The organism is Halobacillus andaensis (assembly GCF_014636475.1).
Taxonomy (GTDB): domain Bacteria; phylum Bacillota; class Bacilli; order Bacillales; family Halobacillaceae; genus Halobacillus_A; species Halobacillus_A andaensis.
This window is the reverse complement of record NZ_BMEL01000003.1, coordinates 56,662-114,332: the sequence shown is the minus strand read 5'-3', so window position 1 is coordinate 114,332 and position 57,671 is coordinate 56,662. Positions and strand designations below refer to the sequence as shown.

The following is a 57,671-nucleotide window of genomic DNA, read 5'->3' as shown; positions in this document are numbered from 1 at the left end:
AACGATGGTTCTCATGGCAGGATTCGAGTTACCTATCCGGGCTATACGAGAACAGATTGCAGGAGCGCTTGACTTGATTGTTCATCAGGAGCGTTTAAAAAATGGAAAACGAAAGGTCACACATATTACAGAGGTGCTCGGATTAGAAGGCGATACCATCGTTCTTCAAGATATATTTAAATACAATGAGCGAAGAGTGCTGGATGAAAACAGCAGAGGAAAAGGGAGATTTGAAACTACCGGAATTCGTCCTTACTGTGCGGACCGCCTTGAGATGGAAGGGTTTACAATTCCGGCTTCATGGTATTTGAAGGAGTGGGAGTAAATGGATCGTCTGATGATTCCTTTGTTGGTGATTGTATTTGTTCTCCTGACGTTACTGTTTTACAGGCTTATTTTATTAATTTCAAAGCGTAGCCACATGAAGAAGAGAGTCTACAGGTACACGACCAAAGAAGAAGAAAAGAAGAAAAAAGAGAAAAGCCAGGGAGTTTGGAATCCAATCAAACGCTGGGGGAATAGACTTGATGGATTAAACTTCTTAAAGAAATGGGAAAACGAAATTGTTAAAGCTAACAAAGCTGTTTCGCCCGGAGAGTTTTTCTTACTAAGAATTTTAGCGGCGGCTGTTATTTCTTTTCTAGGATTCTTGTATGAACTGCACTGGGCCATCGTCATCACATTAGGCATTCTTGGTTTTTTTATTCCAGTTTATTTTTTGAGAAGGGCTATTCACAAGCGTTTGGATCGCTGCTCTCATCAGTTAAATGAAGCGCTTGGGACGATGGCGAATGCTATGAGAGCCGGGTTCAGTTTCATGCAGGCTATGAAGCTTGTTTCCGAGGAGTATCCTGATCCATTAGGCACGGAGTTCAAAAAGGTGAATCAAGATATTCAATATGGAGTTCCTATGGAAACTGCGTTTGAACGGATGATTGAGCGGCTGCCCGACAAAGAGCTGGAAATGACGGTAAAAGCTGTGTTGATCCAAAGAACAAGTGGCGGGAACTTATCTGCGCTGCTTGAAACGGTTCAGGAGACGATCAATGGACGTGTCAGAATTAAAGACGAGGTGAAGGCGTTGACGGCTCAAGGTAAATTGTCTTCATTAGTCGTAACGCTTCTGCCTGTAGCCCTCGGTTTTTATTTGCAGGCAGTGAACCCTGAATATTTTAATCAGCTGTATGAACATCCCATTGGCGTGTTACTGCTTGTCTTTGGGGGCGCTGGAATTTTGATAGGCTGGTTAATGCTGCGAAAAATAGTAAGAATTGAGGTGTGAGGAATGACACTCTGGATCGTGATGATGTTTTCGCTAGTTACGGCAGTTCTTATTTTTCAAGTGCTTTTTAGAATCATCTTTCGTCACTCCATGGTCGTAGATCAGCGAGCTGAATTTTATATTGGTACGGTTGAAGAAGAAAAGAAATCAACTAAGAAGGAAATTTCGTCCTCTGTTGTAAATGTGACTGAGCGAGCTAAGCAAATTATTGAAAAACAACTATCCAAGGAAGCTAAATCAGAACTGGATAAAAAGTTAAGAGACGCAGGAGTTTCCTATAAGTGGACAGCTGTAGACTTCAGGTTGATTCAAATACTCGTGACATTAATTTTGATCTTCGCTGGATGGATTTTAGCCGGCGGGGCCGAGGCATCGTTCAGTTCAGGTCTCTTAATGGGCGGGGCATTGGGAGCTTTAGGTTTTTATTATCCAAACTTTTATTTAAGTGTTAAGAAAAGAAAAAGGATGGAAGAGGTTCAACGCACGCTAGCTGATTTCTTCGATATGATTAACTTGTCGATCGAAGCAGGTATGGGATTAGATGCGGCTATTTTTCGAGCGTGTCAGCAGACGAAAGGACCTTTATCCGTAGAATTTAAAAAGGCTATTGATGAAATGAGGCTGGGTAAATCCCGAAGAGAAGCGTTTACTAACTTACGAAACCGAGTACCTGTCGAAGAATTTCAAAGTATTATGACCTCCATTATTCAAGCGGATCAATTAGGAATAGGAATGGCAAAGGCTCTTCGCAGTCTTACGGTAAGAATCCGTGAACATCAGAGGCAGCTTGCGCGTGAAAAAGCCATGAAAGCACCAGTTAAGATGCTGTTTCCTATGGTATTTTTCATATTTCCTTCCATGTTTATCGTTATTTTAGGACCTGTTGTTGTCTACTTTTTAGTCAATGGATTAAGTTAAAAAGCCGAATCTTGTGTTGTACAAGATTCGGCTTTTTTAGCTTTAATTCGTGATGAGATTTGGCTGTCCTTTGATCGGTGTTTTATCTTCAATATCATCATTGTACAAGTGACAGGCGACAAAGTGGTCTTTTTCAACTTCCTGCCACACAGGCTTAACCTCCGCACAGGCTTCCATGGCAAGCGGGCAGCGTGTCCGAAATACACAGCCGCTCGGCGGATCGATTGGACTTGGAATTTCTCCTTCAATGATGACTTGTTCTCGACTGTCTTCCACGTCTGGATCAGGAATTGGAATGGCAGACAAAAGAGCCTGGGTATAAGGGTGCAAAGGTTTGTCATATAACTGTTCACTGCTTGTCAGTTCTACCATATGCCCTAAATACATCACACCGATTCGATCGGAAATGTGCTGAACCATGGACAGGTCATGAGCGATGAAAAGGTAAGTGAGACCTTTATCTTCTTGAAGACGTTCGAGCAGATTTACTACCTGGGCTTGTACGGATACATCAAGTGCAGAAATCGGTTCGTCTGCAATAATTAAATCAGGGTCTAATGCGAGCGCGCGGGCAATGCCAATACGCTGTCGCTGGCCCCCGCTGAATTCATGCGGGTAGCGGTTGGCATGATCTCGATTCAGCCCGACTTCCTCAAGTAATTCGTATACTCTAGCCATACGTTCTTTCTCCGTTTTGTAAAGCTTATGAATAATCATAGGCTCTGAAATAATATCGGCTACTGTAGAGCGCGGATTAAGGGAAGCATAAGGATCCTGGAAGATCATTTGCATTTGTCTTTTTAGTTTGAAATTTTCTTCGTCTGAAAGATGGTGAACATCTTTATCATTAAATAACACTTGTCCATCTGTCCGCTTATAAAGGTTCATAATAGTCCGTCCCGCGGTCGATTTTCCACAGCCTGATTCTCCTACGAGACCAAATGTTTCACCTTTATAAATATCAAAGTTTAACCCGTCTACTGCTTTTAGGATACGGTCTTTCCCCAGGTTAAAATGCTTCTTTAAATTGCGGACTTGCAAAGTCTTTTCTTCATTCATCATTGATCCTCCGCTTCTTTCCAATACCGTCGGGCTGAACACAGTTCTTTTTCATAGATCGTACCTTTTAAATCAATAATTTCCACTGTTTTTCCAGTTTTAGGAGAGTGAAGCATTTTTCCATCGCCGTAATAGATTCCCACGTGGTGAATATTTCCGCTTCCATTATCGTGAGCAAAGAACAATAAATCTCCGGGCTCAATGTTATCTAATTCTACCTTTTCTCCAGATAAGGCTTGATCTGTTGCATCCCGGGGGATCTGATAGCCGTTGGCTTTGTGCATGTTATAGGCAAATCCTGAACAGTCATAGCCGTAGGAGCTCATGCCTCCCCAAAAATAAGGCAAGTCGACAAACGTTTCTCCTGATTTTAGAATCGCAGCTCCGTTGCCTTTAGGAATATCTTCCTTCGATGGATAAACCGACACATCTTGTTCAGGTACATAACCGGTTCCATGAGGTGTACGGACTTTAATAAATTCTTCTTCATGAGCGAGTGCCGGTAAAGAAGTGAGGTAGCTAATATCAAACATCGGTTCACCTTTCTCATCAATAAGAAGGGTTGTATTCTTATTAACTACTGCCACTCCTTGCCCGATCCATTCATGTTCAGGAACTTCTTTTAACTGATCGATGGGTACATACCCAGGATAACCTCGATCATCTTTTATGGAAGGCTGCGTAGGGATGACTACGCTTGCCCATTTCCCTTGTACATCGTCAACGATCACTTCTTCTCCATATAAAAGCTGGGATTGGACTAAGTTTTTATCACTTAAAGCTAAACTTGTTTCATACGTCAGACTGTCTAACCACTCTTTTATTTTTGCAGGGTTGGATACACCCGGTAAATCAATGGAACGAGGAGAGTTCTCAGATGTCCATACAGTAGCGACAGGGACTTGAACTACCCACGTTGTTCGTGTGGCTTCAGCTTGCGTCATTTATGTTCCTCCTCATGTTTGTTGTGAAAGTATACGTTCTAATCGAATAGTTGTTATGCCTAACCCGTTCTTTGCTGAAAAAGAAATGTGGCGTCCTTGAAAATCGATGCCCCCATCTAAAGGATCTTCGGCAAGCATTAGAGGAGCATCGAAATCAAAACGGGTAATGTTTTTCTGACTGGCTGCGAAATGGGCAGCTGCAGATATTCCTACCTTCGTTTCAATCATGCTTCCGACCATGCAAGGGATGCCATGAGCCTCAGCCAGCTGATTGATCTTTAATGCTTGATCGATGCCTCCAGCTTTCATTAACTTAATATTTATTAAATCTGCACTTTCTGTTTGTAAAATGCGCTTGGCATCTTGAACAGAAAAGACACTTTCATCCGCCATAATCGGAGTGAAGGTGTGGTCTTTCACTTGCTTAAGTCCTTGAATGTCGTGAGCTATTACAGGCTGTTCAACGAGTTCAATATCAAAGTTCAAATCTTCCATTTTTCGGATGGCGTAAATCGATTCCTTTACGCTCCATCCTTGATTGGCATCGAGGCGGATAAGAGGGTCCTGACCTACACGCTCGCGAATAGCTCCAATTCGTTTAATATCTTTTTCAATGTCGTCTTTTCCAACTTTAATCTTTAGTACATTGAATCCATTCGCAACATACTGACTTGCATCGGCTGCCATTTGGTCAGGCTCATTGACACTGACTGTATAGTCTGTCTCGATCGACTCGTGATACCCTCCCAGGAATTGATAAAGAGGGAGGGAGCACATTTGAGAGAGACAGTCATACAAAGCCATGTCAACAGCGGCTTTTGCACTCGTATTCCCGACGACAGCATAATGAAGACTTTCAAACAATCTTTCTCTTTCTACCAACCTCTTCCCCAAAATAGCAGGTTTTAAAATACTTTCTATCGTATATTTGATGCTTGCTAAGCTTTCTCCTGTGATGACATGAGTGGGAGGAGCTTCTCCCCAGCCGATCGTACCGTCCGTGCATGTCACTTTAACAAAAATTGATTCTGCTACCGTAACGGTGCGAAGGGCCGTTTTAAAAGGAGTATGTAATGGGACAGCTATAGAGTAAGTATCGACGGATTGAATGTCCATGTAATTCTTCCTTTCTTCGTTTAAGATACGCCAGGCTGCACACTTAAAGATTTACTACTACTTGATAGAGTAGCTTTACTTCCAAGGGGCACCGCGTAATGGGGGAAGCAATGGCCAATCTTAAAACCTGAAATGACCGGCTTATTTAAGCTTGCAAAATAGTAATCAAGTACTTCCTGTAAAGACAGGGATTCTTCTCTTTTCTTTGGATCTGCATCTTTAAAGTCTCCCACAACAATTCCAGCCGCTTCATCCAATTTACCAGCTAGTTTTAGTTGACTTAAAAATGAATCAATGCGATAAGGTTCTTCCCCAACATCTTCGATTAATAAGAGACGATTCTTCGTATTGATTTCATATTTAGAACCAATCGTGTTAACGAGTAATGACAAATTACCACCAACAAGTTTTCCGGTAGCTTCTCCTTCTGAAATAACGTGTAGTGGTGATGTAGACTCTGTGTATTCAAGGAGAGTGGGGTGAAACAATTGTGAAAACATAGATTTGGAAAGAGGATCGAATTCCTTTTTGCCAACATCTGAGCTAAGCATGGGCCCGTGAAAAGTGACGAGCCCTGTTTTTTGCCGTATGGCTGTATGTAAATAGGTAATATCACTGTATCCCCAAAAGATTTTAGGGTTTTGTTTTAATAGTTTATAGTTTATAGAATCGACGATGCGGCTCGTACCAAAGCCACCGCCTGCACAAATAATGGCATCAACATCAGAATCGTCAAACATCATATGTAAGTCGTGTAAACGTTGTTCATCTGTTCCAGCTAAATAACCGTAAGTACTGGAAACGTGAGGGGCAATTTTTACATTCAAACCAAGATTGTTTAGAAAGGGCATGGCTTTTTGCAGCGATTGTACATTTGGCGGGCTGGCGGGTGCAATGACTCCAACCGTGCTGCCGTGACGTAACCGTTTGGGATTGATCATGTGGTTTTCCTCCCATTTAGTAAAAAGAAGGGGAACCCATACTAAACGTATGGGTCCTCCTCATTTCTTATTTTATTCTTTTGTAGCCCATTTCAACTCAAGGTATCCTACAGGGTGACGGACAATACCATCTACATTGTCTTTTTGAAGGAAGACTTGGTTATAGAAGTGAACTGGGAAAATCGGCATTTCATCAAATAGAATTTGTTCGGCTTCATACATATATTCGAAGCGCTGCTCTTCATCTGTTTCCTCTTTCGCTTGAGCGATTAGATCATCATATTCTTCATTAGACCAAGCTGTACGGTTCATTGAAGAATCGGTTGTAAAGCTCTCTAAGAAGTTAATTGGATCAGCATAGTCAGCCAGGAAAGAGCTGCGGGAAAGCTGATGCTCCAACGCTTTCTGGTCTTCAAGGAAGACATTCCACTCTGTGTTTTCAAGGCTTACATCTACGTCTAAGTTTTCACTATACATTTCTTGAATGGTTTCAGCGATCGCTTTGTTTGTGTCATCCGTGTTGTAAGTAAGAGTAACTTCAGGAAGCTCGTCATACCCTTCCTCTTCCATACCTTCTTCTAAAAGCTGCTTCGCTTCTTCAGGATCAAATTCAACTAACTTACCATTTTCTTCGCGGAAATCGTTTCCGTTTGCATCATTAAATCCAGGGGACACAAACCCGTGAGCAGGCTCTTCTCCCATTTTGGTTACGTAGTTTACGATGTCTTCCTGGTTTACAGCCATCGCAAAGGCCTTACGGATTTTCTCATTCTGGAAAGGCTCTTCTTCTACATTAAAACGATAGAAGCTGTTACCTGCTTGATCGTCAATCGTTACTTCTTCACTGTCTAATAGTTCATCAGCCATGTCAGCAGGGATTTCAGAGTTATCAAGATCTCCACTGTCATACATTTGGTATTCAGTATTGGAATCATCGACCATCGCAAAGTGTACTTCTTCTAATTCTACGGTATCAGCATCCCAATATTCCTCATTTTTTTCTAGAAGCATTTCATTATCATGTTCCCATTCAGCTAGAGTAAAAGGACCATTTCCTACAAAGCTGTCAGCTTCTGAAAACCACTCGTCATTTTCCTCGGCAACACTTTGATTAATTGGGAAAAAGGCTGGGTTTGAGATGATATTTAAGAAGTAGTTGGTTGGTGCTGTAAGCGTAACGTGCAGCTCTTTGTCATCAACAGCTTCAACCATCACATCGTCTTCAGAACCTTCACCGTTGTTAAAATCTTCTCCACCTTCAATAAAGTAACCTAAGAAAGCGGCAGATGAAGCTGTTTCAGGATCTAATAGACGTTTCCACGCAAATTCAAAATCTCCAGCTGTTACATCATCGCCGTTTGACCATTTCGCGTCGTCACGAATCGTGAAGGTATATTCTGTTCCATCTTCTGATACTTCAATGTTCTCAGCTGTGGCTTCCTCGGGCTCATGCTCCTCACTTAAGCGAGTCATACCTTCCATTAAGTTATTCAATACATTCCAAGAAGCGGCATCAAAACCGATTGGCGGATCCAGGGACGTTGGCTCAACCCCATTATTTAAACGAAGTGTACTTGTGTCTTCACCACTTGATTCTTCCCCATTGTCGCTTCCATCTTCTTCGCCTGCGTTTTCATCGGCCGTACAAGCAGCCAGCGCGACTACGAGTAGAACACCAAGCAAAACGGTTAACCATTTTTTCATCTTTTCTCTTCCCCTTTCAAAATTTAATGATGATTCCATTTGTTACGTTGAAGCTATATATTTTTTAGCCCTTTCGTCTTGAAGCCAGCAGTCGACAGCGTGCGTGTCGCTAAGCTCCGTTTGAAAAGGATAAACACGGGAACAAACTTCCATCGCCTTTGGACACCTTGCTGTAAAAGGACACCCTTCAGGCGGGGAGAATAAATCGGGAGGAGTTCCTACAATTGGAACTAATTTTTCTCCTTTTTGATCGAGACGGGGCACTGAATTTAATAATCCTTGGGTATAAGGATGATTTGGCCGGTAGAAAATCTCTTGTCTCGTTCCTGTTTCAATCACTTTACCGGCATACATCACAGCTATGCGATTCGCGATTTTAGCTACAACACCTAAGTCATGGGTAATTAAAATAATAGAAACGCCGGTTTCGCGTTGAATTTTTTGAAACAGCTGTAGAATTTGAGCTTGAATCGTAACGTCTAACGCAGTCGTGGGCTCGTCCGCTATTAAAAGTTCAGGTTCACAGATTAGAGCCATTGCGATGACGATTCGCTGTCTCATCCCGCCACTGAACTGGTGTGGATATTGCTTCATTCGTTCATCGGGATTTGGAATACCGACGAGATTAAGCATTTCAATCGCCTGGTCATTTGCTTGCTTCGATGAAATGTTACGATGCTGCTTTAATCCTTCCGTCAGCTGGTTGCCGATCGTTAACGTAGGATTAAGAGCCGTCATTGGATCCTGGAAAATCATTGAGATGTCGACCCCGCGTATTTTACGGACTTTTTTATTGGATAATTTCGTAATGTCCTGGCCTTTAAAGTGAATGGAACCTTTTTTAATTTTGCCAGGAGGGGAGGGGATCAGCTTCATAATGCTATTGGCCGTTACACTTTTTCCACAGCCGGATTCCCCGACAATAGCCAGGGTTTCTCCTTTGTATAACTCTAAATTAACTCCACGAACAGCTTGAACCTCACCACCGTAGGTAACAAATGAGACGTGGAGGTCTTTTATGTCGAGAATTTTTTCCATGAGGTTACCTCCTTAATTTCGGATCAAGTGCATCCTGCAGTCCATCACCTAGCACGTTAAAAGCGAACATCGTTGCTGAAATGAAGAAGGCAGGGAAGAACAGTCTCCACCAGTGCCCGGACAAAATGGTTCCTAATGCATCATTGGCCATAACACCCCAGCTGGCAAAAGGGGATTGGATGCCTAGCCCTAAGAAACTTAAGAATGCTTCAGCAAAAATAGCAGTCGGTACAGTAAGCGTCATTTGAACGATAATCGGCCCCATCGTATTAGGGAGCAGGTTTTTACGAATGATTCGTTTCGTTTTAGCACCAAACGACTGGGAAGCTAGGACGAATTCGTTATGTTTGATTTGCAACACCTGGCCACGAACAATTCGAGCCATGCCAACCCAGCCTGTCACAGTTAATGCCACAATGATCGTTAATAAGCTCGGTCCCATGACAACTAGAAGCAAAATGACAACGAGTAAGTAGGGTAAGCCGTATAAGATTTCAATAATACGCATCATAAAGCTGTCTGTGCGGCCGCCTTTATAACCTGAAATGCCGCCATATGTAACACCGATAAAAAAGTCAATTAAGGCCGCCATCAGCCCAACGAACAATGAAATTCTCGCGCCATACCACGTACGTGTAAAAACATCACGTCCAAGGTCGTCCGTTCCGAACCAGTGGGTGGAGGAAGGAGCCTGGTTTTGGTTGGACAATATTTGATCAGATACGGAATGGGGAGACAGGATCGGTCCGAAAATGGACATGAATCCTAAAAATATAAGAAAGATTAGCCCGGACATTGCTAATTTGTTCTGCCTTAGCCTGCGCCACGCATCCTGCCAGTAAGAGAGGGATGGGCGAACGACGGTTTCTGCTTGTTCTTCGTCTCTTTGTTTCGGTTGGAACCACTCATCAGGAATGTCTGAATGGTTGTTTTTCTTTTGTTTAGTAGCTGGAAGCATATCACCCACCTCCTTCGTCATGAAGTTTAATTCGTGGATCCAATAGTCCATAGGCAATATCGACTAAGAACAGCATAAAGACTAGAAAGGCACTGTAGAAAACGGTAGTACCCATGATCACTGGATAATCGCGCTGGTTGATGCTTTGAACGAAATACTTTCCCATACCTGGAATCGCAAAGATTTTTTCAATAACAAAAGTACCTGTTAGAATACCTGCCATTAATGTTCCTAAGATGGTCACGACCGGCATTAATGCATTTTTTAATGCGTGCTTTACCACGACTTTAACAGGGGATAGGCCTTTAGCCCGTGCCGTTTTAATATAATCCTGTGTTAATGTTTCAAGCATACTCGAACGGGTTAGACGGGCGATAATGGCCATTGGTCCAGTAGCTAGAGCGAGTATGGGGAGCACCATATGACTTGGTGTGCTCCAAGTCGCAGCCGGGAATAATCCCCGGTTAACCGCGAGTTCCTGTATCAGCATGGTGGCCAGCACAAAGTTAGGAATGGAGATCCCAAGTACGGCAATGGTCATGGCAATGTAATCAATAATTCCGTTATGCTTTAATGCGGCAAAAACGCCTAACGTAATTCCAGATACTACAGCAACTAAGATTGTCCAGATGCCAAGTTCTGCAGAGATAGGAAAGCCACGGCCTAATAGCGAATTAACGGTTTCAGTCGGTTGTTTAATCGATGGACCAAAATCGAAGGTGGCGATTGATTTTAAGTAAAGAACGTATTGCACAACGAGCGGTTCGTCTAAATTGAAATGAGCTTCAAGGTTACGCTGTACAGTTTCATTGGTTGATCGTTCTTCATTTAAAGGAGACCCTGGTAGCAAATTCATGAGAAAAAAAGTGAGCGTCGCTATGATTAGAACCGTAACGACCATTAAGATGAAACGTTTTAATATGTATCTGGCCATTCTTGCTCCCCCTAATTAAATGTAGTCCGCATGGCGAGCTCCGTCATGACGAGCATCGCTTGATAGGCTTCTAATATGTCTTTTGCCTGAAAGGAAACGGTTGTAGAATTAGGCTCTAATTCTGTACCTGGCATTAAATTTGCCCATTCGGCCTGTCCATAGTTTGCGAATTCGATTCGCAGCGTTGGTGAATCAGGAGGGGTTAACGGTTTAATGTTTTTTCTATTATGTATAGCTTCGGCGGTTTTCGCCTCTAACAACTCCCCGGCCTTTTTAGGTGATAAAGTTTTCACGGCTGACCTTGAAATGCTTTCTTTAACAGGAGCTGTCGTTAGGTTCGGGATTAACTGTTTAGCTTCTTGTGCTACTCGATCATCTCCGCCAACCATAATGAGCGGAACTCCATAATAGCCAGCAACGTAAGCGTTCAACCCTAATTCTCCTACGGCAACATCATTTATGTAAAAGTTACGAACGCCAAATGTCATCGAGTGAGACATGACGCCAGGCTGATCGGCGCGAGCGTGATAGCCGAGAAAAATGGCGCCATCGTACGAGTCGTCTAAACCTTGAACCATGGAATAAGGTTTTACATCCCCCGTAATAAGGAGGGCTTCAGGATGTAAATGCTCCACGAGAAGGTTATTCATTTTGGAATGGCTGTCATTTACGAGTACTTCTTCAGCCTGAAGGTCAAAAGCCGATTGAATGACAGCATTTGCTTCATTCGTCATTATTTTTCTTGCTCGTTCATAATTATGTTTGTTTGCATCTACAAAAGTCGCATCAGGTAAACCCGTGATGCCTTCCATGTCGACCGATAGGTATAGCTTCATGCAGGATCCTCCAAGCTGTATGTAAAATTAGTAATTTTCTAATAATTTTATCAACATTTTACAAAAAAGGCAATGTGAATTGAAAAAATATGACAGGAAAACCATTTCAATGATGAAAAAGTTTTTTACTTCAAGTGAGAAGTTAATATTCGCAGGTGATTTTCAAACTGACGGGTAAAACACATCGGTTCGCTTGTCATACACCCGATTTCGCCTGTAACGATCCCGCCCGTTTTAGAGTTCATCAAATGGGGAATAGATTTTTAGTCAACAGCTTAAGCTATGGATAGGCTTGCTCATAGCTTATTTTAAGAATGAGGAGGGCCGGATGTGCTATTTTCAGGGACGAAGGTTTCGGACCTCTCTAAAACATCGATTGTTATGATCGTAGTGGGGCTGCTCATAGTGGGGAGCGGGTCTTACCTATTTGCCGAGATTGCGGATGAGGTTTTAGAACAGGAAAAGTTTGCAGTAGATGCAGCAGCATCTGACATCGTGAGCTCTGTAGAGGCTTCCTGGCTGTCAAATACGATGGGATGGGTGACCGAAGCGGGATCAGTTACAGTGATCACTATTTTATCGATTATTTTATTTATCTGTCTGCTTTTCGTTATTCCATTTAGTAAATGGGTAGCCATTTACTTTGCGATCAGCATGATAGGAATAAGTTTACTGACAAAAGGGTTAAAAGTGGCGTTTGGGCGCGAGCGGCCTGACTTATTAGAGCAGTATGACGGTACTGGCTTCAGCTTTCCCAGTGGTCATACAACAGGATCGACCGTGTTTTACGGTTTTTTGATCTATCTTATTTTGATCAGTCCATTAACAAAATCAGCTAAGTGGCTGATTAATGGTCTATTCTTTGTCATTATTTTATCCATCTCATTAAGCCGTGTATATTTAAGCGTCCATTACTTTACAGATATTCTAGGAGGATTAGCTTTAGGGTTCTCCTGGCTGCTCATATGTATTGCCGCTTTAGAAATTATGCTGTGGCGAGGGAGAAGAAAGAATCTAACGTAATAAAAGAAAGGAAGTTGTGTTTATGCTCTATATTTTAGCGATATTTTTACCACCATTAGCCGTATTATTAACGGGACAATTTGGAAAAGCATTATTGAATTTACTGCTTACAATGATCTTCTTTGTACCAGGAGCCATTCATGCAGCTGTTGTTGTTAAAGAACATTATGATAAAGCAAAAGCACATTAGGCCCAGTGCCCAATGTGCTTTTTTATAGTCTAGAAAATTATAAAATTCCCAACTGTGGGTATTTAGAGTGACATCCAGATCCAGTGCCCAGACACTCGCGTCATTAGCAATCCGCCCTGCGGAAGGGAAGACCACCTTCCTCCGGCCATTTTGCTTATGCTTTTCGTGTCTACCAGGGCGCTTGCGCCTTTGTTCCTAAACGCCTCGTTTATTTCCCCATAATAAAGCATGGACTTGTGGAAGGACGCGAACATGGTTCAGTGATGCTGAGTCCATTACTTTATCAATCAGCCATTCATACTTGTTGAGCAATTCAGAAGCGAGGCGGTCCGGCTGTTCCTCTTCTAAATTATCATTTCCTACTTGCAAAAAGAAGGGAATATGAGGATAGCGCTTGTGGACCTCTTCTGCATATCGTAAGTCATCGTCATTAAAGATGACTACTTTTAAACTTGTATTTGGAAGACGCTCATGGTCAGCTTGACGCTGAACAATATCGTCAAGAATTTCCCAATTCGTTTTCATTTTTGAGCTGGGAGGTTTGGGTGAAATTGTTAAGTCATCGATTGAAACAAACCAGTCCTGCCAGCGGCTTCCTTGTGTTTCAAGTGCTACTTCAATGTGCTGCTGATGAAGCGGATCAATGAGCTCATGAAGGTTTTTTAGTAAGGCGGGGTTTCCACCTGAAATCGTAACGTGATCAAACTTCTCGCCCCCCACTTCCCGAAGCTCTGCTATAATTTCATCTGCGGTCATACGACGTACTTCTTCTTTTGCGCTTCCATCCCACGTAAAAGCTGAATCACACCATGAACAGCTATAGTCACATCCAGCCGTCCGTACAAACATCGTTTTTCGACCAACCACCATACCTTCTCCCTGGATCGTCGGGCCAAATATTTCAAGAACGGGGAACTTATTCATCTTCCATCCACTCCCGTCGTACCTCAGCATAGCTCGTAGGCGTCTCATACAGTTTCACAAATTCTACACGATAATCTTCACGTTCTTCGACTAAAGCTTCTTGCATCTTTTCGAAGATCCATACGACCATATTTTCTGCCGTAGTATTCATTTTTGGCAGCGTATCATTTAAATATCGATGGTCGAGATGAATATCAATTTGCTCTTTCCAAATGGTTTTAATGTCGCCAAAGTCAATGACGAGACCAATCTCATCTGTGTAGCCGCTGATGCCAAAAACTACCTTGTACGTATGGCCGTGAAGGTTTTTACATTTTCCTTCGTAGCAATGAAGGTGGTGAGCCGCGTCGAAAGTAAACTCTTTGCTTACAAGCACCCGTTTATTGTGATACTTGAGCTCATGTTTTTGAATGTCTTCATTGATTTTTTGAAGGTTTTCAACAATGGTAAAACCAAACATTATTCAGTCACCTCAGCTCTCTGCTTAAGGTACGTTTCTAAACCATTACGTCGCAGTTTACATGCAGGGCATTCTCCGCAGCCATCTCCACGCACGCCATTATAGCAAGTGAGCGTATATTCTCTAACATAATCAAATGCATTTAAATCGTCAGCTAATTCCCATGTCTGCGCTTTATCCAGCCACATTAATGGTGTGTGAACAACGAACTGATCATCCATTGAAAGATTTAAGGTAACGTTGAGTGATTTAATAAAAACATCTCGGCAATCAGGATAGCCGCTGAAATCTGTCTCACATACGCCCGTAATCACATGTTTTGCATCAACTTGTTTTGCCAGAATCGTTGCAAAAGATAGGAACAGCAGGTTTCTTCCAGGAACAAAGGTGGATGGAAGGTCGCCATCCTCTCCGTCTTTCACTGCAATATCGTCCCTAGTCAACGCATTTGGTGCCAATTGGCTCAGTAATGACATATCGAGCACATGATGTTTAATATTTAAATCATTTGCAATCTCTTTAGCTACTTCAATCTCTTCATTGTGACGCTGGTTATAGTCAAATGTCACCGCTTCGACTTCCTCATATTTATCTAGAGCCCAGAACAAGCAAGTCGTACTATCCTGCCCGCCGCTGAACACAACCACTGCTTTGTTTTTTTTCATAAAAAAATTCCCCTTTCAATCGTGAAAAAGAGAATTCCAGTAACCCAAAAACCATAAAAAAACCGCACCTAAGGCAAGGTACAGTTCCATCCTTAGTTTTTTATAGAGGGTGTAGCTAGAACCTCTCCTGCTTAATGGCAGACTTTATTTAATTGCTTTCATTATTATAACATACTGTCTGACTTTCGAAACAGTCTTCTATTTACAAAAAATGATTCATATATAAGTCTGTGGTCTTAGAAAAGTTAGGTCCTTGGCTCAGTGCCTAAATACAGGAAGAAGGGTATGATTTAAGTGTGAATTGATTTATACAAAATTTACAACACATTGGATATTAATTAGGCTATAATGATGTTTGTATTGTAAAAAAATAACACAAAAATCAATCATTAGAATCAGGGGGGTAAGGATGAATTTATTGCGATTTATTGTGAAAAGGAAGATATTAGTTGGTTTAATGGTCGTGCTCATCTTTTTATTAGGAAGCTATGCCTTACTGAAATTAGATCAAGAGTTATTTCCTGAAGTAACTATGGATGGGGCCTACATAGAAATTTATGCAGGTGATACGGCAGCCATCGAAGTAGAACGATCGATCACAACACCTTTAGAGCAACAAATGGAAGGAATTGAAGGTGTGGAAGATATTAATTCCACGACAAATATGGGGAGAAGCTCTTTCCAGCTGACTTTTGAACAAGGGGAAGGAGATGAAGTTTATAAAGAGGTGGAGTCTATTGTAAATACAATGGCTTCAGATAATAACACCATTGATGAAGTAGAAGCGGGTCAATACGCGACAACTCAAGGGTATGAATTTTATATGGACGTATCGGGAGGCGATACGGATGATATGAGTGTGTTTGCGGAGGATGTATTAGAACCGCGTTTAGAGAGCTTGCCAGAGGTAAGAGACGTATCCATTTCCGGTCAAGCAGAAAAAGAAGTAGCGATCGAATTTGATCGCGAGGAACTGACTGATCGGGGACTAGATATTAATCAAGTGATTGGTTCAATCGAAGGAGCCAATAATGAGTCCACACTAGGTGAATTAAGTGAAGACGATGGTTCGCCCTCTTTAAGGTGGACGACGAATCTTGAAACAGTTGACGATGTTAAGAAAATTGATATACAAACAGAAGATGGATTTGTGCAGTTGGATGAACTAGCAACAGTCTCATTACAACCTTTAGAAAATTCGTCGTTTGTATGGAAAAACGGTTCAAGTGATTTCATGTTTGTCCAGGTAGGACGTGTATCTGAAGCGACTCAAATCGAAATGGCGGAAGCTGTCCGAGCAGAAGTGAATGAGATTCGCAATGAAGGACTAGTCGATGGATTTGAGTTGAATGAAATGGTAGCCCAAGCTGATTATGTAGAAGAATCGCTTGACGGAGTGACGACAAACATCCTTATAGGCGGGATATTGGCCATTGTTATCTTATTGCTCTTCCTGCGAAATATTAGAGCTACATTCATTATCGGGCTTTCCATTCCTACTTCTATACTTTTAACATTTGCTTCGATGTGGCTATTTGATTACAGTTTCAATATTTTAACGTTGATTGGCTTAGGATTAGGTATTGGAATGATGGTAGACTCTTCGATCGTTATTTTAGAATCCATTTATCGTAAAAAAGAGATCGGCCTGGCGAATATGGATGCGGTCATTGAAGGAACAAAAGAAGTAGCGACGGCTGTTATTGCTTCGATGCTTACGACAATCGTCGTATTTTTACCGATTGGTCTTCTCGGAGGAGAGACGGGGCAATTTATGATTATGCTTTCAGTCGTAGTGGCCATTACATTGATTAGCTCTGTCATTGTTTCGTTTACGCTCATTCCTTCGCTATCTGAGAACTTCTTAAAACTCAGCCAATCGAAAAAGACGAAAAAAGAGAGCCGCATCATTGAAAAATATAGCAGGATAGTCGCATGGACGGTGAGAAAGAAACGACACAGTTTAGCTGTTATTTCTATATTCGTTCTTATGTTTGTTGGTTCACTATTCCTTGTAACGAAAGTTCCCATGACGATCATGCCGGATGTATTTAATCGTTATTCAGAGTTAATGGTGGATTTAGATACAGGTTTGACAAATGACGATAGAGAAAATATTGCCCAGGAAATGAATGAGACGTTATCCGACATTCAAGATGTAGAGTCTAACTATGTCATCGATATGGGCGGCATGTTCTATACGATGATCAATATGACTAAAGAAGACGAAGTTACGAGAGAGCAGGATGAAGTAAACGAAGAAATACTAAAGTCCTTGCGAGAGCTTGAAGACAGTCAGCCGATTCGTTCGGTGGAAAGTATGATGTCCGCAGGAGCTGGAGGTTCGCCAGTACAGGTAAATATTAAGGGGGAAAATTTTGAAGAACTGCAAGCGATCTCTGATGACTTCACAAAGGAGCTTGAAGGTATTGAAGGCATCGTTGGGGTCGCAAGTTCGAATGAACGAACGTCCATCGAACAAGAGATCGTTCTTAAAGAAGATGAAATTGAGGATGCAGGATTATCAGAAAGTCAGATTAGACAAAGCATTGAGCAAGCCTTTTTAGAAAGGCCGCTTGGAGAAATGACGATAGAAGAGGAAGATGTCCCTCTCACTGTTAAATGGGAAGAGCAAGAGCGTACAGGGTCGGAAACAGCTCTACTCAATTTAGAGGTGATAACGGCTGAAGGAGAAGAAAAATTAGCGAACTTTATTGAGCTGTCTGAAGTAGAAACACCTAATGAAATTACTCATTCGAATGGGGAACGGTTTGTTTCACTAACAGCTGATATTGAAGGCACCGATTTAGGTACTGTGAATAGGGAAGTCCAAAGCGTTATTGATGATTACGAGACTAAAGCCGGCTACAGTGTGTCAGTAGCAGGAGATCTGGAGCAGCAGCAAGAATTGATTCAAGAGATGCTTCTCATCCTGGGTATCGCAATATTCCTTGTGTATCTGGTGATGGCGGTTCAATTTAACCATTTAGCACACCCGTTAATCGTTATGTCGGTAATCCCGATGACGATTGTAGGTGTCATTCTGGGGCTATTTGTTACTCAGCGGGAGCTAAGCATCATGTCAGGCATGGGCGTCATCATGCTAATAGGTATCGTGTTGAATAATGCCATTCTGTATATTGACCGTACGAATCAACTAAGAAACCAAGGGTTTAAAATAGAGGACTCCTTGATCGAAGCAGGTAAAAACCGAATACGTCCGATCTTTATGACAAGTTTAACGACTGCTGCAGGCATGCTGCCTCTCGCTCTAGCTACGGGATCATCTGGAAACTATCAATCTCCGATGGCGACAGTAATTATTTCTGGATTGCTCTTTGCCACGGTAATCACATTACTGTTGATTCCAGCCGTCTATCGTTTATTCTCTAACGCACGTCTTCGTTTTTGGAAATCGAGAAGAAAACGAAAAAAGGAAGACATGATAGAAGAAACAGAGTCAGCTAGTTAATTAAAAGCGAAACCTTCTTTCATAAGGGAGGGTTTCGCCTTTTTTTATAGATAACCTGAAACGAATTTTGAGTTCGATCGTCGTTATTACATAATAGAAAGCTCAACCTGGGGCAAGGAGGACGAAATAATAATTTAGACTGGAAGGTGAGGGGTGCGGAACCTGCTGAAGAATATCAAGTTTAATGAAAAGGAGTGGGGCTGATCGATTATATAAGTGATTTAAGAAAGGTAGTTGGTACAAAAACGCTGATAGTTACAGGAGCTGTCGTTATCATCGTTAAGGAGAAAGATCAAATTCTTCTTCAGAATAGAAATGATGGAACATGGGGGCTTCCAGGTGGTCTTCAGGAATTAGGAGAGAGTTTAGAAGAGACAGGACGTAGAGAAGTAGGGGAAGAAACAGGTTTGATTGTTAGGGATTTAAAACTATTGCAGATTTTTTCAGGAGAAAAGTATTATTTTGAACTCGATCACGGAGATCAATTTTATTCCGTAACAGCTGTCTATGTAACAGATGATTTTGAAGGGGAGCTGCAAAATAATGAGAGGGAAGGCAGAGAAATAAGGTTCTTTAATAAACATAAACTTCCAGACAATCTGGCAGATGAATATAGGGATTACCTAAACAGTTGGGAAGAAATTAATTAGATTGGAGAGCATTTATGGGCGATCAATGGCTGAGTTGGGCTAAGCAAATACAATCCACTGCTCAAGCGGGTCTTTCATTTTCAAAGGATCCATATGACCTTGAAAGATATAGACAGTTGCTTGAACTAAGTGCTGAAATCATGGCTGCATATTCACATACCTCTATGGAATCTATAGTTCATTTATTTCATAATGAAAAAGGATATCAAACGCCTAAAATAGACGTTAGAGGTGTAGTTTTTAAGGATAACAAAATGTTACTTGTGAAAGAAAAGGCAGACGATCAATGGTCGCTGCCAGGTGGTTTTGCGGATGTGGGGTCATCGTTATGTGAAAATGCTGTTCGTGAAATCGAAGAGGAAACAGGATACAAAGCTAAATATAAGAGGATTTTAGCGATTTTAGATTATCATAAACATCCTCATCCGCCACAGCCGTTTCATTATTATAAATTTTTCTTAGAATGTGATATATCCGGCGTGGCAGCCAATGAAACATTAGAAACAAGTGATGTCCAATTTTTTGAGCGTGAACACCTTCCCGAATTATCAGCAAGTCGTAATACCCAATCACAATTATTACTTCTCTTTCAATATTTAAATAATCCTTATAAAAAGCCTTTAGTCGATTAATATGGAAATTTTTATAAAAAAAGGGTGAAAAATGTTTTATTTTGCTGGAAGTAGGCTAATAGAATAGAGCGAGGTCGAAAGGATGATTTTTACTTCTGGGTACTTCTTCGTTTTATACATAATGTAACGTAATCATTCATCTCATCGTCTTGCAAATCTTACAGTAGGAGTGTTCTCATGATCAAAAAAGTGGTTCCTTTGTCTTTGGCGGCGTTAGTCGTCGCGTGGGCTCCAGCTCAAGTTCTAGCAGAAGATAGTGCTTCAGACGTGCTTCAAAAATCGAATGAAGCTATGGCAGAACTCGAAAGTTATTCTAGTGAAACGGAGATGGAGCAAACGATGACGATTGCGGGAGAACCAATAACTATTAATTCTCATTCCCAGCAAGACATTACGCTAGACCCGTTTGCTATGCACCAAGTGATTACGACATCGAGTCCAGAAGAAGGGGAAGTGTCCCTTGAGTCTTATTGGACAGAAGATGGATTCTATCAAGAAGATCCTGAGCAAGGATGGATTGAACTGCCATCTGAATTTACAGAAGGTATTGATGATCTAATGAATGCTGCGATGGCAGAAGATCAAGTAGCCCAAGCGGAAGAGCTTGCCGAAGATATGAGCGTAGAAGATCAGGGCGATAGTTATCTCTTAACCTACCAGGGAGATGGAGAAGCTCTTAAGGATGAGTTCCAGAAGATGTTTGAGTCTGGGATGGGTGAAGAGGAGTCATCAATGATGGAAGATATGATGGGTGAAATGACGATCAATGACCTCAGCTATGAAATGACTATTGATAAAGAAACTCACTACATGACAAACCTTATGATGGATATGGACATGGATATGGAAATGGAAGGTGAGAGCACAAATACTGTTCAAACGATCGACATGACCTTAGATAACTTTAACGGAGTGGATGAAATTACTGTTCCTCAAGAGGTGATCGATGAAGCGGCTTTATTAGAAGACGAAATGATGGAAGAAGGTATGTCTGAAGAAGGTGGAGAATTGCCGGATACTTCAACAAACAGTCCGATGCTTATTTTATCTGGAGTGCTTATGGTCGGAATTGGCGGTCTTCTTTTATTTAGACGGAGCCCTAAGACTAATTAGGCGTATATTTAGGTTTTGCAGTTGAGCAGCTCTATTGCAACGAGGGAGCATAAGAGTACCAGGTAACGAAAAGCTGTAAAAGAGCGAAGTGCCAAGTGTGAATTTCGGTACCTGGCGCGTTAATATAAATAATCCGAACTGATATCTACAGAATCGTTCGGATTATTTTATGCTTTATTCAGTTTTGTTCCACCCTGTTACTTTTTATTTTTAGGCAAAATAAATTCGACGGCCTCTTGAAAAAGCGTAGGGAAATTGTCAGGTAAAACATGACCTTGTCCTTGTTGCACGACTAATCGGCAAGAGAAATTGTACTTCTCAAATAGCGAATGAACCTTCATCACATTATCGTAAAAGGGGTCCTGATCACCTGTGATGATCACGCCGTGTAGAGATTTACCTGCATCGTTTTTGAGGAAATTTTCGATTTTATCTATATTTTTGAACGATGGAATAAGAAGGATGAAACCTTGAAAATCAAAAGTCGTTAAGCATGTTTCTAAAGCTATGTCTGCTCCTTGTGAAGCCCCTGCTATAATCTTTTTCTTATGATCTAGAGAATGTTGAATCGTGAGCTTTTCAAAAGCTTCGTTGACGTCAGAATAAGCCACTTCAGCATCATCCCACGTATAGCAATTGTAGCTGAATAATTGAGAAGATTGAGGGAAAGCCATGAGATAGTTATTCGTTAGTGATGGATCCTGCCATTCTTCCACAAAATCTTCCGTGTTAGAACCACGCATATGAAGAGAGAAGATTGTCTTATCAGCATTCGGATTCCCTTCAATACGCAATTTTGGCACAGTTAATTGTTTTTCTTGGTGATAAAGCTGGGCGCATGTAGTAATGATTTTTTGAAAATCGTGTGTATTCTTTAGTCTATCTAATTCAGGGTCGTTCTCTAAGATCACAGGATTCCACCAAAAACCTTTATGTATGACTTCCTCCAGTTCGTTCAGAGCCTTCTTATCTTCTTCTAGGAGTGAATAAACATTTGCCTTCCATTGTCCAATCCGATCAATCTTCTTTGGAAATTGAGTTTTAGCCTCTTCTAATTGCATAAGTGCATCTTGATAACTTTGGCTTTCAGCTAAATAAATTACACGTTGTTGGAGTTCATAAAAACTATTTCTTTTCATCAGCAGGTCACCTCACAACATTTAATTTTATCGTAACTGAAATGGAATAATAAGTATATTGTTTTCTTGGGCTTACTTGGTGAGGTTTCTTCTTATTTACGATATTGTACCCATGTTTATTAGAAGAACAGGATGACTGCTTTTAATTGTATTTCGCAGGATTTTACATTGAATTTGTAGAATATGGTAGTAGAATAAGGGGGGACATGTAATGAATAAATATGGACCAGATTTGTTTAAAGGGACAGCTACATACTACTCAAAATACCGCCCTAAGTATCCTTCTTCCCTTATAAGATTTTTAGTTCAGCATTTTTCGTTGAATGGGGAGCAGCGAGTCCTGGATTTAGGCTGTGGGCCTGGGTCCGTGTCCTTTCGATTAGCTGATTGGTGTCATCAAATCGTGGGAATTGATACAGACCGTGAAATGATTGCGGAAGCTAAGTACCTTCACCATCTACTTAGAATAGGAGATATCGAATGGTTTCATGGAGATCTAGATCGTTATGTGAAAACTCATTCGAAGTCTTTTCATTTAGTGACCATTGCCAAAGCCTTTCATTGGATGGATCGAGAAAGGACAATAGAAACCTTATACGAAATGGTTGAACCCGGAGGGGGAGTAGCCATCATAGATAACTATGAGTCTCATAAACCGTTACGTCCGTGGCAAAAGAAACTCAATGAAGTTATTAAGCGATGGTATGGACAAGAGAGAAAAGCAGGCAATACTACGTACGATCATCCGAAGAAAACACATGCGCAGGTATTAGAAGACTCGAAATTTGAAACCGAAGTCTATTATTTGCCGTCCTATGAAATCGAATGGTCGATTGGTACTATTCTTGGAAACTTATATTCCACGTCATATGGGGCAAGACGGTTTTTAGGTGATCGAGTAAGTGATTTTGAACAAGATGTAAGAGATGCTTTGTCACAACTAAATGCACAAGGAATTTTTAAAGAGAGTATGGTTTTGTCGGTTAAGTCAGGCAGGAAAATGTAATGATTTACTTCAAAACCTTAAAGGCTTTCGCTGCTTTCTGGACAAAAATTAGTTGAGGTTCTACAGGTTAAAAGTGACTAAAGAATAGTAGTGATGGTTCCATGTTGATTCATAAAGAGACAGTATTCCTTCATATTCCTTTGTATTCATTGACGTTATTGGTAGTGAAAGGAAGTGATCGGTATAAAAAGTAAAAAACTGAAGTTTTTAATAATGATCATAATGAGCGCAGCTATCCTTTGTATAGCTTCAGCATATAGCTATATGAGTGTTGAAGATGCTAAAAGCGAATGTAGTGAAAATAACGGAACGGTAACAGAAGAAAATGTAGATTTCTTAGCTGTTAACTGGTCAATTTCTTGTGAGAACTAAATTCCTAATACGTGTATGGATACCAAATGGACCGAATGCCAGGGTATAAAATAATACAACCAACCCGTTTTAAAAATGACTCTTTTCAAGGTGAGAAACCTGTTAAGGATGGGGCGTCTTTCTTGAGAAGACGCCCTATTTTATTGGCGTAAATTGAGCCGCTTCAAAGATGATTAAATGTTTAGTATGAGGTATTCTAAAAACAAAGGAATTGTTGACACTAGTGCCGAAAAAAGAGGAGGAACAGCTTCTATGAATGGAACGATTAAGGTAAAACATCTAGCTAAAACATTTAAGAAGGGCAACGTAAAAGCAGTGAAGGATGTAAGCTTTGAAGTCAATGAAGGTGAGTTTTTTGCTTTTTTAGGTCCAAATGGTGCAGGGAAGTCAACGGTGGTGCAGATATTAACTACCTTAATAAATCCTACCGGCGGTGAAGCTTTTGTGGCTGGATGTAATGTTAGTAAAGAGCCTGGAAAAGTACGCCGTCACATTGGCGTAGCTTTGCAGGAAACGGGGGTTGATCCTGATTTAACAGGTCGTGAAATGATCGAGCTGCAGGCTCAAATTTTTGGTTATCCAAAACAAAAAGCTAAAGAGCGGGCGGATGAGCTGCTTAAAATTGTTCAATTGGAAGAATCCTCTGTCCGAAGAATAGGGAATTATTCGGGAGGGATGAGAAGAAGATTGGACTTGGCTCTCACTCTTGTCCATGAACCAAAGATTCTCTTTCTTGATGAACCTACCACTGGACTTGATCCTTCTAATCGGAAGGCGATATGGAAGGAGCTTGAAAGGCTGAATAAGGAAAATGGAACGACGGTCTTTTTAACAACCCAATATTTAGAAGAGGCGGATTCTTTGGCGGATCGTATCAGCATTATTAACGATGGGCTAATCGTGGCTACAGGGACGCCAAAAGAATTAAAGGCTCAAATCGGGAATGATTTAATCTCATTAACATTCACAAAGCAAGAGGATGTAACGAGAGCAAAGGGTGCTTTGGAATCAGAATTAGACATGGCCGATTTAATTGTACAAGAAGGCCACTTAAATATATATGTGAATGACGGAAATAAACAATTGCTGCAAATTGTACGGGTTCTTGATCAGCATGATCTTAAGATTGAAACAACGAATTTATCTTCTCCTACGTTGGATGATATTTTTCTTAAAATAACGAATGAGCCGATCAAGGAAGGCAGTGATTCAAATGGGTAATAACGTTTTTAAGGATACGTGGTTAATTACAAAGAGAAATATTATAACTACACTCCGCAATCCCTTTTCTTTTATTCCGAACTTGATGATTTCTGCTTTCTTCCTACTTGTTTACGAAGGAGGATTAAGCGGGATTTCTCAGCTGCCGACCTTTGAAGGCGCGAACTATTTGGCGTTTATCTTGCCTGTTTCCATTGTATCCGCTGCAATTGGTGGAGCAGGAGGAGCTGGACAAGGCATAGTAAAAGATATTGAAAATGGATTTTTCTCAAGGTTATTATTAACGCCGGCTTCACGATTAGCTATCGTACTTGGGCCTATTATTGCCGGTATGCTTCAGTTATTTGTTCAAACCCTTTTTATTTTGGTAATTGCATACTTGCTTGGACTTGAATCGGCTACTGGCTTTGGCGGTATTTTATTCGTTATTCTGATTGCAGTTGGATGGGGATTGGCATTCGCAGGGTACTCGGCAGGAGTGGCATTGCGTACAAAAAATGCACAGGCTGCTCAAGCGGGAACGTTTATCTTTTTCCCTCTTATTTTTCTTAGTACGACTTTTGTTCCGTACGAACTCATTGAAGCTCAGTGGTTAAAGGTAGCGGCTACCATTAATCCAACAACTTACATTTTTGAGAGTATGCGAACGGTTTTAATTGATGGATGGCAGTTTTGGGATTTAATGCAAGGTGTGTTCGCTATTTTAATTGCTTGTACGATTACGATTACATTTGCTGCTGTTTCAGCAAAAAAAGCTGTTTCTCGTGGGTAATCATGGCTTAGAAATGCGGATGTTTGAACTTCTTCTAAATAAGAAATAGACAACTATACGTGTGTTTCATTATGCGTGCTAATAAGAGGAGGAAGCAGTTATGCGTTACCTTGTCGTTTCAGATATTCATGGAGAAATGGAAAAGTTTGAACGTGTGCTGGATAAAGCGTCTTATCGTCCCGAGAAAGACCAGCTTATCTTGTTAGGAGATTATGTAGATCGCGGTCCTCAGTCGAGAGAAGTAGTTAAGAAGGTAAAGGAGCTTGTTGAAAATGATGGAGCGATCGCCTTAAAGGGAAATCATGATGACTTATTTATACGAGCGAAAGATGATAAAAAAGCAAAGGCTCAATGGGAGATGAATGGGGCAACCAGTACGTTTGATTCATACAACCAAAACGCAGAAGAAGTGCGTGAGGATCAGGAGTGGATGAGGAATCACCTATGGTTGTATTATGAAACGGACAATTATATCTTTGTACATGCCGGCCTAAAGCCTAAAACTCCTCTTGAAAAACAGGATGAATTTACGATGTTATGGACACGGCATACGGAACAAATAGGACTTGGAAAAACGGTCATTCATGGTCATACCCCTGTCCGGGAGATTGCCTATTATGAAGATCAAATCGACATCGATACAGGAGCTGTCTACGGTGGTAAACTGACGCTGTTAGAGCTTCCGACGCATGAGGTATATACGGTTTAATAAAAAGAGCGCGTCCTTTTTTATTGTCTAGGAAATTATAAAATTCCAAGATGTAGATATATTTTTTAAAGAGCGACATCCAGCTCCAACGCCCAGACACTCGCGTCATAAGCAATCCGCCCTGCGGAAGGGAAGACCACCTTCCTCCGGCCGTTTTCCTTATGCGTTTCGTGTCTACCAGGGCGCATGCGCCTTTGTTCTATGAGAAGCAGGAAAAGTGAGAAGTTAAATAGAAATGACTAGTAACAAATGTGAGAGGAGTTACCAGCATGTTAGAGAGTAAAAAAATTATTGAAATTCCTGCCTACCGAGCAGTTGGTATGAAATGGGACGGAGCATACACTGAAATAAGCTCGTTAAAAGAAATGATTCAGACGATGAGTGAACGAGTTCAGGAAATACCTCAAGTCCTTTACCCACATATCCAATTAGGATTATCCTATCACCTTAGACCTGATGGATTTGTACATTATTCGGTTTATGAAGTAGAAAGAGGGGCAGAGACTCCTGAGGGAATGGTGGAAATTAACGTGCCACGTCACACTTACGTGAAGGTTCATCATCATAAGGGACAGGATATAGGTCAGTCTTACGCAAACATACGGGATTGGTTTAAAGCAAGCAACTATGCTCCTTATAGGGAGAAGGGCGTTACATACTACGATGAGCTGCCGATTAAGCATGAACACTATCCAAAAGAACGAAACATCAATGATCCTCACTTTGATATATTAATTCCTATCATAAAGGAGAGGAAAGAGTAGGTTATAATGTATGATTGACGGTCTTCTTTTTAATTTGTATAATTAATGTACAGAATAGTTTGAAAACTTTCTGGCGTTCTATCCTTTTACCGAGAAGCGGCGGGTCAGCTTTTAGCTATAAAAGCAAAAGGAGGAATCAGAAGCGTGGAGAATGAATCCAAAAACACGATGCCGCCAAGTGGGGGCGGTACACCTGGTATGAAGAAATCATCGACGGGTCTTGAGGAAAATGTTGGTGGTTTGCTTGCTTATTTATTAGGCTTTATCAGTGGAGTTGTTTTTTTACTAATTGAGAAAGAGAACAGTTTTATCCGCTTCCATGCGATGCAATCGACGATTGTATTTGGTGGGCTGTTTGTTTTAAGTTTAGTTGTGAACTTCATTCCGATTATAGGCATTTTAATTAGTTTAATCATTGCCCCTGTTTCTCTAATCCTGTGGATCATTTTAATGGTGAAAGCTTACCGGGGAGAAAGGTACCATCTAATGGTGACAGGGAAGATGGCGGAGGAGCAATTGAAAAAAATGAATGCGTAAAAGATAGTAAAACATGTGCAGCAATGACTGCACATGTTTTTTATTACATTATGCTTTTGTCCAGTGAGCGGTAATCGGAATGTTAGCAGCTTCTAGCGTTGTATATACTGGACAGCGGGTGTCCGTGATTTGTTTTAATTCATTTATTCGTTCTTCTGATTCACTTGTTTTAACTTTAGCCTCAATATTTACTTGATTAAAATAAGGCTGTACATCGGCTTTGCCCATCAGCCCTCTAGGATCCAACTCAGCAGTTATGTTAAAGTCAATCCCTTGAAGATCGAAGTCGATTTCTTTTGCTACCATATTGGCAATAACATTTTCACAACCGGCAAGTGAAGCAAGAAGGTTACTTAATGGGTCTTGACCTTCATCCGTACCTCCCATTTCAGGGGCTCATCAATTCCTTTTAATTCAGATCATCTTTTCTGAACTGACCGTAACTTCAAATCTCATCTTTTCACTCATTATATACCTCCTCAAATTATTTACACCCTTTACTTTACCCTAAAATGATCGCTATTAATGTGATATGACAGAAGCATATAGAGTATAAAATGGTGCTAAAAGTTAGTAACGATTCATTTAAGGGAAGACTATAAAAAACTTCCAAAAGGTGGATGGTTACGTAATGACTGCAAAATACATGAGGCAATTGGATAAAATGGGACGCGTCGTTATTCCAAAGGATCTACGGGAAGATTTGGACTTAAAAGGCCGCCATCTAGGTGTCTATGAATTTGGAAGCGGCCGTGGGGTAAAAGTAATTATAGAAGAAACGGAAGGTGAAGTAAAGACGCTGGATCGTTATGGGAGAGTTGTTATTCCTATTGAGTTACGACAGCTGCTTAACTGGGAAGAAGGAAAACAGGTAGAGATCAAAGTTAATAATAAGGACGTTATTATTAGCGATCAATCTCAAGTATGTGCTGTATGTGAACGTGAACAGTCACTCATCCCTGTTAAAAGCAAATATCTTTGTGAGGATTGCTTAGAAGATGGAAATCTTCGAATGTCTAATCGATGGGCTGCTGTATTGGATTCCCTTATTAAGGAGTATAGGGATCATTGCAGGTCCGCATTAAATTTTGAAGATGAGGAAGATATTCACCAAGCAAGAGTGAAAGGCCGTCGAATCGAAGCATTGCTTCAGTTTTTAAATGTTCCTTCTCAGCATGAGATATTTCAGGATCTTAAAGAAGCTCATAAGCTTTTAGGGGCAGTAAGAGAACGAGATGTCTTAATCAAGGGGTTTCAAGTTCGCGCGCAAGAAGAAGAAAATCAAAATTTAGCGGATGTATACGCTCAAGTTTATCAAAGAGTGGACAAGAAGAGAGAAAAGCATCGGAATAAGTTGGCGGAGAAATTACCTGAGATTATAAGTGATCGTTTTTATGATCAATGGAATGAATTTATTGAGAAAGAATTACGCCAATATGTAATGACATTAAATATAAAACAGCGGTTGGACGTTTATGAGGAAAGATTTAATCAATCAGTAGAAGCCTTTGATGAGGCGGCAGAAGAAAAAGGCAGGTCCTCTAAGAAGGCCCTTAAGGCTTTGCATGCCGTACGCATTGAGTCAAAGTATCTCCGCTACATTTATAAGTATTTAGACGAGATGTATGAAGAGGACTTCCGAGAGCGCGTCGATTATTATGAAAAGCTTCAAGACCAGTTCGGTCATATAAATGACTTAAAGGATTGGCTCGATGAGTTTGAAAAGCATCGTGACAAATTAGAAAGTAAGAAAAAGTACAAGAAAGCAGTTATGCAGCAGATGCAAGATGAATTGGCTGAGAAGATGAATCAAGTCACGATCGAAACGAAGTCTAATTGAATCTTTCAAGAACAGCTCCATCATTAGATGGGCTGTTTTTTTTATGTTTAGGCTGTGTTAAATGATGATGTTGATCGTTCCGGAACAGCTCTCTTCATGTATTATTTTCACACTTCTGGGCGGTTGCACATATGATGATTTGCATAAAGAGGTGGTGAAGGATGAAGGACGCAATGAAGAAACATAATCATGACCCGATTGCGGTCGAACAGGAAGAGTGGAGAAAAAGGCAGGTTAAAGGTCGTTTCAAACAGTTACTTACGATTTCTTCACCTATTTTTATATTGCTTTTATGGGAGTTTTTATCTCGAACAGGTTTAGTGGACGCGAGGTTCTTCCCGCCTCCAACCGAAATTGTGGGTACGTTTCTTGTGATGGGAACGAGCGGGGAGTTATTTAATCACATCGGCATATCGTTATATCGAATATTTGCCGGATTTTTACTTGGAGTGATTCCCGCTATTATTCTAGGGCTGATTATGGGGCTTTATTCTCCAGTTCGGCATTTCTTTTCGCCGTTAATTATGGCGCTCATGCCAATCCCAACCCTTGCGCTTCTCCCCATTATTTTAATTATTTTCGGTGTCGGGGAAGTTTCAAAAATTGTAACGATCGCTGGGAGTGTTTTTTTCCCAGTCATTATAAATACAGTCGCAGGGGTTGTTAACATAGATCGTATTTATTTAGATGTGGCCAAAAACTATGGAGCTGACTCAAAGAACTACTTTTTTAAAATTGCGCTGCCTGGTTCGCTTCCCGTTATGTTAGAGGGCATTCAAATGGGGCAGGCGATTGCTTTATTAACAATCGTAGCGGCAGAAATGATGGGAGCTAATTCAGGAATTGGGTATCTCATTTGGACGTCATATAAAGCTTTCTTATTACAAGAAATGTATGTAGGTCTCGTTCTTATCTCTTTCTTTGGCTATTTATTCTCGCTCATCCTAAGAGGGTTTCAAAATAAATTGTTGCCATGGAGGTGATTGACACAATGGATCATCCGAAGATATCCATACGCCATTTAACGAAAGTGTTCTATAAAAAAGGGAACAGCGTGACCGCCTTACAGGATATTTCAATCGACGTGAAGGATGGGGAGTTTATTTGTTTAATTGGCCCAAGCGGATGCGGCAAAACGACGTTATTACGTATACTCGCAGACTTAGAAAAACCGAGTACAGGTGAATTCACGATTGATCAGCGAAAAGAAGGGCGTCCCCTGCAATCTATGGTTTTTCAAGAACGAGGAGTCATTCCTTGGCTGACGGTAGAAGAGAATGTAGCGTTCGGGCTGAAAATGCGTCATTTACCGAGAGCCTATATAAAAGAAAGAACGGCTTATTATTTAGAAAAAGTAGGGCTCGATCGATTTGCGAAGCTGTATCCGAAGGAGTTATCCGGAGGGATGAAGCAAAGGGTGAGTATTGCCCGTGCATTCGCGAATGATCCGGAGATTCTATTAATGGATGAACCTTTCGCAGCGCTTGATGAGCAGAATAAATTTATTTTGCAGGAAGAACTGTTAAACATATGGTCAGAAACGAAAAAGACCGTGTTGTTTATCACCCACAGCATTGATGAAGCTCTGTTGCTGAGTGACCGAATTTTATTAATGAGCTCGCAGCCAGGTCAAATCATTGATGAAAAGGTCATTGATTTACCAAGGCCGCGTAATATGGAACAGGTGCGTGCCGATCCTAAAATGGCCGAACAATTCGTAGAAATATGGAATCATCTTCATGATGAGGTCCAAGGTTCAAGAGTGAGAGGATGAAGATCGTGAAAAAGTTGGCATTGATTTTAGGTGTGCCTATTTTCTTTTTACTGGCGATCATCGGAGGTTGTTTCTATCAACAAGCCGATGAAGAAGAAAACGTGGATGTAAGTGAAGACTATCCGTCAGGTGACATCGCTCCTTTAGAGAAAAAAGCTTCCGTATTTATAGCGGAGGATGGAGCAGCTTCGGGGGCAGGCTTTTATATTGCAAAAGAAAAAGGCTACTTTGATGATTACAACATAGATGTTGAATTCACCCAGTTTGCTAATAGCGATGACATGCTGCCAGCGTTAGCGGCAGGAGAAGTAGACATTGCCGGCGGTGTTTCCACATCATCCTTTTTTAATGCCATTGCTCAAGGCATTGACGTTAAAATTATTGCTGACAAAGGGCACTATATTGATGGGAATTCGTATTTCTCGTTTGTCATCAGAGAAGATTTGCAGAATGAAATTAAAGACTATGCTGATTTGAAAGGAAAACGAATTGCCGTCTCTTCCCGTAATGCGGTGGATGATTATATTTTCCAAGAAATGCTGAAGCATGCAGGGCTTACGGAAGAAGATGTAGAGTTCGTATTGATGTCGGACTTCGGAAATATGCTGGCTGCGATGGGCAGTGGTTCTATTGATGCTGCGCTTCAAATTGAACCATTGATTACGCAAGGGATTGAGCAAGGGCTTCATGTCCGTTTAGGTGATGCTACAGACTTTGCGCCGAATGCCCAAATTGCTATGGTGTTAGGTTCCCCTAAATTTGTTCTTGAAGAAGAAGACGTGTCTTTACGTTTTATGGCTGCTTATTTAAAAGGAGTCCGTGATTATAATGATGCGTTTATGAGTGGGGAAGGGAAAGCTGAAATCATCGACATCATGACGAAACATACGGCTTTAAAAGATCCTGAAATCTGGGAGAAAGTTTCAATTACAGGATTAGATCCAAACGGCCGGATGTTTATTGAAGATATTAAGAAACAGTATGACATGTACGACCGAAACGGTGCGACCCGCGGTGAATTTGATTTTGATAAGTCCATTGATACGTCTTTAACAGAAAAAGCGGTTGATATCATTGGAGAATATGAAATTGAGTAAAGGAAAATGGGGCGGCATGCCCATAAAGATATAAATTTGAATCATAAAATAAAGGAAGCGGAAGGAGCGAGCTGACTTCCTTTTCATTTTTTAAGAAAAATTAGACAAGCTATAAGAGTGAATCCACTTTGAGAGGAGGAAGTGCTATGGGTAAGAAAGCTAAGAATAAAAGCAAAGAAGATTTAAATGCGTTAAAACGTGAGAAAGGCGATAAGAAGCAGCATGATGCGAATACACCGACGAAATAATTGAAAAAAGGATCCGTACAAACGGATCCTTTTTTATTTAAAGATCATGTGCCTTTAATTGACCGCAAGCAAAGAATTCAAAGGGGTTATGCCTCCTGGATAGAGCGCTACCGCGGTACCTGGTACCATTACCACTCTTGCCGCGTGAGAGCTGGTACCGATTGAATCCTGCACAGAATTATCTTTAAATTACTTTTCGTAATGGATAGGAGATCCCGGCCCAAGATTAGGTTCGAATGGAAGGAAGTCTAGAGAACCTAATGACATCCACAGGATCAAGAAAATTGTCCAAGTTACTAAGAAGACGATGGAGTATGGGAACATAACAGAAATAAGTGTTCCAATTCCCATCTTTTTATCGTACTTCTGAGCAAACGCAATAATAATCGCAAAGTACGTCATTAATGGCGTAATGATGTTTGTAGCTGAATCCGCCACGCGGTAAGCCATTTGTGTAAGTTCAGGTGAATATCCCAGCTGCATCATAATCGGTACGAAAACAGGTGCCATCATGGCCCATTTAGCAGAAGCACTTCCGATAAACAGGTTAATAAATCCTGCAACTAAAATGAACATGATAATTAATGGAATCCCTGAAAGGTTAATCGATTCTAGAAACTGAGCACCGAATACTCCCAGAACTAATCCCATGTTGGATTCGGTAAAGTAAGCGACGAATTGACCTGCTGTAAAAGCAAGAACAATAAACATTCCCATGGATGCCATCGTATCGGATAGTTGTTCGGCTACGTCTTTATCATTACGAATATTTTTCGTAACTTTTCCATAAACAAGTCCGGGAATAAAGAACAATAGGGCAATAATTGGCACGAGTGAACTCATAAATGGAGATTGAACAATCGAACCGTCTTCCCCGCGCATAATTGCATTTGGCGGAACGATCAGCAGCGCTGTCGCTATAAGTCCTATAAACAAAGCGATACCGGCCGCAATTAGTCCTTTTTTCTCTATAGCGTCAAGTCCTTTAAGATCTTCTGTGTATTCTCCGGTGTATTTACCTAAGCGAGGCTCAACAATTCTTTCTGTTACCCATGCACCAACAAACGTAAGTAAAAATACAGAAGCAAAAATAAAGTAATAGTTCATAGCAATATTCATGCCTTCTGCATATGCCGGATCGACTACAGAGGCTGCATCAATTGTTAATTCACCAAGCATAGGATCCGTTGCAGATAAGAACAAGTTGGCACTGAACCCTGCAGATACACCGGCGAACGCTGCGGCTAAACCTGCCAGCGGATGTCTGCCTAGAGCAGCAAAAATAACGGCTCCTAATGGAGGAAGAACGACATAACCCGCATCTGAAGCAACACTGGACATAATCCCTGCAAATACAAGACCAAGTGTTACTAATTTTTTAGGTACAGAAAGTACAAATCCACGTAAACATGCGCTGATCAAACCAGTTCTTTCAGCTATCCCGATCCCAAGCATTGTAGCGAGTACAACACCTAATGGAGCAAATCCAATAAAGTTTTCTACCATGCTTTCAAAAATATATTGAATTCCTTCAGCATTTAATAAATTTGATACCTCCACCATTTCTCCTTCTTCACCCGGGTGCTCAACACTAACCCCAGTTGCAGAAATAATGGCTGATAACGCTAAAACAGCAAGCGCTAAAATAGCGAATAATGTAACAGGGTGAGGGAGTTTATTACCTAAGTGCTCTACCCCGTCAAGAAAACGTTGGAATAATCCTTTTCGGGTTTTTTCCATGTTTTCAACCTCTCCTTTCTTCGTCAGAAAATCACTCAAGTAAAACAATTTTCTGAAAATTAAAAGTAAAATTATTTTAAAAACGTAAATATTATTATATTAGATGTTTCAAAATTTTAAATAGATTAAAAAAAAGCGTAAAAAATGAAAAGATTTTGTCATTTATTGTAGAAGAAGGTAAGTTGTTGATATGACTGAGATAGAAAGGGGGACCTTTTATTGATTTAAATGGGTAAAATGAGCCGTTTGATGGATAAGAAGATTTAGATTTAAAGAAAATTATGGAATAAAAAGAGAATTGATTCAAATTGTGATATATTTACTAGAAAGTTTAATAGAAAAGGGGGATTGTATGGGGCTTTTATTATATGTACTGTTCACTGCAGCGACGTTGGCTGTTTTTTATTTCATCGTTGAAACTGCTGTAAAGAACGGTATTGATAAGTCGCGTTTAGGGAAAGCATTGGCAGAGAAAAACGGCATCGAATTAAATGAGGAGAATAAAAGAGCATCATGGCTAGACGATGATTTAGATAACTAAGGAAAGGAGCTGGACGGGTGAATCCAATACTTATCGATTTTCCAAGCGAGTTTGAAACCGAACGATTACATATTCGAATGCCAAAGCCGGGGGACGGCCCAAAAGTCTATCAAGCCGTTCAAGCATCCAGAGCTGACATAAAACCATGGCTTCCATTCGCACAAAAAGATCAGACGGAAGAAGAAACCGAAATCAATATAAGGGAAGCACACATCCGATTTCTTCAAAGAGAAGATCTTAGGATGCTGGCTTTTCATAAAGAAACGGGAGAACTCATCTGTTCTACTGGATTACATCGCATGGATTGGGAAGTGCCGAAGTTTGAGATTGGTTATTGGGTAGATTCAAGGTTTAGTGGAAAAGGGTATACAACGGAGACAGTAGCCGGGTTAACAGCGTTTGCTTTCCGTGAGTTAAAGGCGAAGCGTGTGGAAATTCGTTGTGATGCCATTAATCATCGAAGTCGAGCCATTCCTGAGAAATTAGATTTTACACTAGAAGGTGTTTTACACAATGATGATGTTTCAGTAGATGGCCAACAACTCAGAGATACGTGCGTGTATGCGAAGGTAAAAAGATAGAGGGGAGTTATGCAATGAGAGTGATGTTAGAATTGGTGCGCATTATACTGATTTTCGGGCTTTTAGGCAGTTTTTTTATGTACATCCTTACCGATTTGTATGGAGTAAATGCAGTCACTTCTAAATATCGGTGGATCGCCGGGCTTGGCATCTACGTATTTTTATTTGTACTTTATCGAAACAGGTGGCAGTTTTCAGGATGGTATCATGGAAAAGGCAGGAAAAAGCTTCCTCAGGTTGTAACGTACGGTTTAAGTGGGTGTGCTGCTTTATTGGTAGTGTCTCCATTTTTACTTCGTTTGTTTTTAAGCTGACAGTGAGCTTTTGAAATCAGCAATCAGGCGCTTCTCTCTAAAGGGGGAGCGTTTTTTGTATCTCCTCTCTATTTTCGATAAACTGTAAATAACATATGATTGTTTAAGACAGCCAGGAGGTGGAGAGGTATGGAGAAACCATTCAAAGCAGCGTCTGTTCAGTTTAATCCGAAATTGAATCGACGCAATGCAAATATCAGGGAGTTAAAATCGCGCGTTAAACAAGCTGCAGAACAAGGGGCAAAGCTGATTGTCACTCCAGAAATGGCGACGACCGGGTATCATTACTTAGATCGTTCAGCGATTAGTACATATGTGGATACCATTCCTGGTCTGACGACAGATCAGTTTTCTGAAATCGCCGAAGAATATGGTGTATATATTGTGATTGGCATGGCAAAGGAAGATTTAGAAACTGGACTTTACTACAATTCATCTGCTCTTGTTGGCCCGGAAGGATATATAGGTAAATACAGGAAAATCCACCAGTGGGTCGTAGAGAATTATTGGTCGTGCTGGGGCGATATCGGTTGTCCTGTATATGAAACTGAAATCGGAAAAATCTCTATGATTATCTGCCAGGATTCTACTTATTTAGAATCCGCTCGGTTAGCTGCAGTAAATGGGGCTGATATCTTGTGTTTCCCTACGAATTCTTCGAGTGCTTCCATTTCCATGCTGCAGCATTGGTCCGAAATGAACGGACTGTACGTTGTAAGTGCCAACCGTTCGAATAAGGAAGAAGATTTCCAAATGATTGGGGCTAGTGCTATTTGGTCGCCTTACGGGGATAAAATCGCTGAAGCTCCTGTTTCTCGTAATGAGGAAGGAGAAGGGCCAGGTTTGCTCATTGGAGAGATTAACCCAGCAGATTATCAAAACCCTGCGAAAGATCGCATGCTAGAACGAAGAATGGATTCTTACAAGGAGTTAATGCTGTTTCTCGGTCCATGGGATTACACGAAAAACACACACTCCCGGCATATTAAAGCAGGAGCGATTCAATATGAGCCAGTCATTGGGAATAAAGAAGCCAATTTACACAAAGTAAAACAGCTGATTGATGAAAAAGTAGAAGAAGATGTGAACTTAATTGTTCTTCCTGAGGTGTCTGTGATCGGCCCTGTGAAAACGAAGAAAAAGCAAGACATTCATTCTTTTGCAGAAACAGACGATGGTCCAACCGTTCGGGAAATGAAAAAGATTGCTCAAGAAAAGGGTGCCCATATTGTGTTTGGTTTCGCCGAAAAAGAACTTCCCCATTATTACAATTCCGCGATTCTCATCAGTCCAGAAGGAGAAGTGATTGGCAAGCACCGAAAAATCCACCTGGATGATTGGGATGAGCATTGGGCTACGCCTGGCAATCAGATCTCTATTACGCCTGTTAATGGGTTTGGGCGAATCGGCATGATGATAGGATATGATGCTGTTTTTCCAGAAGTGGCAAGCGTGATGGCTGTGAAACGTGCCGATATGATATGCATTCCGACTAGCTGGAACGGTCAATACGGCATAGAGCTTTCGATGAATGATGATATGTTTGATAAGCCTTATCCAAAAGGAACCGTTTCCACCTGGGATGCGGTTGCCAAGGGTGCTCAATCCTTTACGATCGTGGCTAACTTTGTAGGAACTGAGGAAAATTTTAAAGGAAGAAGTGCCATTTACAATCTGGATCAGAACTATACAGAAGATGAAACAGTGATTGCTTCAGAAACAGAAGAATCTGTATTGGTGAACAACTTCCATACCATGAAAACAGACTGGTGGCTTGATCAAGAGAAGTTGATTCTTACAAGGCGTACCGCTTTTTATAAGCCGCTCGTAACACGTGAGCCGCCGTTCTTTTAACACAGTCTTTTATAAAAATATGAATTTAAAAAATATGAAAAAGCAGCTTTTCAACATATTAAAAAGTGTAAAAATTCCTTGCGTTAGAAAGAATAAAGGATAGAAAACGACTAAGTCCACTGAAAAAGTCCTTTCTAATCTAAAAGAGCTTTTAAAGTTTGTTAGGGAATTTCACGAATCGCTTTTCGGTGGATGCTTGCTGTGGGCACGGCCTCAGCTAACTTGGCCAAGAAGATCACTTGACCAAGTGGATCTTCGGCTCGCGCTGTTCCCGCGACGCACCGGACGTGCTAGTGTCGATGTTGGCCATAGGACGTGGCCGGTTTTAATCGACCAGGCGTCACCACCGAACGCTCATCGTGGCATCAACAGAGATCACTCTAAAAACCCATGGGAATGTTCAGCTCTCTGCTCTTAAAAACCATCTATACGTTTTTTGTCATGGATCTCGTGGCCGGACCAGGTTGACAAGGCGTCATTCCATTGAAGTTTTTCATCTTTGATGCAACGCACACTAGAGCACGATATAATCAAACATCTCTTCAAGAAGTGCTGCCTGCCGTTCTAAAGTAAAAGGCTAAATAACGATATAGGTTGAAACGAAGATTAACGAATGGAAACATAGGCACGGATACGAGGCCGCTTCATCTTTGTGTCTCGAAGGCATGCGCATACAAGGGGCGATGGAGATGTTCACAGCTAATAGAAGGCGTAAATCTCTTAAAGTTAGAAGAAAAGCGGACGGTGTGGAAATTAAGTTCCACACCGTCCGCTTTTTTAAATTTTACCTTTCATAGACCTTCAGTTATCGCCAGACCATAAATGGAGGAACGGTGAGATATCGTCTCTACATCCATCCAAGCTTTTAGGATTGAGGTGAACTTTTTTCTGTTTTGTTAATGACCGATGTACCTACTAAATCACCGGTTACATTTAATGCGGTAGCGCCCATTCCAACAAGAACATCAACGGCTGTCAGCAATGCGACAGCTTCCATTGGAAGCCCTACCTGGGCGAATACGGTAGCAATCATAACGATTCCTGCACCGGGTACGCCGGCTGTTCCAACGGATGCCAATGTACCAACAATGACGATTTGTAAAATGGCAGCAAAGCCAAGCGGTTCATTAATAACATTTGCCGCAAACACAGCCGATACGGCAATACGAATGGCAGCTCCGTCCATGTTAATGGTTGCGCCAAGCGGCAGGCTAAAGCCATACAAACTTTTATTCAATCCTAAATTGCGAGCCGCATTTAGCGTCAAAGGCAAAGTACCTGAGCTGCTTTGCGTTACAAAAGCAGTCACTAGCGGTGTACGTGCTTCCTTTAAAAAGGCACCCGGCCCAATCTTGCTAATGAGTAGAATAACAAGGTAAAAGGTAAGCTGAACAAATATAGCAATGTACAGAACCAAAATAAAATTCCCAAGCGAAAGCAATGTATCCGTTCCTTGACTACCGACGACATTTGCAATAATAGCGAAAATTCCAATGGGAACGAATTGCAGAATCCCTTTCATTACCGTGAGGGTTACTTCATTTAACGCATCAATTCCTTTGAAAAGTCTATCGCCAGCCTCGTGGTAATCAGTTGTCGAACGTAAATACGAAATGGCAATCCCGAATACGAGTGCCGTAAAGATAATCCCGAGTAAATTAAGTTCGGAAAATGCCGTTACGATGTTATCCGGAACGATATTTAATAAGACTTCTACGACTCCTGGGTTTTCCGGCGTTTCAAAGCTTTCATCACCACTTAATGAAGTGCCTGTACCAGGATTAAATAAGCTGGCCACCGTCACTCCCACAATAATGGCTGCGGCGGAAGTAGCTAAATAATAGAGGAAAACCTTTCCGCCCATCCGGCCAAGACTTCCGATATTCGTTTGATTTACCCCGACGATTAGAGTGAAGAGGATAAGCGGTAAAATAATAAATTGCAGTAAACGAAGTAATAAGTCGCCGAATGGCTCTAATACACTGGCACTTTCTCCAAAGATAAGACCAACTAAGATCCCGAGACTTAAAGCAACAGTGATTTTTTTAATAAGAGATACGCCTGCATAAGCCTTAAAAAAACTTCTCATGTCATTGCCTCCTTTTTGATATCTATAATTCTGATCGTTTTACTACGAATTTGACTTTACTTACGATAAACGATGCCTATGAGCATGTCAATTTCTATGCTTTCTCTATCTAGGATGCCTTATCTTTCAGAAGTTACTACCTGACTTTTTGGGAGAGGATGTAGTAGGATAATAGTATAAAGAAAGGGGTTGCAAGCAGTGTACGAAGGCATTCATCATGTATCTATAATTGTAACTGATATTGAACGTGCGAAGCATTTCTATGGAGAGGTGCTCGGATTTGAAGAAAGCAGCGAACGACCTGATTTTGGTTTCCCTGGTGCCTGGTATCAAGTGGGCAGCACGCAAATTCACCTTATTGTTCATGAAGAAGGTCATACGTTAAGAGGGACCACTGAAATTGATAGCCGAGATGGACATTTTGCGATCAGAGCTAAAAACATAGAGGATGTTATTGAGAATTTGAGGAAACACAATGTTGAATTCGTTGATAAGCCACATAATAAAACAGAGTGGCATCAAGTTTTCATCAGTGATCCAGACGGTAATTTAATTGAATTTAATAAATAGACAGACTCCAAAAAGGAGGAATCGCCTTGGAATCGTTCATCCGCAGTGATCAGTTTAATTTTATTAAAGACCAAACTCATCATTTAATTCATGGACATTCTACGGTAAACGATCACGGGGTTATTCAAGCCCTAAAATCTATTTCCGAAGAAAAAGTGCTTAATATTTTTGAAGAATTATCAGCTGCTCAAATAGAAATGGTTAAACAAGTGACTGGAATTGAAGATCAGGCAGATGCTGTACTGATCCTATCCCAATTAAAACATTATGTGATCCCTTTTCCAGAGGTCCAGGAAAATGAAATTAAAAAAATGTTTCCGAAAGTAAAGAAGGTTAAAGTCCCTGTGTTAAAAGATGTTGATCGAAGAGAGCTATCTTATCTCGGATGGAACGACCATGGGGCCCACCGTAAATATATTGTGTTTCAAGAAGGTAAAAGCTTAAAAGGGATAGCGGGAGACTTTTCTAAATCAAGAACAAAGGGCATTTGTTCAATTTGTCAAGAGCATGAGAAAGTGGGGATGTTTACAACAACCATTAAAGAGTCGGAGCAGCAAACGGTGAAAAGAGGCAACTATATTTGTCAGGATAGTATGATGTGTAATCAAAAAGTGACTTCATTGGAGCCTATGCATGACCTTATGAATCGTTTAAGAACTTAATAAGTCAAAAGAAAGTGGAAGCTAATTGCGGAGGCTTCCACTTTTTATTTCATTGTCTAGGAAATTATAAAATTCCAAGCTGTGGATATATATGTTTAAAAGAGCGACATCCAGCTCCAGCGCCCAGACCCTCGCGTCATAAGCAATCCGCCCTGCGGAAGGGAAGGCCGGCTTCCTCCGGCCGTTTTGCTTATGCGTTTCGTGTCTACCAGGGCGCTTGCGCCTTTGTTCTGTAAAACGCCATTAGTCATCTAAAAAGTTTACGATTTTTGTTAGAACGATCTCTCTCGTTGCCGGATCATCATTGATTAATTCATGCTGACCCTCATCAATCAGTACGGTCCTTGCGTTGCAGAAACGCTTGTGAATAAAGGGAAGGTTATAGGTCCATTCCACTGTATCGTCTTTATTCCCCTGGATGACAAACAAATCCGTCGCAAGTGGAGGATAGCGGTGAATCGTTTGGTTCCATTCCATTAATGCTCTTAGCCAGCTTAATGGAATAGCTTTAGGCTGCAATGGATCTCTTTTTAAAAAGGCTACGTATTCTTTACTCATCGCTCGTTTTTTGATCTGTCTTTTGACTTGTTTTATAAAAGGAATGAGTTGAACGAAACTGTAAGCTATTTTCGTTAAGTACCAGTGATTCGATCGAACAAGGGGGGCTAACAAAATAACTTTATCAAAAGGGTGGGTGCGATGTTTCAATAAATAATCGAGAATGATCGCTCCGCCTGTACTATGCCCGATGACGTAAAAAGGATCGGGCATTTCTGCTTTTACTTTTTCCATTAATTTTTCTAACGTCGTAACGTAATCAGCAAAGCTGCTGACGGAGGCTCGATCACCGTTGGATAGTCCGTGGCCTTGTAAATCATAACTTATGACGCGGTAATGATGGCTCGTTAAATGTTGAATGATTTTATTTAAATGACCGACATGATTTAAATAGCCATGCAAAAGAAAGATGGTAGCTTCGCTTTTCTCAGGTGTGAAAATCTGTACCGCAATTTCTGTTTTATCAATTTCAAGCTTGCCCAGGTTAAATTCTACTCCCTTAATATCCAAGCCATAAAACTTTAAATAAGCTGCGATATCATTACTCATTTGTACAGGTTGGTGGAAATTTAACGGATGATCAAGCTTTGTTAAACGAGAGATAACGTCTTCAATGCTCATAACCGGATCCCCTTATGGTTGGTGTATTTTTATTATGAACGAAAGCTCCTTGAACTATTTTTCATTATAGTAAATCTTTTGAGATAAGGGAAAGGTAAGGAAAATACAAGGGAAGGGGCAACTGGACATGAATTATGATTGTATCATTATAGGAGGCGGGGTTGCTGGTTTACAGGCATCCATTCAGTTAGGGAGATATATGAGAAAAGTCGCTGTTATAGATGCTGAGGAGGGACGATCAACATTATGTCAGAAATACAATAATATTTTAGGGTTCCCTCATGGAGTCAGCGGAGATACTCTGCGTCAAGCAGGCCGCGAACATGCTGAGCGGCTAGGTGTGCATTTTTACAAAGATGAGGTTTGTCATTTACATAAGGAAAGCGGCTGGTTTGAAGCTGAAGGACAAATTAGCTTAAGAGGAAAGACGGTTCTGCTGGCTACTGGAGTCAAAGATCATATTCCCAATATTCCTGGAATTGAACCGTGTTTAGGGCTTTCGGTGTTTGTTTGCCCAGATTGTGATGGCTATGAAATTAAGGGAAAGAAAACAGCTGTCTTAGGTACAGGCGACGTTGGTGCGGGAATGGCGTTAACGTTGTCATATTGGAGTTCAGATCTTATTTATATCAATCATGATAGCAAACAAGTGTCACAAAAGTTACAGGCGAAATTAAATGAACATACGATTGTAACAGAGAATGATTCCATTCAGGACGTTATTCATGAGAACGGACAAATCCAAATCATAAAGACAGCTAGTGGAAGACAGTATGAGGTAGATAAGGCCTTTGTTGCTTTTGGCGGGAACCAGGTACGTTCTGATCTAGCGGTACAACTAGGAGCGGAGACGCTTAAGAATCATCACATTATTGTGGATCCCCAGACAAAAATGACATCCGTACACGGGCTATGGGCGGCAGGGGATACAGTTGCTCATTCAGAACTTGTAACCGCAGCGATGGGGGAAGCATCAATTGCTGCTCTTTGGATCCATAAGAAGCTGATGAATGAGTAATAGGTCTCTTTAAATAAAAATTTTGGTAGTATACTGTTCATAAGTTTTCCGGTCATTTCCTGTTCACTGTCTTAGCATGTAAATCTAAAACAGAAATGTGTTCAACTTAAGAATGCATTGTATAATAATAATCAAGCAGGAACGTGAAGGAGAGGGAGACATGAGAGAATTAGTAAGAGTGGGGACAACGTATTTACCGGTAAATGATGTAGAAGCATCTGCCCAGTGGTACGTGAAAAAACTTGGAGTCGAATTAAGTTACAAAGATGAAGAAAAAGCGATAGTGAATATGGCCAATCAAAGCTTCTTTCTCGTTAAAGCTAAAGGAGGGGAAACATCGAATTTTACGGATTACAAAGGACGTCGCTGCTTTTCCTTCACTTTTGAAGTGAACGGAGACACCGCCTTGCAAAACCTTCATCAAAAGTTTATTAATAATGGGATACAAGTGGGAGAAATTGAGGACCGTGGCCACCTAGGCAGGAATTTTGTGTTCTACGATTTAAATGGGAATCAGTTTGATGTTTGGAGTGAGTTAAGTCAAAATGTCTAGCCATCAAAGAAAAATGCCGTTGTATGTGCAAATAAAAAACAAAATGATTCACAATGTTAATGAAGAAATTTGGCCCCCGGGAGAATCCATTCCATCCGAGAGTCAGTTGATGGCACAATACAACGTCAGCCGTACGACGATTAGACAAGCTGTACGTGATCTCGTGCAAGCAGGTATTTTAGAAACTAGAAGAGGAGCCCCCACAAAAGTTCGCCAACAGCCTCAGGAAAACATGGAAAACCCCGGGGTTATTCATCATGAGCTGGGAGAGGAGATGGCTGTCAAAATTCTCCGCGCTGAAAATCGCCTTCCTCATTATTTCGCTAAAAGTCAGTTACATATTTCAGAGGACGAAGAGGTGTATGTCTTAGAGAGGCTTCGTTTAGCGGATCAGAAGCCCATAGCCTTCCAACAATTATTTATGCCAAAGGATATTGGAGAAAAAGTGCATGACAAAGCGGAAGTAGACTTTGATCTCTTCCCTCACCTTGGAAGATACAATATCCACTATTCTACGATTAAAGAAAATGTATCCGCCAGCAACGCAACTCGATATGAAGCTGACTTGCTTGGTATCACACCCGGTGAAGCATTAATTGATATTGAACGAATCACGTTAGGGATGGATCAGCAACCTATTGAGTACAGCCGTACGAAATATCTACCAGCTTCTTTCCACTATCGAATCGAAATAGGCAGCTAATTCAGTTTATCTTATTGTAATAAGTTATAACTTGTTGTAACATGTAAGTAATAGATAAATAAATAGATTTCGAAAGGTAGGAGGAAAATGGGGAAGTTGCAAAGCATTCGTCATGATAAAACTCAAATTGACCTCGTTCGTATGAGGCAATATCGGTTAGGTAGAGTAAGAGAGCAGTTGAAAAAACTAGGATATGGCGGCATCGTCATTTTTGATCCAGTGAATTTGCGCTATGCGACAGGAAGCAGAAACATGCAAGTGTTTATGCTAAGAAATCCGGCACGTTATGTTTTTATTCCTACTGAAGGCCCTGTGACATTGTTTGACTTTCCAAACTGTGAGCATTTATCAGAAGGAATAGAAACAATTGATCAAGTACGTCCAGCGATTACATTATCGTACGTAGCCTCCGGAGAGAACCTATATGATAACGCCAAACAGTGGGCGAAAGAAATAGAAGATTTAATGAAGCAGCATGCGGGGGATAATAAGAAGCTAGCCGTTGATTATATTCCGTCTGTAGGCGCAATTGAATTAGCTAAATTGGGAATCGAAGTGAAGGATGGACAAGAACCCATTGAGCATGCGCGCAGTATTAAAAATAAACAAGAGTTAGAAGCGATGAAAATCTCTGTACGAACAGCGGAAGAGGGTATGATTCGAATGCAAGAGGCGCTGAAGCCCGGCATTACGGAAAATGAATTATGGTCTTACCTTCATCAAACGAATATTGCTCAGGGCGGAGATTACGTAGAGACACGGCTGTTAAGTTCAGGACACCGCACAAATCCTTGGTTTCAAGAGTGCAGTGATAAAGTGATTAATGAAGGTGAACTAGTCGCTTTTGACACCGATATGAATGGCCCGTTTGGTTACTTTACAGATATTAGCCGAACGTTCTATTGCGGAGATAGCGAACCAAGCGATGAACAGAAACGCTTGTACCAAGTAGCTTATGAGCAAATTCAGTATAATATTGATTTATTAAAACCTGGAATGACATTTAGAGAGTATGCAGAAAAAAGCTGGCAGATTCCAGATGAGTTTTTCCCTAACCGTTACTTTACTGTGGCTCATGGGACGGGGCTTAGCGGTGAATATCCTTATATCGTCTATCCACAAGACTTTGAAGAAAAAGGGTACGATGGTGTAATTGAAGAGAATATGGTGCTTTCCGTAGAAAGCTATATCGGTTCTCCAGGGGGGAAAGAAGGAGTTAAACTGGAGGAGCAGCTTCACGTTACGAAGGATGGCGTAGAAAATTTCTCCGACTTTCCTTTTGAACATCGACTATTAAAATAAGGAAAAAAGGATTTCAACGTAATTCTCTTTTAGGAGGTCGAGAAAGCTTTGATCGCTTGTCGGTGGATGCTTGCCGCGGGCACGGCCTAAGCTAACTTGGTCAAGAAGTTCACTAGACCAAGTGGATCTTCGGCTCGCGCTGTTCCCGCGACGCACCGGACGTGCTAGTGTCGATGTTGGCCACAGGACGTGGCCGGTTTTAATCGACCAGGCGTCACCACCGAACGCTGATTGTGGAATTGACAGAGAACAATAAAAAATCCATTCGTATGTTACAAAGGGCGATGGTGATTTTTACAGCTAATGTGAAACGAATCGTTAACTTATGAAGGGATAATAGAAGGAGCAATTCTCTTAAAAGCTAGAAGAAAAGCGGTCTTCGTGGAATCTAAATTCCACGAAGACCGCTTTTTTAAATGGACCTTCAGTTTTTCAGTGGGCTCGCTTAATAGAGTTCGAGGAGGCCTTAAATAGGAAGTGTTCGGCACATCGTGTGCCAACATCGACCCCACGTCATGTGGGGCCATGAAAAGGGAGTCGTTTCTTAAAAACTCTTGGTCAAGCAAGGTTAAAGAGAACGAAGGTTCTACTACAAGCTGAATTTAAGCAGCGAATGATTGCATGACAAACGTGCACTTATTTCTTACAATTGGCCGTTATACCAGGCAAAGTAGTCAAAAATAATTGATAGCGTGATAAATACCCCTAGTGCTGTAAACATGATGATAGGAAACAGCCAATCTTTCTTTGTCACATACAAGTTATGATAGTAGGTTCGATTTCTATCCCCTGTAAACCCTTTTGATTCCATTGCAATCGCTGTCCGTTCAGCCTTGCGAATGGCGCCAGCAAGAAGAGGGATGACAAAGCGCTTATATTGCTTCATTTTTTCTTTTAATGAGGTGGCTTGATTCATCCCTCGTATGCGATGAGCCGCTCTAATTTGCTGGAATTCTGTTTTCATCAATGGCAAGAATCGATACCCGGCTAAAATGCCGTATGCTAATTTAGGCGGCAGTTTTAGTTGTTGAATCAAGCTTAAAATAAAATGTACCATATTTGTTGTAAACATAAAGAGTAAAGAGAGCGTGGCAAACGCTAGGATTCGTAACGATAACGAAATGGCTACGAACAAATCTTCTTTCGGAACCTCCCAGCCAGCCCATGAAACTTGGTCGGCTGGGTTTTTGGGTGTATCAGCAAAGGCAATCGTAGACCATAGCATGCCGGCGGCAAATATAAAAAAGGTGAAGAAATAAAGGAAATAGTATTTTTTTCGGAATGAGCCAAACAGCATTGTCAATAATAGGGTCCAAATGATAAATAGGAGTGGCGTAATTGGATCAAAGAGAAAAGCCAAAACAAAAACCAGCCCTAGGATGGTTAATGCTTTAACGCTTGGATTCACATTATGAAGGCACATAAGATGACTCCTTTTCATTAATAAGTTCGGCAAGCTTAATACGAGAAGGGTACTCTAAATGGTGGTTATTTATATCAGACCGCTTCCATAATTCGGCCGGATGAATGTCTGCAGCTAAAGAACCATCCTCCATAACAAGTACGCGTGTAGCAAAGTGATCAACGAGATCCATGTCATGAGTAATCATGATGATAGAGGTACCCATTTCGTATTTTTGCTGTAATAAACTCATGAGTTTCTCTGTAGATCCTGCATCTTGACCAAATGTTGGTTCATCAAGGAAGAGAAGAGATTGCTCACTCACTATCATAGATGCTACACTTAATCTCCTTTTTTGACCCTGACTAAGAGTAAAAGGATTCTTGTCTTTTACGTGAGCTAACTGGCAAATGGAGAGAATATCCTCACATTTTCTTTCAATCTCCTTATTCGAAGCGCCTGTGAGTCGAAGACCAAAAGCGACTTCCTCATAGACGGAATCGGTAATAAATTGGTGCTCTGGATTTTGAAACACATACCCGATTTGTTGATATAAGTCTCTTTCCTTCCATTGACTGAGCTTCTTTTCATTAACTGTAATTGAACCGCTCGTCTGCTGTGTAATACCTGCAAGTAAACGGCTGAGCGAGGTTTTTCCACTCCCGTTTGCCCCGACAATCGCGATGAATTCGTTTTGGTGAATACGCAGGCTGGTTGAATGGATGATCGTTTGACCAGTTGATTTCCAAGTTAATTCATTCGCTTCCAATAATTTTTCCCCGAGGTCCTTTGTAGTGGTTGATTCACATAATGTAAGCCGGTGCGCATTCGTTTCAGAGACTAGTTCTCGTAATGTTAACGGAAATTGATGATACGGTATTTTATTCTCAATGGTTAATTGGGAAGCCAGCGGCATCCAAATGCCTTGTTGCTGCAAGGAGGAACCATGTTTCTCGATCCCGTTTCGAAGCGGTCCGTCATATAGAGGTTCACCGTTCCGTTGTAAAATATAGACACGTTTAAGCAATGGAATCCACTCGTTTAACTGATGTTCAATAACGATAAGTGTAAGATTAAGCTTCTCCTTTAAATGGGTGAGAATGTCTATAAAATCTTTTGTTGCGATAGGGTCTAAATTGGCTGTTGGCTCATCTAAGACTATGACTTTTGGTTCTATGGCAAGGACACAAGCTAAGGATAACTTCTGTTTTTGTCCCCCTGATAATGTAGCAATAGTAGAATCCTTCTCCTTATCTAGTCCAACTAGATTCAGAACTTCTTCAATTTTTGTTTCCATTTCATCCGAAGGGATACGTAAGTTTTCAAGACCAAAAGCTACTTCATCTTCAACGGTTAACATACAAAACTGGGTTTCGGGATCTTGAAAAACCACTCCAACATGCTTACTAATTTCTCCGGCTTCATATTGTCTTGAATCTTTGCCATGAATGGTAACTTGACCTTCGATATGTCCATCGAGTTCTCTTGGAAATAGTCCATTTAAACACTGAATCAGAGAGCTTTTTCCAGAGCCGCTTGGTCCTAAAACTAGCATAGTGTCCCCTTCCTTCACGGTAAAATGAAGGTTTTGAAAAACTGGAGTTTCTTCATCTTCATAATAGAGAGTAAGGTTGTCCACTTGAATCATTTCTTTCCTCATGCTGCATTCTTCCTTCGTTGTTCTTTTACTAAAGCAAAGCTTGAGAGAACACCCGTTTTTGCTAATGCATCACTTAATGCTTTTCCTAGCAATCCTGAGATAATGGCTCCGCTAATCATCCGGGTAACCAGCATCGCTAAAACATAGGTAGAGCTGAGAGCAGCATAGCCAGACGTGAAGTAGCCCCAAACAAAGCTGAAGACAGCGGCCATAACACCTGCCAGCATTAACGTTTGAACGTTGTAGTATTTATAACGCGTCATAGCAAATGCAGATTCGGCACCTAAGCCTTGAATCATACCTGTTATGATGAGCATTGGTCCTATTGCATTACCAAGTAGAACTTCGATAGTGGCTGCAATTGTTTCAGATAAGAAAGCGGCCCCGGGCTTACGGATAATATAGGCGGCAATGATTGAAACGATAAACCAAATGCCAAAAATAAAATCATAGCCAATCGGTCCGAAGAAGCCAACGAGAACTTTTCCTACAGGTAAAAAAGCTAAATAGACGACAGCGAATACAACAGATAAGGCTGACATCACGACAATTTCTTTTAGTCTCCAGTTCTTCATGCCTCATTCCCCTTTGTCGAAGGACTGTTGGCTGAAACCGTTACGGTCATAACCGTGTGGGAGGAGCCGCTTTGTTCCGTTTCACGAAAAACACTTTCGAGTCCATTGAAAATTTGATGGGTATCCCCGTCGAGTCTGGTGGAGTAATGAGCCGGTGAAACATTCACTCCGTTTTCCTTCATGTGGTCAATTTGCTGATAAATCGTATCCATATAGTTTCCACCGCCCATTGGGTAGAGGGAGAACTTGGCTGCAATAGGCTGTTGAATTGAGTGAATCGATGGTTCATTTGCCCGTTCACTAGTTTCCGCCATATATACATCTCCAGCAGAATCACCCGGGCAGCCAATCGAATATGTTCCTTGAAAAGCCACGTGAACACCGCTTTTAGAAACTGTAAGTAAAATCGCTTTTGTCACATCAAAGACGTGTTCCATTCTTCCTCGAATCGTTGTCGTTACATCATCGGTGTGCAGCCAAACCTTTGACGTATCCACTTCTTTTAAGCTATCCATAATATGTTGAATAAAGTGATCAGACATCGGGTGTACCGAAAAGGAGCACCCTGCAATACGTGAATTTCCACATTGTTTGTTCATTTCTTTTCCCTCCTTCGATTTTGAAGCACAAAAAAACTGCATCCCATGGGAATGCAGTCTACAATCGAAAAAGGCTTTACTTTTAAAAAGATCTACGAAAGTCGACTGCACTTCCCCACGCTAGTATTATCTAGTTCGGGTAATAAGGGTCGGATCCTTCTCCTCTCAGCCGCGTGACGCAGCTCCCCTAGTGCTTGACGAAATGTTATGCAGTTTATGTGATTCAATTTTATGGTAGCGGAAGAAACGGTTTTTGTAAACTGTTAAAGTGATAGATGCTCAATAGAGCAAAAAAGTGAATATTCAAATCTAAGAAAATATAATAAGAAATAAAAAATATGCTATCCCGTATTTGAAAAAGGAATAAAGAAACTCTCTACATTTTTTATAGGAGCAAAAAAGTACAATTTTCTATTATTTTTTTACCATTGAATCGCTTTCATATAAAAAGATAGAATGTACAACGAGTATTAAAACGCATACATATGTTACGGACAACTTTGATGCCGCTTACAAAAAAGGAGAGAGAAGGATGAATGCACTTACAGTTTTATCATTTCTGTTTTTTACAGGAATGGTTGCCCTCATTTCGTATCTACTTACTCGTAAAGAAAACTTAGATTCACAAGATGGGTATTTTCTAGGAGGAAGAAACCTTGGAGCATGGGTAATTGCTGGCTCTCTCATGTTAACAAACTTATCGACAGAGCAGCTTATAGGATTAAACCAACAGGGCTTTACGGATACCCTGGCTGTTATGGGATGGGAAGTAGGCTCTGCCATTGCATTAGTGATTGTGGCTTTTTTCTTACTTCCCCGATATTTAAAAGGCGGCCTAACCACGATTCCTGATTTTCTAGAAGATCGGTATGATTTTGGAACCAAGCAAATTGTGACGATCTTATTCTTGTTTGGTTATGTATTTAATTTACTGCCGCCTATTCTATACTCGGGTGCAGTAGCCATCAATGGAATGTTTGATATACCTGATGCATTAGGTGTGAGCCGAACAGCGGGTTTATGGATAACCGTATTCGCGATTGGAATTGTTGGTTCCATTTATGCTGTTTTTGGAGGTCTTAAAGCAGTAGCTGTCTCGGACTCCATTAATGGCGTTGGTTTGTTATTAGGAGGACTGATGATACCTGTTCTTGGTCTTTATGCATTGGGGGACGGATCGATTGGAAGTGGATTCAACACGATTATGGAAAATTCTCCTGAGAAGTTAAATTCAATTGGAGATTCAGATAGTCCGGTGCCTTTTAGTACGATGTTTACAGGAATGTTACTAGTTAATTTGTTTTACTGGGGTACAGCTCAGCATATCATGCAGAGAGCAATTGCAGCTAAAAACTTAAAAGAAGGTCAAAAAGGGGTATTGATTGCTGCATTTCTTAAGCTGTTAGGTCCGGTATTTTTAATACTGCCAGGGATTATTGCTTACAATATGTTTGGGCCAGACATTGAATCTGCAGATGCCTACCCGATGCTTGTAGGAGAGGTATTGCCCACTCCTTTCGTTGGATTCTTTGCTGCTGTTTTGTTTGGGGCTATTTTGTCATCATTTAACTCAGCTCTAAATTCGTCTGTTACTTTAATATCTTTAAATATTTATAAACCTTACTTTAAACCAAGTGCGCCAGATCGAGAGATTGTAAGAAAAGGAAAGTATGTAGGGATTATTTTAGCGCTATTTGCTATGTGTCTCGCTCCATTAATTGATAAAGTCCCGCAAGGTTTTTTCCAGTACTTGCAGATTGTAAACGGGTTCTATAATGTACCTATTTTCACGGTGTTAATTGTTGGTTACTTAACGAAACGAGTCCCAGCTATCGCAGCAAAAATTTCTTTATTTTTGTTTATCACTGTGTATGCCATTACACAGCTCTTTTGGGATACAGGGGTTCATTTCTTGCACATTTTAGGAATTTTGTTTGTTGTTTGTACAGGATTAATGGTACTAATCGGGAAGTTCTGGCCTCGTGACACAGATTTTGTATTAGAAGAAAAAGCGAAGGTTGATATGAAACCATGGAAGCTGGTTTATCCAGTTGGTATCGCAGCAACTATGGCTATGATACTAATTTATGTTCTGTTTTCACCAGCAGGAATTCTATAATCTTGTTCGTTGTCTCTTGCCTTCATTTGATATACTTACTCTAATGATAGTTAGATGGAGGCAGGAACGATGGGCGATTTACATCAAACAGTTGAAACCTTTTATCGAAAAGTTTACGAAACTTTAAGAGAACTTCATGAAGAAGCTGCAGAGATTAAAGAAGATGTAGAAGAGGAAGAGCTTGCTGTAAGTGAGAAAATCGAACGGACGGAGTTTGCTTTGCAGCTCTCAAGAGACGTGCTGGAAAACTTTGTGGATTCAGGGAAAATCATGACGATTAATTATGATGATCGTGCAGTGACTATAGAAGTAGATTCAAAGTGAGACCGTTCTTTAAAAACGGTCTCATTTTTTTAATACGATGCTTTTTTTGTATTGGCCAGGTGTCATTCCTGTCACCTTTTTAAAAACTTTATTGTAATAGTTGGAATTCCGATACCCGATGCTCTTTGCAATGTCTTCAGCTGAATATTTAGTGTTTTGCAGTAACTCTTTGGCTTTATTAATACGAATGTCCGTTAGATATTGGATAGGAGTTTGGTTGGCGAGCTTCTTAAACTGTCTCGTGAAGTGGTAACGTGACATCCCGGAAGAGGCGGCCATATCGTCTGGACCGATATCTTCGGCGTAATGATTTTTAGCATACATAGCCGCTTCGATCATTTCATCAGGCCACTGCGTCAAGTTTTGTTCTAAGGTAGAGCAATAGTGGAAGAGTTCCATTGTAAATAAGTAAGCATAGCCGGATGCTTGGTGAGCGTTGGAAATGTTACGGTTTGAGGCCAGTTTAAGTAATTCCAGTAATTCTGTAATGGGGACAGCGTCGGGCTGAAAGTATAATATGTTCCCTGCTTTATCCTGAATCATGTTCCAATAATACTCGACCACGTCTCCATATAATGTGAGGTAAATAAACTCCCATTTATCACTATCCTCTGGAAGGAAATATCTATAATTGCCTGGAATATTCACAATGAATGCTTGACCAGGTGCTAACGTATGCATTTTTCCATCAATCTCAATGGCTCCCTTTCCTGAAATCGTATACTGAAAAATAAACTTTCCAGTATCTATGCGGCTTGTACCATCCCAATCATAAAGCGAAGAGGTTTGTTCCTCCCAGCCTAAAGACCAAATTTGAGCAATTTTTTGCAGTTTGGAATCAGAAAAACGATACCCGTAGGAACCAAATGAATTCATTGCTTCCATATTAAAATATTCCCCTCCTTTCTCAAAAAGCTTTTTACATAATTTTATTTTGATGTATTTCGAAAAGAAAGACAACCTTAGAGATTGAGCAAAAATAGAACTTTTCTTCTTTCCTTTTTCGTAGAAGAGCACCTGTTTCCGAAGTTTTCTCTCAAGTAGTTACGTTGAAAAGCATAAGTCAATAAAATGGAAAGAGGGGGTTATGGTGTATTGTAATTTTCTGATTATTACGTATAATTCTAGTCAACAGTTGATTACAAAAGGAGAATTACATATGAACACGACAGAGAGTTTATACGAAGAGCTGCGACATTCACTTAAGGACCACCAAATATCAAACAATGAGACGCTGATCGAACAGCATAGTCATGATGAATCTTATCACCACCCGAGCGCACCAGATCTCATTGTGTTTCCGGAAAGTACAGAAGATGTTGAAGCGATTGTAAAAATTGCAAACGCTTACGACAAACCGGTTGTCCCATATGGATTGGGGACGAGCTTAGAAGGGCACGTGATTCCTTATGACCACGGAATCACGATCGACTTTTCGCAAATGAATCAAGTGTTAGAAGTGAGAGAAAGTGATTTCCTCGTGAAAGTACAGCCTGGTGTGACACGTTCTCAATTAAACAAAGAGTTGAAAAAATACGGACTGTTTTTCTCTGTTGATCCCGGGGCAGACGCAACTTTAGGCGGTATGGCCGCTACCAACGCCAGTGGGACGACATCAGTAAAGTATGGGGTTATGAGAGATCAAGTTCGTGACTTAGAAATCGTACTAGCAGATGGAGAAGTCATTCATACGGGGAACTTGGCACAGAAATCGGCTTCGGGTTACAACTTAAATAGCTTATTCGTTGGATCCGAAGGGACGTTGGGGTGTATTACGGAATTAACGTTACGCGTGTATGGAATTCCAGAACATATTACGGCAGCAAGGGCCTCTTTTCCAACTGTAGATGATGCGGTAGAAGCCGTCGTTTCAATCCTGCAGGCAGGGGTACCTATTGCAAGAGTGGAACTGGTCGATGAACCATCTATGAAGCAGGCGAACCTTTTTAGTGAGACCAATTACAAGGAGCAGCCTACATTATTTTTAGAGTTTCACGGGAATGAACCTGGCCTCAAGCATGACGTAGAGTTTACTCAAGAAATTGTCCGAGACCATCAGTGTGAAGAAATCTATTTTGAGGATGACAATGCGGCTAGAAACCGATTATGGGAAGCGAGGCATAACTTGGCGTATGCTTTTGTGCATGGATACCCAGGGAAAAAACTTATGGTAACAGACGTTTGCGTTCCAATATCTGAGCTTGCTGGAGCGATCAAGCATGCTAGAGAAAAAGTGAATGAGTTAGCTTTACATGGCGGAATTGTCGGCCATGTAGGAGATGGCAACTACCACATCCTGCTTATGATGGATATGGACAATCCTGAAGAAGTGAATAAAGCTGAACAATTAAATGAACAGATCGTCCAATATGCACTAGCACGTGGAGGCACTTGTACAGGAGAACATGGAGTAGGGATAGGCAAAATGAAATATCAAGAAAAAGAGCATGGCAATGCCCTTCAGGTAATGGAAAAAATAAAACGAGCTCTTGATCCAAATGGACGCTTCAACCCTTACAAGCTTGTTCATAAGAGGGAAGAGAACAAATGAGAATATTAGAAGCGATCAGTCAAACGGCAGGTAAGTATTTTGCTTTTTGGGTTATAGGAATTGCGATTATTGCTTATTTTATGCCAGATCCTTTTTTATTCTTAAACAGTTATATTACCATTCTTCTTGGTGTTGTCATGTTTGGGATGGGGCTGACGCTAAAGCCTGTTGACTTTAAACTAGTAGCCAGTAAACCTTTACCCGTCATCATCGGGGTGTTAGCTCAGTTTCTAATTATGCCATTAGTGGCTTTAGCTATTGCTATTGCTTTGCGTTTGCCAAATGAACTGGCTGCAGGTCTCGTTTTATTGGGGTCCGTACCTGGGGGAACAGCATCAAATGTCATGGTTTACTTAGCGCGCGGAAACTTAGCTTTATCCATAGCTATGACATCGCTCTCTACTTTGCTGGCGCCAATTGCTACCCCGCTTATTTTGCTGACCTTAGCTGGACAGTGGCTGCCAGTTGATCCAATGGCTATGTTTTTGTCTATTGTTCAAGTGATTATTATTCCTATTACGTTAGGGGTTTTGATAAGAAGAGTATTTCCTAAAGCGGTTAATAAGAGCAGTACCGTGATTCCACTCATATCCGTACTGGCGATCATTATCATTGTGTCAGCAGTGGTGGCGGCGAACGTAGAAAGCATCGCTACCTCAGGTTTGATCATTTTTTCAGCCGTTATGCTGCATAATTTAATGGGGCTCCTTCTTGGATATGTAACCGCGATGCTTATGAGGCTCGATGAAAGTAAAAGACGTGCGATCTCTATTGAGGTGGGAATGCAAAATTCTGGACTGGGCGTAGCTCTTGCTACAGCGCACTTTGGACCATTAGCTGCACTACCGAATGTGATTGCAGCTGTTTGGCATAATATATCCGGCCCTATATTAGCTACCGTTTGGTCAAAGAAACGCGTCGATCTAAAAGAAGACGTACCTGTTAACCCTATTAAACCTCAAGTTCAGAAAGCAGGGCATAAATAAAAAGTGACTGCAAGTGACTGCACTTTCCGTGGGGGGTGCAGTTTCTTCGTGCAGCCAGGTAGTCTTGTCCAAGACTAATGGAGCTAATCGGGAAGAAAAAGCAAAAAGAAGAAATGTGGAGGAATTTGGAGAAAAATTAAAGAAAAACACAAAAAAAGACGGCTGCCCGTCAGTGAATTTTACGCATTTAGTACCTAATGACCGATACTTTTTTATCAATTTTCAGAAAAATGGAAATAATTACACATACTATAACGAACATATGTTATACTCAAATCGCAGGACCTGTATCAGAATGAGTTAAACCTCTGTGAGGGAGGTGATAGCTTGTGACTCCGTTTGAAGCAATAAGCGTAATGCTAAGCTTTGGGATGCTGATAGCGGTTCTAATACACAATAAACAATAAAGAAGAATTTACTCATTCTGAACTTTTTCCAAGGTGTTGGGGCACCTTGGTTTTTTTATTTTCATAACAATTATATGCTAATTTCTACATGATATCAAGTAGACGAAGTCCTATATCTGAAATACATTGACTTATCCTGACGTTAAACTAACGGGTTTGGTTGGTCAACATTAATATATGACGCATGTTTTCGGTATAGAACATGAAGGGAAATAATTATAAAAAAACTTATTTTGAAAAGGCACTGTATGGTGAAATAGTTTTAAACAACTAATATTTGGTGTGATCGGAGGAATATATGAGGAAAACAACGAATGGGTTTTAATGCGTCCGATGTTTAGCAGGTTTGAAGGGTGATTAATGATAAGTTTTTTATAGAAATGACCCCCAGTAAAAGCAAAGAAGAGGTTGTGAAAGAAAAAGCTAGTGGATTTTTAGAATCGCAGTTTTTGGACAAATGAAGATCTATGATAACGCTGAAGGAGGGGGAGAGATGAAAGAATTGATCGTTTCATGGAGCGGCGGGAAAGACAGCGCCTTTGCACTGCAGCAGCTGATTAATAATAAAGAATATAAAGTAAGAGGGCTGTTGTCCTCCACTTCTTTGGAAAGCGAACGTCTGCCGATTCATGAAGTAACAAGGCAGCTGATTTATACTCAAGCAGAGGCTTTGGGTTTCCCTTTATATGAAGTACAGCTTCCTTCTATGATCAGTAATGAAAAGTATGAACTTGAAATGGCACGACAGTTTACGGATTTGAAAAGTAATGGGATACATGCCATTGCTTATGCAGACTTATATCTTGAAGATATTAAAGAGTATCGCGATAGGCTTCTACAGCGGTCAGGGATGTGTGGGATTTACCCATTATGGAAAAAAGATACGGCGGCTGTAGCAAATCAGTTTTTGGAAAAAGGTTTTGAGGCAGTTGTGACGACTGTGGATACAGAGAAGCTGCCTGAAGAATGTGTAGGAAGGAAATTTACTAAGGAATTTCTAAGCTCGCTTCCCGCTAATGTGGATCCTTGCGGAGAAAACGGCGAATTTCATACTTTTGTCTATAATGGCCCCATTTTTAATAAAAAAGTGGAGTTTACAATAGGTGAAATCTTCCGCACATTCAAAGGAAGATTTGTGCATTGTGATTTGAATAAATAAAAATTTGGTACCAATTGTGAGTACCAAATTGTGAGTACCAGGTACACTGATGATTGAATTGTGTACCTGGTACCAACATTAGAAGTTCAAAACCATAAAATACGGATTAATAATTTGAAAACAGGAAAAGAAACCATTAAAAAATTCAATTTTTAAGCTTGTTTTTGTACCTGGTACACAGAAATGGTACACAGTAAAAAAGAATTAAACTTGTGGTTTTTCATCATACTACGTTTGATATGGAGGAAGGGAGGAAGAAGTCAATGGGAAAAGATCGTCAAGAGAAGAAATTGAAGAAGTCTAAAAAAGTAGAATCAGATCGAGATCAGAGTTTGGGTTATCCTGGTGCTACAAAGATGGAAGGACCGGAGGAAGCACGCAAACGACGATAAATAAAATGCGCGCCATCTGCAATAATGCAGGTGACGCGCATTTTTCTTTTTGA

At 40.8% G+C, this 57,671-nt stretch carries 57 protein-coding genes, 1 pseudogene and 2 riboswitches (1 of these 60 running past the window's edge); of the genes and pseudogenes, 36 read left to right on the top strand and 22 right to left on the bottom strand.

Going from position 1 to position 57,671, the window contains the following annotated elements:
* The 3 genes in view from IEV27_RS11860 to IEV27_RS11850 are tightly spaced (at most 3 nt apart) and all read left to right on the top strand, a layout consistent with a single transcriptional unit that may run on beyond the window.
* Positions 1-325 carry the 3' end of a TadA family conjugal transfer-associated ATPase gene (locus tag IEV27_RS11860; protein WP_188377715.1) on the top strand. The gene continues 1,025 nt to the left of window position 1, outside the view, so only the last 325 of its 1,350 coding nucleotides appear in the window; the start codon falls outside the window, past its left edge; it ends in the stop codon at positions 323-325.
* On the top strand, positions 326-1,282 hold the full coding sequence (locus tag IEV27_RS11855; protein WP_188377714.1) for a type II secretion system F family protein: 957 nt from the start codon (positions 326-328) through the stop codon (positions 1,280-1,282).
* Between the two features lie 3 nt (positions 1,283-1,285).
* Positions 1,286-2,200 (top strand): type II secretion system F family protein, encoded by a 915-nt coding sequence (locus IEV27_RS11850; protein WP_188377713.1) that lies wholly within the window; start codon positions 1,286-1,288, stop codon positions 2,198-2,200.
* A gap of 42 nt (positions 2,201-2,242) precedes the next feature.
* On the opposite strand, the gene IEV27_RS11845 is transcribed toward IEV27_RS11850, so the two are convergent.
* From IEV27_RS11845 to dppA, 9 genes are all read right to left on the bottom strand, one after another.
* Positions 2,243-3,259 (bottom strand): ABC transporter ATP-binding protein, encoded by a 1,017-nt coding sequence (locus IEV27_RS11845; protein ID WP_188377712.1) that lies wholly within the window; start codon positions 3,257-3,259, stop codon positions 2,243-2,245.
* Positions 3,259-4,203: a C40 family peptidase gene (locus IEV27_RS11840; RefSeq protein WP_188377711.1), complete on the bottom strand. Its 945-nt coding sequence runs from the start codon at positions 4,201-4,203 to the stop codon at positions 3,259-3,261. The genes IEV27_RS11845 and IEV27_RS11840 overlap by 1 nt, the downstream gene beginning before the upstream one ends.
* A 12-nt stretch (positions 4,204-4,215) precedes the next feature.
* Entirely contained in the window at positions 4,216-5,319 is a 1,104-nt protein-coding gene (locus IEV27_RS11835) for a dipeptide epimerase (protein ID WP_188377710.1), read from the bottom strand.
* 20 nt (positions 5,320-5,339) lie between these two features.
* Positions 5,340-6,260: a S66 peptidase family protein gene (locus IEV27_RS11830; RefSeq protein WP_188377709.1), complete on the bottom strand. Its 921-nt coding sequence runs from the start codon at positions 6,258-6,260 to the stop codon at positions 5,340-5,342.
* 72 nt (positions 6,261-6,332) lie between these two features.
* A complete protein-coding gene (locus IEV27_RS11825) occupies positions 6,333-7,964 on the bottom strand; it encodes a peptide ABC transporter substrate-binding protein (RefSeq protein ID WP_188377708.1) in 1,632 nt (543 codons plus the stop codon).
* A 42-nt stretch (positions 7,965-8,006) separates the two neighbouring features.
* Entirely contained in the window at positions 8,007-9,002 is a 996-nt protein-coding gene (locus tag IEV27_RS11820) for an ABC transporter ATP-binding protein (RefSeq protein ID WP_188377707.1), read from the bottom strand.
* A gap of 4 nt (positions 9,003-9,006) precedes the next feature.
* Complete coding sequence (locus IEV27_RS11815) at positions 9,007-9,960, bottom strand: ABC transporter permease (RefSeq protein WP_188377706.1); 954 nt, start codon at positions 9,958-9,960, stop codon at positions 9,007-9,009.
* 1 nt (position 9,961) lies between these two features.
* Positions 9,962-10,894, bottom strand: coding sequence for an ABC transporter permease (locus IEV27_RS11810; protein ID WP_188377705.1), 933 nt, complete (start codon positions 10,892-10,894; stop codon positions 9,962-9,964).
* An 11-nt stretch (positions 10,895-10,905) separates the two neighbouring features.
* Positions 10,906-11,730: a D-aminopeptidase DppA gene (dppA, locus tag IEV27_RS11805; RefSeq protein WP_188377704.1), complete on the bottom strand. Its 825-nt coding sequence runs from the start codon at positions 11,728-11,730 to the stop codon at positions 10,906-10,908.
* A 330-nt stretch (positions 11,731-12,060) separates the two neighbouring features.
* On the opposite strand from dppA, the gene IEV27_RS11800 reads away from it, so the two are divergent.
* Both IEV27_RS11800 and IEV27_RS11795 read left to right on the top strand, forming a co-directional pair.
* The gene (locus IEV27_RS11800; RefSeq protein WP_188377703.1) at positions 12,061-12,753 is read left to right on the top strand and encodes a phosphatase PAP2 family protein; all 693 of its coding nucleotides are present in this window, start codon (positions 12,061-12,063) and stop codon (positions 12,751-12,753) included.
* 22 nt (positions 12,754-12,775) lie between these two features.
* Positions 12,776-12,943 carry a YqaE/Pmp3 family membrane protein gene (locus IEV27_RS11795; RefSeq protein WP_188377702.1) on the top strand — a complete coding sequence of 56 codons (168 nt, stop codon included), beginning with the start codon at positions 12,776-12,778 and terminating at the stop codon, positions 12,941-12,943.
* A 195-nt stretch (positions 12,944-13,138) separates the two neighbouring features.
* Here the strand turns inward: IEV27_RS11795 and queE are convergent, their stop codons facing one another.
* Genes queE through queC form a run of 3 tightly spaced genes read right to left on the bottom strand, consistent with a single transcriptional unit; the run spans position 13,139 to position 14,992 of the window.
* Positions 13,139-13,867, bottom strand: coding sequence for a 7-carboxy-7-deazaguanine synthase QueE (gene queE, locus IEV27_RS11790; RefSeq protein ID WP_188377701.1), 729 nt, complete (start codon positions 13,865-13,867; stop codon positions 13,139-13,141).
* A complete protein-coding gene (gene queD / locus IEV27_RS11785; protein ID WP_188377700.1) occupies positions 13,860-14,327 on the bottom strand; it encodes a 6-carboxytetrahydropterin synthase QueD in 468 nt (155 codons plus the stop codon). Before queD ends, queE begins: the two co-directional genes overlap by 8 nt.
* Positions 14,327-14,992: a 7-cyano-7-deazaguanine synthase QueC gene (gene queC / locus IEV27_RS11780; protein WP_188377699.1), complete on the bottom strand. Its 666-nt coding sequence runs from the start codon at positions 14,990-14,992 to the stop codon at positions 14,327-14,329. The genes queD and queC overlap by 1 nt, the downstream gene beginning before the upstream one ends.
* Before the next feature lie 86 nt (positions 14,993-15,078).
* A riboswitch (PreQ1 riboswitch) is annotated at positions 15,079-15,123 on the bottom strand.
* A gap of 278 nt (positions 15,124-15,401) precedes the next feature.
* Between queC and IEV27_RS11775 the strand changes: the two genes are divergently transcribed.
* From IEV27_RS11775 to IEV27_RS11760, 4 genes are all read left to right on the top strand, one after another.
* Positions 15,402-18,464, top strand: a complete 3,063-nt coding sequence (locus IEV27_RS11775) for an efflux RND transporter permease subunit (RefSeq protein ID WP_188377698.1) — start codon at positions 15,402-15,404, stop codon at positions 18,462-18,464.
* Between the two features lie 194 nt (positions 18,465-18,658).
* The gene (locus IEV27_RS11770; RefSeq protein ID WP_308808313.1) at positions 18,659-19,114 is read left to right on the top strand and encodes an NUDIX hydrolase; all 456 of its coding nucleotides are present in this window, start codon (positions 18,659-18,661) and stop codon (positions 19,112-19,114) included.
* A gap of 14 nt (positions 19,115-19,128) precedes the next feature.
* Complete coding sequence (locus tag IEV27_RS11765) at positions 19,129-19,746, top strand: NUDIX hydrolase (protein WP_188377697.1); 618 nt, start codon at positions 19,129-19,131, stop codon at positions 19,744-19,746.
* A gap of 177 nt (positions 19,747-19,923) precedes the next feature.
* Complete coding sequence (locus IEV27_RS11760) at positions 19,924-20,859, top strand: LPXTG cell wall anchor domain-containing protein (RefSeq protein ID WP_188377696.1); 936 nt, start codon at positions 19,924-19,926, stop codon at positions 20,857-20,859.
* A 197-nt stretch (positions 20,860-21,056) separates the two neighbouring features.
* Here the strand turns inward: IEV27_RS11760 and IEV27_RS11755 are convergent, their stop codons facing one another.
* Positions 21,057-21,998, bottom strand: a complete 942-nt coding sequence (locus IEV27_RS11755; RefSeq protein ID WP_188377695.1) for an alpha/beta hydrolase — start codon at positions 21,996-21,998, stop codon at positions 21,057-21,059.
* 211 nt (positions 21,999-22,209) lie between these two features.
* Here IEV27_RS11755 and IEV27_RS11750 point away from each other — a divergent pair, with 211 nt between their 5' ends.
* The 6 genes from IEV27_RS11750 to IEV27_RS11725 all read left to right on the top strand — a co-directional run bounded on the left by IEV27_RS11750 (position 22,210) and on the right by IEV27_RS11725 (position 27,379).
* On the top strand, positions 22,210-23,004 hold the full coding sequence (locus IEV27_RS11750) for a class I SAM-dependent methyltransferase (RefSeq protein ID WP_188377694.1): 795 nt from the start codon (positions 22,210-22,212) through the stop codon (positions 23,002-23,004).
* Between the two features lie 624 nt (positions 23,005-23,628).
* Positions 23,629-24,597 carry an ATP-binding cassette domain-containing protein gene (locus IEV27_RS11745; RefSeq protein ID WP_188377693.1) on the top strand — a complete coding sequence of 323 codons (969 nt, stop codon included), beginning with the start codon at positions 23,629-23,631 and terminating at the stop codon, positions 24,595-24,597.
* Positions 24,590-25,369 carry an ABC transporter permease gene (locus IEV27_RS11740; protein WP_188377692.1) on the top strand — a complete coding sequence of 260 codons (780 nt, stop codon included), beginning with the start codon at positions 24,590-24,592 and terminating at the stop codon, positions 25,367-25,369. Before IEV27_RS11745 ends, IEV27_RS11740 begins: the two co-directional genes overlap by 8 nt.
* Positions 25,370-25,469: 100 nt before the next feature.
* Positions 25,470-26,078: a metallophosphoesterase family protein gene (locus IEV27_RS11735; protein ID WP_188377691.1), complete on the top strand. Its 609-nt coding sequence runs from the start codon at positions 25,470-25,472 to the stop codon at positions 26,076-26,078.
* Positions 26,079-26,347: 269 nt separating this feature from the next.
* Positions 26,348-26,842: a GyrI-like domain-containing protein gene (locus IEV27_RS11730; RefSeq protein ID WP_188377690.1), complete on the top strand. Its 495-nt coding sequence runs from the start codon at positions 26,348-26,350 to the stop codon at positions 26,840-26,842.
* A gap of 144 nt (positions 26,843-26,986) precedes the next feature.
* Complete coding sequence (locus IEV27_RS11725; RefSeq protein WP_229735250.1) at positions 26,987-27,379, top strand: DUF4870 domain-containing protein; 393 nt, start codon at positions 26,987-26,989, stop codon at positions 27,377-27,379.
* 48 nt (positions 27,380-27,427) lie between these two features.
* On the opposite strand, the pseudogene IEV27_RS11720 reads toward IEV27_RS11725, so the two are convergent.
* Positions 27,428-27,802 (bottom strand): annotated as a pseudogene (locus tag IEV27_RS11720) (OsmC family protein).
* 208 nt (positions 27,803-28,010) lie between these two features.
* Here IEV27_RS11720 and IEV27_RS11715 point away from each other — a divergent pair.
* The 4 genes from IEV27_RS11715 (at position 28,011) to IEV27_RS11700 (ending at position 32,090) form a co-directional block, all read left to right on the top strand.
* Entirely contained in the window at positions 28,011-29,219 is a 1,209-nt protein-coding gene (locus IEV27_RS11715; RefSeq protein WP_188377688.1) for a CHAD domain-containing protein, read from the top strand.
* A gap of 173 nt (positions 29,220-29,392) precedes the next feature.
* Positions 29,393-30,202 (top strand): ABC transporter permease, encoded by an 810-nt coding sequence (locus IEV27_RS11710; RefSeq protein ID WP_188377687.1) that lies wholly within the window; start codon positions 29,393-29,395, stop codon positions 30,200-30,202.
* Between the two features lie 8 nt (positions 30,203-30,210).
* Positions 30,211-30,993, top strand: a complete 783-nt coding sequence (locus IEV27_RS11705) for an ABC transporter ATP-binding protein (protein WP_188377686.1) — start codon at positions 30,211-30,213, stop codon at positions 30,991-30,993.
* Between the two features lie 56 nt (positions 30,994-31,049).
* Positions 31,050-32,090, top strand: a complete 1,041-nt coding sequence (locus tag IEV27_RS11700; RefSeq protein WP_425352574.1) for an ABC transporter substrate-binding protein — start codon at positions 31,050-31,052, stop codon at positions 32,088-32,090.
* A 437-nt stretch (positions 32,091-32,527) separates the two neighbouring features.
* Here IEV27_RS11700 and IEV27_RS11695 read toward each other — a convergent pair whose 3' ends face one another.
* Positions 32,528-34,078, bottom strand: a complete 1,551-nt coding sequence (locus IEV27_RS11695; protein ID WP_188377684.1) for an AbgT family transporter — start codon at positions 34,076-34,078, stop codon at positions 32,528-32,530.
* Between the two features lie 352 nt (positions 34,079-34,430).
* On the opposite strand from IEV27_RS11695, the gene IEV27_RS11690 reads away from it, so the two are divergent.
* The 4 genes from IEV27_RS11690 (at position 34,431) to IEV27_RS11675 (ending at position 37,368) form a co-directional block, all read left to right on the top strand.
* Entirely contained in the window at positions 34,431-34,619 is a 189-nt protein-coding gene (locus tag IEV27_RS11690; RefSeq protein ID WP_188377683.1) for a hypothetical protein, read from the top strand.
* A 17-nt stretch (positions 34,620-34,636) separates the two neighbouring features.
* Complete coding sequence (locus IEV27_RS11685; RefSeq protein ID WP_188377682.1) at positions 34,637-35,200, top strand: GNAT family N-acetyltransferase; 564 nt, start codon at positions 34,637-34,639, stop codon at positions 35,198-35,200.
* A gap of 14 nt (positions 35,201-35,214) precedes the next feature.
* Positions 35,215-35,514 (top strand): hypothetical protein, encoded by a 300-nt coding sequence (locus tag IEV27_RS11680; RefSeq protein ID WP_188377681.1) that lies wholly within the window; start codon positions 35,215-35,217, stop codon positions 35,512-35,514.
* Between the two features lie 129 nt (positions 35,515-35,643).
* Positions 35,644-37,368: a nitrilase-related carbon-nitrogen hydrolase gene (locus IEV27_RS11675; RefSeq protein WP_188377680.1), complete on the top strand. Its 1,725-nt coding sequence runs from the start codon at positions 35,644-35,646 to the stop codon at positions 37,366-37,368.
* An 865-nt stretch (positions 37,369-38,233) separates the two neighbouring features.
* Here IEV27_RS11675 and IEV27_RS11670 read toward each other — a convergent pair.
* Positions 38,234-39,457: a dicarboxylate/amino acid:cation symporter gene (locus IEV27_RS11670; protein WP_188377679.1), complete on the bottom strand. Its 1,224-nt coding sequence runs from the start codon at positions 39,455-39,457 to the stop codon at positions 38,234-38,236.
* Positions 39,458-39,655: 198 nt separating this feature from the next.
* On the opposite strand from IEV27_RS11670, the gene IEV27_RS11665 reads away from it, so the two are divergent.
* Positions 39,656-40,027 carry a VOC family protein gene (locus IEV27_RS11665; RefSeq protein ID WP_188377678.1) on the top strand — a complete coding sequence of 124 codons (372 nt, stop codon included), beginning with the start codon at positions 39,656-39,658 and terminating at the stop codon, positions 40,025-40,027.
* 26 nt (positions 40,028-40,053) lie between these two features.
* A complete protein-coding gene (locus IEV27_RS11660; RefSeq protein WP_188377677.1) occupies positions 40,054-40,689 on the top strand; it encodes a FusB/FusC family EF-G-binding protein in 636 nt (211 codons plus the stop codon).
* Between the two features lie 243 nt (positions 40,690-40,932).
* On the opposite strand, the gene IEV27_RS11655 is transcribed toward IEV27_RS11660, so the two are convergent.
* On the bottom strand, positions 40,933-41,868 hold the full coding sequence (locus IEV27_RS11655) for an alpha/beta hydrolase (protein ID WP_188377676.1): 936 nt from the start codon (positions 41,866-41,868) through the stop codon (positions 40,933-40,935).
* A 127-nt stretch (positions 41,869-41,995) separates the two neighbouring features.
* Here IEV27_RS11655 and IEV27_RS11650 point away from each other — a divergent pair, with 127 nt between their 5' ends.
* The 4 genes from IEV27_RS11650 to IEV27_RS11635 all read left to right on the top strand — a co-directional run bounded on the left by IEV27_RS11650 (position 41,996) and on the right by IEV27_RS11635 (position 45,444).
* Positions 41,996-42,886, top strand: coding sequence for an NAD(P)/FAD-dependent oxidoreductase (locus tag IEV27_RS11650; RefSeq protein ID WP_188377675.1), 891 nt, complete (start codon positions 41,996-41,998; stop codon positions 42,884-42,886).
* A 160-nt stretch (positions 42,887-43,046) separates the two neighbouring features.
* Positions 43,047-43,439, top strand: a complete 393-nt coding sequence (locus IEV27_RS11645) for a VOC family protein (protein WP_188377674.1) — start codon at positions 43,047-43,049, stop codon at positions 43,437-43,439.
* Positions 43,432-44,142, top strand: a complete 711-nt coding sequence (locus tag IEV27_RS11640; RefSeq protein ID WP_188377673.1) for a GntR family transcriptional regulator — start codon at positions 43,432-43,434, stop codon at positions 44,140-44,142. The genes IEV27_RS11645 and IEV27_RS11640 overlap by 8 nt, the downstream gene beginning before the upstream one ends.
* 87 nt (positions 44,143-44,229) lie before the next feature.
* Positions 44,230-45,444, top strand: coding sequence for a M24 family metallopeptidase (locus IEV27_RS11635; RefSeq protein WP_188377672.1), 1,215 nt, complete (start codon positions 44,230-44,232; stop codon positions 45,442-45,444).
* 643 nt (positions 45,445-46,087) lie between these two features.
* On the opposite strand, the gene IEV27_RS11630 is transcribed toward IEV27_RS11635, so the two are convergent.
* The 4 genes from IEV27_RS11630 to IEV27_RS11615 are packed head-to-tail and all read right to left on the bottom strand — an operon-like array spanning position 46,088 to position 49,680.
* On the bottom strand, positions 46,088-46,867 hold the full coding sequence (locus tag IEV27_RS11630; RefSeq protein ID WP_188377671.1) for an energy-coupling factor transporter transmembrane component T family protein: 780 nt from the start codon (positions 46,865-46,867) through the stop codon (positions 46,088-46,090).
* A complete protein-coding gene (locus tag IEV27_RS11625; protein ID WP_188377670.1) occupies positions 46,854-48,506 on the bottom strand; it encodes an ABC transporter ATP-binding protein in 1,653 nt (550 codons plus the stop codon). Before IEV27_RS11625 ends, IEV27_RS11630 begins: the two co-directional genes overlap by 14 nt.
* Positions 48,503-49,081, bottom strand: coding sequence for an ECF transporter S component (locus tag IEV27_RS11620; protein ID WP_188377669.1), 579 nt, complete (start codon positions 49,079-49,081; stop codon positions 48,503-48,505). The genes IEV27_RS11625 and IEV27_RS11620 overlap by 4 nt, the downstream gene beginning before the upstream one ends.
* Complete coding sequence (locus IEV27_RS11615; protein ID WP_188377668.1) at positions 49,078-49,680, bottom strand: YkoF family thiamine/hydroxymethylpyrimidine-binding protein; 603 nt, start codon at positions 49,678-49,680, stop codon at positions 49,078-49,080. The genes IEV27_RS11620 and IEV27_RS11615 overlap by 4 nt, the downstream gene beginning before the upstream one ends.
* 95 nt (positions 49,681-49,775) lie before the next feature.
* Positions 49,776-49,879: riboswitch (TPP riboswitch) on the bottom strand.
* 333 nt (positions 49,880-50,212) lie between these two features.
* Between IEV27_RS11615 and IEV27_RS11610 the strand changes: the two genes are divergently transcribed.
* On the top strand, positions 50,213-51,799 hold the full coding sequence (locus IEV27_RS11610) for a solute:sodium symporter family transporter (protein WP_188377667.1): 1,587 nt from the start codon (positions 50,213-50,215) through the stop codon (positions 51,797-51,799).
* A 69-nt stretch (positions 51,800-51,868) separates the two neighbouring features.
* On the top strand, positions 51,869-52,123 hold the full coding sequence (locus IEV27_RS11605) for a hypothetical protein (RefSeq protein ID WP_188377666.1): 255 nt from the start codon (positions 51,869-51,871) through the stop codon (positions 52,121-52,123).
* 21 nt (positions 52,124-52,144) lie between these two features.
* Here IEV27_RS11605 and IEV27_RS11600 read toward each other — a convergent pair whose 3' ends face one another.
* Positions 52,145-53,008: an AraC family transcriptional regulator gene (locus IEV27_RS11600; RefSeq protein ID WP_188377665.1), complete on the bottom strand. Its 864-nt coding sequence runs from the start codon at positions 53,006-53,008 to the stop codon at positions 52,145-52,147.
* 274 nt (positions 53,009-53,282) lie between these two features.
* On the opposite strand from IEV27_RS11600, the gene IEV27_RS11595 reads away from it, so the two are divergent.
* The 5 genes from IEV27_RS11595 to IEV27_RS11580 all read left to right on the top strand — a co-directional run bounded on the left by IEV27_RS11595 (position 53,283) and on the right by IEV27_RS11580 (position 57,618).
* Positions 53,283-54,674, top strand: a complete 1,392-nt coding sequence (locus IEV27_RS11595; protein ID WP_188377664.1) for an FAD-binding oxidoreductase — start codon at positions 53,283-53,285, stop codon at positions 54,672-54,674.
* A complete protein-coding gene (locus IEV27_RS11590) occupies positions 54,671-55,660 on the top strand; it encodes a bile acid:sodium symporter family protein (RefSeq protein ID WP_188377663.1) in 990 nt (329 codons plus the stop codon). The genes IEV27_RS11595 and IEV27_RS11590 overlap by 4 nt, the downstream gene beginning before the upstream one ends.
* Before the next feature lie 329 nt (positions 55,661-55,989).
* Positions 55,990-56,067, top strand: coding sequence for a putative holin-like toxin (locus tag IEV27_RS20105; protein WP_371925972.1), 78 nt, complete (start codon positions 55,990-55,992; stop codon positions 56,065-56,067).
* A gap of 493 nt (positions 56,068-56,560) precedes the next feature.
* A complete protein-coding gene (locus IEV27_RS11585; RefSeq protein ID WP_188377662.1) occupies positions 56,561-57,226 on the top strand; it encodes a Dph6-related ATP pyrophosphatase in 666 nt (221 codons plus the stop codon).
* A 263-nt stretch (positions 57,227-57,489) separates the two neighbouring features.
* On the top strand, positions 57,490-57,618 hold the full coding sequence (locus tag IEV27_RS11580; RefSeq protein WP_188377661.1) for a YpzI family protein: 129 nt from the start codon (positions 57,490-57,492) through the stop codon (positions 57,616-57,618).
* Positions 57,619-57,671 lie beyond the last annotated feature (53 nt).

Coding starts and splice junctions, on each gene's coding strand:
- IEV27_RS11630 (WP_188377671.1), bottom strand. CDS start 46,867: ATGTGCCTTCATAATGTGAATCCAAGCGTTAAAGCATTAACCATCCTA.
- IEV27_RS11840 (WP_188377711.1), bottom strand. CDS start 4,203: ATGACGCAAGCTGAAGCCACACGAACAACGTGGGTAGTTCAAGTCCCT.
- dppA (WP_188377704.1), bottom strand. CDS start 11,730: ATGAAGCTATACCTATCGGTCGACATGGAAGGCATCACGGGTTTACCT.
- IEV27_RS11635 (WP_188377672.1), top strand. CDS start 44,230: ATGGGGAAGTTGCAAAGCATTCGTCATGATAAAACTCAAATTGACCTC.
- IEV27_RS11615 (WP_188377668.1), bottom strand. CDS start 49,680: ATGAACAAACAATGTGGAAATTCACGTATTGCAGGGTGCTCCTTTTCG.
- IEV27_RS11830 (WP_188377709.1), bottom strand. CDS start 6,260: ATGATCAATCCCAAACGGTTACGTCACGGCAGCACGGTTGGAGTCATT.
- IEV27_RS11715 (WP_188377688.1), top strand. CDS start 28,011: ATGACTGCAAAATACATGAGGCAATTGGATAAAATGGGACGCGTCGTT.
- IEV27_RS11845 (WP_188377712.1), bottom strand. CDS start 3,259: ATGAATGAAGAAAAGACTTTGCAAGTCCGCAATTTAAAGAAGCATTTT.
- IEV27_RS11775 (WP_188377698.1), top strand. CDS start 15,402: ATGAATTTATTGCGATTTATTGTGAAAAGGAAGATATTAGTTGGTTTA.
- IEV27_RS11620 (WP_188377669.1), bottom strand. CDS start 49,081: ATGAAGAACTGGAGACTAAAAGAAATTGTCGTGATGTCAGCCTTATCT.
- IEV27_RS11820 (WP_188377707.1), bottom strand. CDS start 9,002: ATGGAAAAAATTCTCGACATAAAAGACCTCCACGTCTCATTTGTTACC.
- IEV27_RS11825 (WP_188377708.1), bottom strand. CDS start 7,964: ATGAAAAAATGGTTAACCGTTTTGCTTGGTGTTCTACTCGTAGTCGCG.
- IEV27_RS11765 (WP_188377697.1), top strand. CDS start 19,129: ATGGGCGATCAATGGCTGAGTTGGGCTAAGCAAATACAATCCACTGCT.
- IEV27_RS11750 (WP_188377694.1), top strand. CDS start 22,210: ATGAATAAATATGGACCAGATTTGTTTAAAGGGACAGCTACATACTAC.
- IEV27_RS11745 (WP_188377693.1), top strand. CDS start 23,629: ATGAATGGAACGATTAAGGTAAAACATCTAGCTAAAACATTTAAGAAG.
- IEV27_RS11670 (WP_188377679.1), bottom strand. CDS start 39,457: ATGAGAAGTTTTTTTAAGGCTTATGCAGGCGTATCTCTTATTAAAAAA.
- IEV27_RS11740 (WP_188377692.1), top strand. CDS start 24,590: ATGGGTAATAACGTTTTTAAGGATACGTGGTTAATTACAAAGAGAAAT.
- IEV27_RS11755 (WP_188377695.1), bottom strand. CDS start 21,998: ATGAAAAGAAATAGTTTTTATGAACTCCAACAACGTGTAATTTATTTA.
- IEV27_RS11595 (WP_188377664.1), top strand. CDS start 53,283: ATGAACACGACAGAGAGTTTATACGAAGAGCTGCGACATTCACTTAAG.
- IEV27_RS11695 (WP_188377684.1), bottom strand. CDS start 34,078: ATGGAAAAAACCCGAAAAGGATTATTCCAACGTTTTCTTGACGGGGTA.
- IEV27_RS11835 (WP_188377710.1), bottom strand. CDS start 5,319: ATGGACATTCAATCCGTCGATACTTACTCTATAGCTGTCCCATTACAT.
- IEV27_RS11625 (WP_188377670.1), bottom strand. CDS start 48,506: ATGAGGAAAGAAATGATTCAAGTGGACAACCTTACTCTCTATTATGAA.
- queE (WP_188377701.1), bottom strand. CDS start 13,867: ATGAATAAGTTCCCCGTTCTTGAAATATTTGGCCCGACGATCCAGGGA.
- IEV27_RS11605 (WP_188377666.1), top strand. CDS start 51,869: ATGGGCGATTTACATCAAACAGTTGAAACCTTTTATCGAAAAGTTTAC.
- IEV27_RS11640 (WP_188377673.1), top strand. CDS start 43,432: ATGTCTAGCCATCAAAGAAAAATGCCGTTGTATGTGCAAATAAAAAAC.
- IEV27_RS11760 (WP_188377696.1), top strand. CDS start 19,924: ATGATCAAAAAAGTGGTTCCTTTGTCTTTGGCGGCGTTAGTCGTCGCG.
- IEV27_RS11600 (WP_188377665.1), bottom strand. CDS start 53,008: ATGGAAGCAATGAATTCATTTGGTTCCTACGGGTATCGTTTTTCTGAT.
- IEV27_RS11705 (WP_188377686.1), top strand. CDS start 30,211: ATGGATCATCCGAAGATATCCATACGCCATTTAACGAAAGTGTTCTAT.
- IEV27_RS11730 (WP_188377690.1), top strand. CDS start 26,348: ATGTTAGAGAGTAAAAAAATTATTGAAATTCCTGCCTACCGAGCAGTT.
- IEV27_RS11655 (WP_188377676.1), bottom strand. CDS start 41,868: ATGAGCATTGAAGACGTTATCTCTCGTTTAACAAAGCTTGATCATCCG.
- IEV27_RS11690 (WP_188377683.1), top strand. CDS start 34,431: ATGGGGCTTTTATTATATGTACTGTTCACTGCAGCGACGTTGGCTGTT.
- IEV27_RS11855 (WP_188377714.1), top strand. CDS start 326: ATGGATCGTCTGATGATTCCTTTGTTGGTGATTGTATTTGTTCTCCTG.
- IEV27_RS11590 (WP_188377663.1), top strand. CDS start 54,671: ATGAGAATATTAGAAGCGATCAGTCAAACGGCAGGTAAGTATTTTGCT.
- IEV27_RS11675 (WP_188377680.1), top strand. CDS start 35,644: ATGGAGAAACCATTCAAAGCAGCGTCTGTTCAGTTTAATCCGAAATTG.
- IEV27_RS11650 (WP_188377675.1), top strand. CDS start 41,996: ATGAATTATGATTGTATCATTATAGGAGGCGGGGTTGCTGGTTTACAG.
- IEV27_RS11580 (WP_188377661.1), top strand. CDS start 57,490: ATGGGAAAAGATCGTCAAGAGAAGAAATTGAAGAAGTCTAAAAAAGTA.
- IEV27_RS11795 (WP_188377702.1), top strand. CDS start 12,776: ATGCTCTATATTTTAGCGATATTTTTACCACCATTAGCCGTATTATTA.
- IEV27_RS11585 (WP_188377662.1), top strand. CDS start 56,561: ATGAAAGAATTGATCGTTTCATGGAGCGGCGGGAAAGACAGCGCCTTT.
- queC (WP_188377699.1), bottom strand. CDS start 14,992: ATGAAAAAAAACAAAGCAGTGGTTGTGTTCAGCGGCGGGCAGGATAGT.
- IEV27_RS11645 (WP_188377674.1), top strand. CDS start 43,047: ATGAGAGAATTAGTAAGAGTGGGGACAACGTATTTACCGGTAAATGAT.
- IEV27_RS11680 (WP_188377681.1), top strand. CDS start 35,215: ATGAGAGTGATGTTAGAATTGGTGCGCATTATACTGATTTTCGGGCTT.
- IEV27_RS11735 (WP_188377691.1), top strand. CDS start 25,470: ATGCGTTACCTTGTCGTTTCAGATATTCATGGAGAAATGGAAAAGTTT.
- queD (WP_188377700.1), bottom strand. CDS start 14,327: ATGTTTGGTTTTACCATTGTTGAAAACCTTCAAAAAATCAATGAAGAC.
- IEV27_RS11810 (WP_188377705.1), bottom strand. CDS start 10,894: ATGGCCAGATACATATTAAAACGTTTCATCTTAATGGTCGTTACGGTT.
- IEV27_RS11710 (WP_188377687.1), top strand. CDS start 29,393: ATGAAGAAACATAATCATGACCCGATTGCGGTCGAACAGGAAGAGTGG.
- IEV27_RS11815 (WP_188377706.1), bottom strand. CDS start 9,960: ATGCTTCCAGCTACTAAACAAAAGAAAAACAACCATTCAGACATTCCT.
- IEV27_RS11850 (WP_188377713.1), top strand. CDS start 1,286: ATGACACTCTGGATCGTGATGATGTTTTCGCTAGTTACGGCAGTTCTT.
- IEV27_RS11610 (WP_188377667.1), top strand. CDS start 50,213: ATGAATGCACTTACAGTTTTATCATTTCTGTTTTTTACAGGAATGGTT.